47 protein-coding genes, 1 pseudogene and 1 other annotated feature (2 of these 49 cut by a window edge) are annotated in these 57,671 nt (G+C 39.7%); of the genes and pseudogenes, 36 read left to right on the top strand and 12 right to left on the bottom strand.

The window, feature by feature from the left end; all coding sequences use genetic code 11:
• The 3 genes in view from E4T79_RS01430 to E4T79_RS01440 are tightly spaced (each overlapping or abutting the next) and all read left to right on the top strand, a layout consistent with a single transcriptional unit that may run on beyond the window.
• A protein-coding gene (locus E4T79_RS01430) for an LTA synthase family protein (protein WP_245168025.1) crosses the window boundary here: on the top strand, positions 1-1,023 show its 3' end. 1,494 nt of this gene lie to the left of the window's left edge; 1,023 of the gene's 2,517 nt are visible here — the last part of the coding sequence; its start codon lies beyond the left edge, outside the window; it ends in the stop codon at positions 1,021-1,023.
• A complete protein-coding gene (locus E4T79_RS01435; protein ID WP_135026952.1) occupies positions 1,023-1,949 on the top strand; it encodes a glycosyltransferase in 927 nt (308 codons plus the stop codon). The genes E4T79_RS01430 and E4T79_RS01435 overlap by 1 nt, the downstream gene beginning before the upstream one ends.
• On the top strand, positions 1,930-3,333 hold the full coding sequence (locus tag E4T79_RS01440) for a DUF2142 domain-containing protein (protein WP_135026953.1): 1,404 nt from the start codon (positions 1,930-1,932) through the stop codon (positions 3,331-3,333). Before E4T79_RS01435 ends, E4T79_RS01440 begins: the two co-directional genes overlap by 20 nt.
• 134 nt (positions 3,334-3,467) lie before the next feature.
• Here E4T79_RS01440 and E4T79_RS01445 read toward each other — a convergent pair whose 3' ends face one another.
• Together E4T79_RS01445 and E4T79_RS01450 are read right to left on the bottom strand one after the other, a co-directional pair.
• A complete protein-coding gene (locus E4T79_RS01445) occupies positions 3,468-4,196 on the bottom strand; it encodes a CHAP domain-containing protein (protein WP_135026954.1) in 729 nt (242 codons plus the stop codon).
• A complete protein-coding gene (locus tag E4T79_RS01450; RefSeq protein ID WP_135027026.1) occupies positions 4,189-4,419 on the bottom strand; it encodes a phage holin in 231 nt (76 codons plus the stop codon). The genes E4T79_RS01445 and E4T79_RS01450 overlap by 8 nt, the downstream gene beginning before the upstream one ends.
• 218 nt (positions 4,420-4,637) lie before the next feature.
• Here E4T79_RS01450 and E4T79_RS11500 point away from each other — a divergent pair.
• Together E4T79_RS11500 and E4T79_RS01455 are read left to right on the top strand one after the other, a co-directional pair.
• A pseudogene (locus E4T79_RS11500) lies at positions 4,638-4,880 on the top strand (ImmA/IrrE family metallo-endopeptidase); the annotation flags it as partial.
• Positions 4,881-5,087: 207 nt separating this feature from the next.
• The gene (locus E4T79_RS01455; protein ID WP_135026955.1) at positions 5,088-5,564 is read left to right on the top strand and encodes an EbsA family protein; all 477 of its coding nucleotides are present in this window, start codon (positions 5,088-5,090) and stop codon (positions 5,562-5,564) included.
• On the opposite strand, the gene E4T79_RS01460 is transcribed toward E4T79_RS01455, so the two are convergent.
• On the bottom strand, positions 5,565-5,762 hold the full coding sequence (locus tag E4T79_RS01460; RefSeq protein ID WP_135026956.1) for a ferredoxin: 198 nt from the start codon (positions 5,760-5,762) through the stop codon (positions 5,565-5,567). It abuts the gene before it with no gap.
• Between the two features lie 50 nt (positions 5,763-5,812).
• Here E4T79_RS01460 and E4T79_RS01465 point away from each other — a divergent pair, with 50 nt between their 5' ends.
• The 5 genes from E4T79_RS01465 (at position 5,813) to rplT (ending at position 8,328) form a co-directional block, all read left to right on the top strand.
• Entirely contained in the window at positions 5,813-6,310 is a 498-nt protein-coding gene (locus E4T79_RS01465; RefSeq protein ID WP_135026957.1) for an SAG1386/EF1546 family surface-associated protein, read from the top strand.
• Between the two features lie 8 nt (positions 6,311-6,318).
• A complete protein-coding gene (cmk, locus tag E4T79_RS01470; RefSeq protein WP_135026958.1) occupies positions 6,319-6,996 on the top strand; it encodes a (d)CMP kinase in 678 nt (225 codons plus the stop codon).
• Positions 6,997-7,022: 26 nt separating this feature from the next.
• Positions 7,023-7,152, top strand: a sequence feature (ribosomal protein L20 leader region).
• Between the two features lie 15 nt (positions 7,153-7,167).
• Positions 7,168-7,698 carry a translation initiation factor IF-3 gene (gene infC / locus E4T79_RS01475; RefSeq protein ID WP_075098933.1) on the top strand — a complete coding sequence of 177 codons (531 nt, stop codon included), beginning with the start codon at positions 7,168-7,170 and terminating at the stop codon, positions 7,696-7,698.
• A gap of 26 nt (positions 7,699-7,724) precedes the next feature.
• Positions 7,725-7,925 (top strand): 50S ribosomal protein L35, encoded by a 201-nt coding sequence (rpmI, locus tag E4T79_RS01480; RefSeq protein WP_125121641.1) that lies wholly within the window; start codon positions 7,725-7,727, stop codon positions 7,923-7,925.
• Positions 7,926-7,968: 43 nt separating this feature from the next.
• On the top strand, positions 7,969-8,328 hold the full coding sequence (gene rplT / locus E4T79_RS01485) for a 50S ribosomal protein L20 (RefSeq protein ID WP_000124834.1): 360 nt from the start codon (positions 7,969-7,971) through the stop codon (positions 8,326-8,328).
• A gap of 896 nt (positions 8,329-9,224) precedes the next feature.
• Here rplT and E4T79_RS01495 read toward each other — a convergent pair.
• Positions 9,225-10,760, bottom strand: a complete 1,536-nt coding sequence (locus tag E4T79_RS01495) for an ATP-binding cassette domain-containing protein (protein ID WP_135026959.1) — start codon at positions 10,758-10,760, stop codon at positions 9,225-9,227.
• Between the two features lie 581 nt (positions 10,761-11,341).
• Here E4T79_RS01495 and lepA point away from each other — a divergent pair.
• Positions 11,342-13,165, top strand: a complete 1,824-nt coding sequence (gene lepA, locus E4T79_RS01500) for a translation elongation factor 4 (protein WP_135026960.1) — start codon at positions 11,342-11,344, stop codon at positions 13,163-13,165.
• Positions 13,166-14,619: 1,454 nt separating this feature from the next.
• Here the strand turns inward: lepA and E4T79_RS01505 are convergent.
• Positions 14,620-15,360 carry an amino acid ABC transporter ATP-binding protein gene (locus tag E4T79_RS01505; RefSeq protein ID WP_135026961.1) on the bottom strand — a complete coding sequence of 247 codons (741 nt, stop codon included), beginning with the start codon at positions 15,358-15,360 and terminating at the stop codon, positions 14,620-14,622.
• Complete coding sequence (locus tag E4T79_RS01510; RefSeq protein ID WP_135026962.1) at positions 15,360-17,564, bottom strand: ABC transporter substrate-binding protein/permease; 2,205 nt, start codon at positions 17,562-17,564, stop codon at positions 15,360-15,362. The genes E4T79_RS01505 and E4T79_RS01510 overlap by 1 nt, the downstream gene beginning before the upstream one ends.
• A 647-nt stretch (positions 17,565-18,211) precedes the next feature.
• Here E4T79_RS01510 and uvrB point away from each other — a divergent pair.
• The 16 genes from uvrB (at position 18,212) to E4T79_RS01590 (ending at position 39,588) form a co-directional block, all read left to right on the top strand.
• Positions 18,212-20,200: an excinuclease ABC subunit UvrB gene (gene uvrB, locus E4T79_RS01515; protein ID WP_135026963.1), complete on the top strand. Its 1,989-nt coding sequence runs from the start codon at positions 18,212-18,214 to the stop codon at positions 20,198-20,200.
• A 767-nt stretch (positions 20,201-20,967) separates the two neighbouring features.
• On the top strand, positions 20,968-22,233 hold the full coding sequence (locus E4T79_RS01520; protein ID WP_167752596.1) for an MBOAT family protein: 1,266 nt from the start codon (positions 20,968-20,970) through the stop codon (positions 22,231-22,233).
• Positions 22,234-22,251: 18 nt separating this feature from the next.
• Complete coding sequence (locus E4T79_RS01525) at positions 22,252-23,661, top strand: hypothetical protein (RefSeq protein ID WP_135026965.1); 1,410 nt, start codon at positions 22,252-22,254, stop codon at positions 23,659-23,661.
• Between the two features lie 627 nt (positions 23,662-24,288).
• Positions 24,289-25,746, top strand: a complete 1,458-nt coding sequence (locus E4T79_RS01530; protein WP_135026966.1) for an LCP family protein — start codon at positions 24,289-24,291, stop codon at positions 25,744-25,746.
• 306 nt (positions 25,747-26,052) lie between these two features.
• Entirely contained in the window at positions 26,053-27,855 is a 1,803-nt protein-coding gene (locus E4T79_RS01535; RefSeq protein ID WP_167752597.1) for a nucleoside-diphosphate sugar epimerase/dehydratase, read from the top strand.
• A 2-nt stretch (positions 27,856-27,857) separates the two neighbouring features.
• Positions 27,858-28,547 carry a sugar transferase gene (locus tag E4T79_RS01540; protein WP_135026967.1) on the top strand — a complete coding sequence of 230 codons (690 nt, stop codon included), beginning with the start codon at positions 27,858-27,860 and terminating at the stop codon, positions 28,545-28,547.
• A gap of 8 nt (positions 28,548-28,555) precedes the next feature.
• The gene (locus E4T79_RS01545; RefSeq protein ID WP_135026968.1) at positions 28,556-29,776 is read left to right on the top strand and encodes a DegT/DnrJ/EryC1/StrS family aminotransferase; all 1,221 of its coding nucleotides are present in this window, start codon (positions 28,556-28,558) and stop codon (positions 29,774-29,776) included.
• The gene (locus tag E4T79_RS01550) at positions 29,773-30,636 is read left to right on the top strand and encodes a glycosyltransferase (protein ID WP_194183753.1); all 864 of its coding nucleotides are present in this window, start codon (positions 29,773-29,775) and stop codon (positions 30,634-30,636) included. The genes E4T79_RS01545 and E4T79_RS01550 overlap by 4 nt, the downstream gene beginning before the upstream one ends.
• A gap of 79 nt (positions 30,637-30,715) precedes the next feature.
• The gene (locus E4T79_RS01555; protein WP_135026969.1) at positions 30,716-31,528 is read left to right on the top strand and encodes a LicD family protein; all 813 of its coding nucleotides are present in this window, start codon (positions 30,716-30,718) and stop codon (positions 31,526-31,528) included.
• Positions 31,529-31,531: 3 nt separating this feature from the next.
• Entirely contained in the window at positions 31,532-32,452 is a 921-nt protein-coding gene (locus E4T79_RS01560) for a glycosyltransferase family 2 protein (RefSeq protein WP_135026970.1), read from the top strand.
• 42 nt (positions 32,453-32,494) lie between these two features.
• Positions 32,495-33,799: an O-antigen polymerase gene (locus E4T79_RS01565; RefSeq protein WP_135026971.1), complete on the top strand. Its 1,305-nt coding sequence runs from the start codon at positions 32,495-32,497 to the stop codon at positions 33,797-33,799.
• Complete coding sequence (gene ispD, locus E4T79_RS01570) at positions 33,786-34,514, top strand: 2-C-methyl-D-erythritol 4-phosphate cytidylyltransferase (RefSeq protein WP_135026972.1); 729 nt, start codon at positions 33,786-33,788, stop codon at positions 34,512-34,514. The genes E4T79_RS01565 and ispD overlap by 14 nt, the downstream gene beginning before the upstream one ends.
• 2 nt (positions 34,515-34,516) lie before the next feature.
• Entirely contained in the window at positions 34,517-35,581 is a 1,065-nt protein-coding gene (locus tag E4T79_RS01575) for an NAD-dependent epimerase/dehydratase family protein (protein WP_135026973.1), read from the top strand.
• Positions 35,571-36,986: a hypothetical protein gene (locus tag E4T79_RS01580; RefSeq protein WP_135026974.1), complete on the top strand. Its 1,416-nt coding sequence runs from the start codon at positions 35,571-35,573 to the stop codon at positions 36,984-36,986. Before E4T79_RS01575 ends, E4T79_RS01580 begins: the two co-directional genes overlap by 11 nt.
• 525 nt (positions 36,987-37,511) lie before the next feature.
• Positions 37,512-37,979 carry an 8-oxo-dGTP diphosphatase gene (locus E4T79_RS01585; RefSeq protein ID WP_135026975.1) on the top strand — a complete coding sequence of 156 codons (468 nt, stop codon included), beginning with the start codon at positions 37,512-37,514 and terminating at the stop codon, positions 37,977-37,979.
• Positions 37,980-38,772: 793 nt separating this feature from the next.
• The gene (locus E4T79_RS01590) at positions 38,773-39,588 is read left to right on the top strand and encodes a transporter substrate-binding domain-containing protein (RefSeq protein WP_135026976.1); all 816 of its coding nucleotides are present in this window, start codon (positions 38,773-38,775) and stop codon (positions 39,586-39,588) included.
• A gap of 405 nt (positions 39,589-39,993) precedes the next feature.
• Here the strand turns inward: E4T79_RS01590 and glgB are convergent, their stop codons facing one another.
• The 5 genes from glgB to E4T79_RS01615 form a co-directional block, all read right to left on the bottom strand.
• Positions 39,994-41,817 carry a 1,4-alpha-glucan branching protein GlgB gene (glgB, locus tag E4T79_RS01595; RefSeq protein ID WP_135026977.1) on the bottom strand — a complete coding sequence of 608 codons (1,824 nt, stop codon included), beginning with the start codon at positions 41,815-41,817 and terminating at the stop codon, positions 39,994-39,996.
• A gap of 949 nt (positions 41,818-42,766) precedes the next feature.
• Positions 42,767-44,212: a glycogen synthase GlgA gene (glgA, locus tag E4T79_RS01600; RefSeq protein WP_135026978.1), complete on the bottom strand. Its 1,446-nt coding sequence runs from the start codon at positions 44,210-44,212 to the stop codon at positions 42,767-42,769.
• Positions 44,213-44,220: 8 nt separating this feature from the next.
• Positions 44,221-45,336, bottom strand: a complete 1,116-nt coding sequence (glgD, locus tag E4T79_RS01605) for a glucose-1-phosphate adenylyltransferase subunit GlgD (protein ID WP_135026979.1) — start codon at positions 45,334-45,336, stop codon at positions 44,221-44,223.
• A gap of 12 nt (positions 45,337-45,348) precedes the next feature.
• On the bottom strand, positions 45,349-46,476 hold the full coding sequence (locus E4T79_RS01610) for a glucose-1-phosphate adenylyltransferase (RefSeq protein WP_135026980.1): 1,128 nt from the start codon (positions 46,474-46,476) through the stop codon (positions 45,349-45,351).
• A 147-nt stretch (positions 46,477-46,623) separates the two neighbouring features.
• Positions 46,624-47,544, bottom strand: coding sequence for a LysR family transcriptional regulator (locus tag E4T79_RS01615; RefSeq protein ID WP_135026981.1), 921 nt, complete (start codon positions 47,542-47,544; stop codon positions 46,624-46,626).
• Positions 47,545-47,782: 238 nt separating this feature from the next.
• Between E4T79_RS01615 and E4T79_RS01620 the strand changes: the two genes are divergently transcribed.
• The 9 genes from E4T79_RS01620 (at position 47,783) to E4T79_RS01660 (ending at position 56,980) form a co-directional block, all read left to right on the top strand.
• The gene (locus E4T79_RS01620; protein ID WP_135026982.1) at positions 47,783-48,556 is read left to right on the top strand and encodes a dihydroorotate dehydrogenase electron transfer subunit; all 774 of its coding nucleotides are present in this window, start codon (positions 47,783-47,785) and stop codon (positions 48,554-48,556) included.
• Positions 48,557-48,570: 14 nt separating this feature from the next.
• Positions 48,571-49,512, top strand: coding sequence for a dihydroorotate dehydrogenase (locus E4T79_RS01625; protein WP_135026983.1), 942 nt, complete (start codon positions 48,571-48,573; stop codon positions 49,510-49,512).
• 658 nt (positions 49,513-50,170) lie between these two features.
• On the top strand, positions 50,171-50,890 hold the full coding sequence (pyrF, locus tag E4T79_RS01630) for an orotidine-5'-phosphate decarboxylase (protein WP_135026984.1): 720 nt from the start codon (positions 50,171-50,173) through the stop codon (positions 50,888-50,890).
• 435 nt (positions 50,891-51,325) lie between these two features.
• Positions 51,326-51,967 carry an orotate phosphoribosyltransferase gene (pyrE, locus tag E4T79_RS01635; RefSeq protein WP_135026985.1) on the top strand — a complete coding sequence of 214 codons (642 nt, stop codon included), beginning with the start codon at positions 51,326-51,328 and terminating at the stop codon, positions 51,965-51,967.
• A gap of 90 nt (positions 51,968-52,057) precedes the next feature.
• Positions 52,058-53,557: a glycosyltransferase family 39 protein gene (locus E4T79_RS01640; protein ID WP_228063755.1), complete on the top strand. Its 1,500-nt coding sequence runs from the start codon at positions 52,058-52,060 to the stop codon at positions 53,555-53,557.
• A gap of 14 nt (positions 53,558-53,571) precedes the next feature.
• Positions 53,572-54,552 (top strand): Gfo/Idh/MocA family oxidoreductase, encoded by a 981-nt coding sequence (locus E4T79_RS01645; protein ID WP_135026987.1) that lies wholly within the window; start codon positions 53,572-53,574, stop codon positions 54,550-54,552.
• 14 nt (positions 54,553-54,566) lie between these two features.
• Complete coding sequence (locus E4T79_RS01650) at positions 54,567-55,220, top strand: uracil-DNA glycosylase (protein WP_135026988.1); 654 nt, start codon at positions 54,567-54,569, stop codon at positions 55,218-55,220.
• Between the two features lie 8 nt (positions 55,221-55,228).
• A complete protein-coding gene (locus tag E4T79_RS01655; protein WP_135026989.1) occupies positions 55,229-55,693 on the top strand; it encodes an 8-oxo-dGTP diphosphatase in 465 nt (154 codons plus the stop codon).
• A 15-nt stretch (positions 55,694-55,708) separates the two neighbouring features.
• Complete coding sequence (locus tag E4T79_RS01660) at positions 55,709-56,980, top strand: dihydroorotase (protein WP_135026990.1); 1,272 nt, start codon at positions 55,709-55,711, stop codon at positions 56,978-56,980.
• A gap of 455 nt (positions 56,981-57,435) precedes the next feature.
• Here E4T79_RS01660 and plsY read toward each other — a convergent pair whose 3' ends face one another.
• Positions 57,436-57,671, bottom strand: partial view of a glycerol-3-phosphate 1-O-acyltransferase PlsY gene (plsY, locus tag E4T79_RS01665; RefSeq protein WP_135027010.1) — the final stretch only. Its footprint extends 409 nt past the window's final position; 236 of the gene's 645 nt are visible here — the last part of the coding sequence; its start codon lies beyond the right edge, outside the window — the gene reads right to left on this strand; its stop codon occupies positions 57,436-57,438.

Raw genomic sequence — 57,671 nt, forward strand, 5'->3', positions numbered from 1 at the left:
AGTGAGAGTCTAGCAAATCCTGCCTATGTGGATGGTGTGAGCATCAGTCAAGAAGTTCTTCCCAATATCCAACTATTGAAGCAAGATACCACAAGTGGGTTAATGATTTCAGACGGTTATGGTGGCGGGACAGCCAATATGGAGTTCCAAAGTTTAACTGGTCTGCCATTTTTCAATTATTCACCGTCAGTTTCAGTTTTATATACGGAAGTTGTTCCAAAAATGAAAGTATTTCCATCGATTAGTGATCACTTTGCTAGTGAGAATCGTTTGGTACTTCATCCGTCAGGAGCTAATAATTATAGCCGAAAAAATATTTACAAGCGACTAGGGTTTGAGCGACTAATCTTTGCTTCTGACACTAATGAGACCTTTAAAAATCAAGAAAAGGTCGGAGTCAGCATGAGTGATGAGGCAGTCTATGAAAATATTCTAGACAATATTGATCCGTCTAAAAATCAATTTTTCTCAGTTATTACCATGCAGAATCATGCACCATGGTCAGTCGGAAACCCAGTTGAGGTAACTGCATCAGGGCAAGATTTCACGGCAGAAGAAAATGATAAACTCACAGAATATTCTCGCCTATTAACTTATACAGATCAGGCAACTCAAAAATTTATTGAAGCCTTGTCCAACGTGGATAAGAATATCACAGTGGTCTTCTATGGAGATCATTTACCAGGGTTTTATCCAACGAAAGTATTTGAAAACAATCCTGATAGTAAATTTGAGACGGATTACTTTATTTGGAGCAACCATAACACAAAAAAACTGGATCAATTCCCCTTGGTTCGGTCCAATGATTTAACAGCAGAATTGCTCCAGCATACTGACTCAAAAGTATCACCATATTATGCGCTATTGACATTTCTACTAAATCAAGCTACTATAGGTAACGTAGATTCAGATATTAGTATCATTCAGGCTCAAGCAGACTTGAGAATGTTACAGTATGATATTAGTCTTGGCAAGGGATATATTCAAAAAAATAAGGATTTCTTTGTAATAGGAGATAAATAATGACAGAAAAAATTGCAGTATTACTACCTGCTTACAATGAGGAAGTGACGATTCAAAAAGTTATTTCTGACTTTAAGCGTCATCTGCCGCAAGCAGATATATATGTTTATGATAATAATTCCAAAGATAAAACCAATGAATTAGCGCGTCAAGCAGGGGCGATTGTACGATTTGAGCCTCGTCAAGGAAAAGGAAATGTTGTCCGTTCCATGTTCCGCGAAATTGATGCGGATTACTATATCATGGTTGATGCAGATGACACATATCCAGCAGCTGAGGTTGAAAAACTTTTAGAACCCCTAAGAAGCGGTCTAGCGGATATGACAATAGGAGATCGCTTGTCCAACGGTACATATGCAAAAGAAAATAAGCGAGGTTTCCATGGTTTTGGGAATAATTTGGTCAGATTGCTAATCAATAAACTATACAAGGGAAACTATAACGATATTATGACAGGTTATCGTGGCTTTAATCGTCTCTTTGTCAAAACTTTCCCAGTTTTATCTCCAGGTTTTGAAATTGAAACAGAATTATCCATCCATTCACTGGATAAACGCTTTAAATTGGTAGAAGTTCCGATTACCTATCAAGATCGCCCAGAAGGTAGCGAATCAAAATTAAACACCTTCTCTGATGGATTTAAGGTATTGAAAATGATTTTCAATCTCTTTAAAGACTATAAGCCGCTCCTATTCTTTAGCTTGGTCAGCACTATCTTGTTCATCTTAGGATTAGTAGTAGGAGTTCCAGTTATCAGTGAATTTGCCTACACAGGCTTAATCGAAAAAATGCCTTCTGCCATCTTAGCGACCGGTCTAATGATTTTATCTTCTTTGGCTTTCGTGGCTGGCTTTATTTTGGATACGCTTGTTCGCCAAAATCGCATGCAATATGAGTTGAAAGTTTATGACTATTATGAGAAGTAGAAGTAAGGCAAGAATTGGTGGGCTATCTGCAGAATATGTCTTTTTGATAGTGGCTCTCATTTTTGGTGCTTTATTTATGACGATTATTCCACCAATGACAGCACCAGATGAGATTGGACATTTTGCAAAATCCTACGCATTTTCGCAAGGTGAAATTATTCCCTACTTTTTAGACAGTCCTGTAAATCTTTTTAAAACATGGGATGAGTACGGATTTAACCTTCCAGCTTCTATTTTAGAATTAAATCAAAATTCTATCGGAGTTGGTTATAATGTGGCTGAAAAATTTAATTATGCTAGTCTTGATATGACTGCTTACGAAAAGTTAAATGAAGTATTTGTTCCTTTAGGTGGACAATTAAACTATTCTTTTTTTCAATATCTTCCACAAATTATAGGGATTAGTATTTCAAAGCTATTGGTTGGTTCTATTTTACCGATTTATTATACAGCACGACTTTTTAACTTTTTAAGTTATGTTTTACTGCTCTTTTTTGCCGTGAGATGGACGAAATTTGCCAAGTGGGGCTTTGTTGTATTAGCACTAAATCCAATGTTTTTATTCTTAGCAGTATCGACCAGTGGAGATGCCTTTACAAATGCGGTAGCTTTCCTATTTGTGGCCATTTTATCCAATATCATTTCTGAAAATATATTGGATAAAAAGAAGTTGTATTTTTCCTTTGGGTTAATGGTGGCAATGGTACAAATGAAGCCAACTTTAATCATGTTTGGATTGCTCTACTTTTTAATTCCAAATAAAATCTTCACCATTAGAATGAAAATGCTTTATGGTAGTTTAATACTTTTTTCTGCTCTAGCAATATATTATCTTTGGGGAAAATTATTTCCGAGCCAAGATATCATGTATATGGATTTTGCTAATCCAAGCGAGCAGGTTAAAGGTATTTTAAAAAATCCGATTAGTTTTGTCACAGTTATAAAAAATACAATTGAAGAGCATGGTAAATTCTTACTTCATTCATATGCAGGCCAATTCGGACTTCTGAATCGCAATATTTCATTCTTAGCCGTTCTACTGTATTATCTTTTAGTCATATTTGCAGTGTTTATTCGAGAGTATAATCAGATTACTGTTACAAAACGAATGAGATTTGTAAGTTTGATGTTTATAGTTGGCTATGTTTTGCTGACATTTATTGCCTTGTATCAAATTTGGTCACCAGTTGGACATACTGTTATTCTTGGACTTCAAGGGCGTTATTTTATTCCGATAGGCGCTTTTGCACTTTTGACAATCGTACCCAACCGAATTAGCTTACCTAGAAAGTTTGCTATTCCGACTACAATCGTGGGGATTGTGTTATTTCTATGTTACGTTACTATATTCCTCACACTCTCTTATGGTTTTTTGAGTGTCTAAAATTAATCGCAAAAAAATACACGAACAGCACAATGGTAAGATAAAGAAGTGACCTTGCTGTTCGTGTATTTTTTTATTGATGATTAACCAATAGAAGCAATATAAATCAAATGGTTATTAGACTTTTGTCATATTTAAATCTCTGTTGCTCCGATAGATTCAATTACCAAATTAAAGTAGTTTGCAGCTTTGGTCGCACTAAGTGTGACTGCTTTCGGAAAAGCAGTTTTTGCTGCATTGTATTGGTTACCATTAAGGTGCTTGTAGGTACGCGCTCCAGCATTGATTAAATAAATGTTTCCTTTTTTAATTTTTTTTGTGAAATCTTCTTCGATTCGAATAAATGCAATTGACATATCGTCTTCCTCCGTTTTATTGTTCATTTTTGATTGTCTAAGATCTTTATGGATTAAAAATCCAGCTAGTTGTGCCCCATTGTTTGTATATGAATTTTGTATACCGGATGTTTTTACAAAAGAAAATCCATCAAATAGACCATCTCCGTCTACATCGGTATATTCACCATAGTTAGATTGAGAAATCCAAATATCATTTCCTTCAATTTTTTCAACCACAGCTACATGTCCAAAGCTAGAATCCTTGTAGATTGCTAATGCTCCAAGAACAGGTTTTGAAGATTGTGTGAATGCACGATTATGAATTTCCCAAAGTTCACCAGCTCCATTTACTCTGTGCTCACCATCTAAAGGCTGATTATATCCAATAATCTCACTAATTCTGGCAGTAGCATATGTAAAACAGTTTGGGAGAGAAATACCAGTTCGTGCGACAGCATAGGCTGTCCATGCTGAATTATCTAAGTCTGATATGGTTGTTCGTGGAATGAATACATTCTCAGTCATAGAATTTCCTCCTTTTTTGATTATATTTTTTGGTTGTAATCCCTAGAATAGTACCTATAAATGCTGTAAATAGGCCAATCACTCCTGTTAAGATACTTGTATCTTTGTCAAAGAGCATTCCTAGTCCAGCAATGAGTGTGATAGTTGCTGGTGCTATGACAGTTACCCATCGTTTAATAATAGTTTGATAGGATTTCTTATTTTTATGTCTTACTGTTTTCATTAAAAAAATGTGCAAGTAGGAATTCTCCTTTCTGTTTTTCGTTCTCTTTTGTCAACTATCTTTTCAAAAAAATTTTAAAAATAATAAATTTGTACTTTTTGAAGAACAATATTATACTATAGATAATCGCTAACAATATCAGAAAAGAAACAAATGTTATGAGAGAAAATGGAGAAATTATTGCTCTGATGGAGAGCTTGTAACAAGAAGAGAGAAAAGCAGTTATATTACACGAATTAGGACATATCGAACACAATATTGTTCAGTATGAACGAAGACGTGAACAATTTGAGTTGCAGGCCAATCGCCATATGATCCATTACTTGATGATAGAAGAATTAGAACAGTGTGAAGATAAAAAAGACTTTAATTATCTTAGTTTTATGAAGAAATATCATTTGAGAACAGTTGCAGATGAAGTGATGGTAATTGCTGAATATCAAAATTTAATCAATCATTAGCAGTAGGAAGCCCGATTAGCTATTTTAGGGCAAACAAAAACAGCTAGATGAAATGATGAACTGCCCCTAAAGTTAGAGTTTACTGTCTAATCTTTAGGGGCAGAATGAGTTTGGCTATTGATATTTTTGCGATAAAATAAAAAATTCTTCGTCCTCATTGTAGGAAAAACAATTTAATTATGATAGAATAGTTCAAGGAGAGTAAAGATGATTAAAATTTTTGGGAAAATAAGATATCATTGGCAGCCAGAATTGTCATGGTCGATTATTTATTGGTCCTTAACAATTACCCCTGCTTTCCTTGCCTTATCTCTCATATTGGAAAAGTTACGGATATCTGATACCATTATTCAGTTATTTGTACTGGTGATTATTATGTTTGGGATAGGTTGGCATCGCTATTTTGTGATTGATGGAGAGTATCTACGGATTGCTTCAGCCAATCCCTTTGTCTCGAAAAGAATAGGGATTGATACGATTTCTAAAATTGAAGTGACCTATCTATTCGTGAAAATTTTTTCAGAAGATATGCCAGAAGGAAAGGTATACTATATCCGCAAATGGCCTAAGAAGTATTTTGTCAATGCCCTAGCTCTCAACGCTCATTTTCAAGGGGAAATTGTTCTGACAGATCATCTGGTCACACAGGACTATTTTGAAGAATATTATGCGAATAAAGACTAACTAGTCGATGGAAATTGCTTTTGTGGGACAAGATTTGGCAGCTAGAAGTGCATCTTCTTGGTCGGTCAGCTCAATGGTAGATTCTTGGGGGCAATTAGCAAACAAGACGATTCCCTCATCGTCATAGTCAAAGACATTTGAAATGGTTTGGCATAGTCCACAAGCGATACATTTTTCTGGATAAAGTGTAATATTCATATTATTATTGTAATGAGATTTTATAAAAAAGACAAGGAGAAAGATTATTCATGTCACAAGAACCATGGAATGAGGAAATCTATCACTCTACAGAGAGTAGAAGAAGTCGTTCAACCAAAGGTAGCTCAGGTACCCGAGTGCTGAGCATCTTAGCAATACTATTCTTATTTATTGTCATCGTTACAACCATTGCTATGGTCTATCTATCTCATGGAGGTAGCAAGACTGATGCTAATCAAGAATTTTATAGTAGCAGCACAAAGGTATCAGTAAGTAGTACTAATACAGATGCTTCTAGGGCTAGTGCAAGTAATGCATCACAATCATCAACCTCTACAAGTGAATCAAGTAGTAGTGTAGAAAGTACACCACCATCCTCAGCAGCAAGTGGTGAAACGATTGCTGTTCAGGCTGGTGAGGGACGTGATATGATTGCAGCTCGCGCAGGTATTTCTCCTGAGGAGTTGGAACGGTTGAATCCAGATAAAATGACAGGTCCTGGTGGTACTTGGTGGGCAAATCCAGGTGACCTCGTTAAAATTAAGTAAGAGGAATTATGAAATCAATTCAAATCGCTATTGATGGTCCAGCATCAAGTGGTAAGAGTACAGTTGCAAAGATTATTGCGAAAATATTTGACTATACCTATTTGGATACAGGTGCCATGTATCGGGCTGCGACGTATTTGGCTTTGCAGTATCAAGTAGCTCAGGAAGATAGCGCAGCTATTGTTGCCTTATTGGATCAATTTCCCATTGGTTTTGGTCGTAATGAAAATGGTGAACAATTAGTATTTGTAGGGGATGTCGACATCACCCATGCCATTCGTGAGAATCAAGTGACCAATAATGTGTCCTGGGTGTCTGCCCTTGCCCCAATTCGTGAGAAATTAGTTGACTTACAGCGCAAGATTGCAGAACAGGGAGGGATTGTCATGGATGGGCGTGACATTGGAACTGTTGTGCTTCCTGATGCTGAATTAAAAATTTTCCTTATCGCATCAGTTGAAGAAAGGGCTCTTCGTCGCTTTAAGGAAAATAAAGAAAAAGGGATTCCGACTGATTTGGAGTGCTTGAAGGAAGAGATTGCCTTACGTGACCACAGGGATAGTACACGATCCGTTTCACCTCTTAAAGCAGCAGATGATGCGATCATTTTTGATACGACAGGTGTATCCATTGAGGGTGTTGTTGAATTTATTTCCAAAAAAGTAAAAGAAATCCTTGACAAATAAAAAAAGTATTGTTATACTGGTAGCATTGAGAAAAGCAGAAGTGAGAGCTTCTCGCCTTGCGACTAACGTTGTCTGGCTCTACGTGTTACATTTTCTTCGGAAAGATAATGATGTAGTAGTGGGCTTGTGTTAGCAAGCCCACTTTGTTTTTCTCGAAAAAAATAAAATGAGGTGAAAGCCATAGCAAAGCAAGATTTGTTCATCAATGATGAAATTCGTGTGCGTGAAGTTCGTCTTATCGGTCTCGAAGGTGAACAGTTAGGAATTAAACCGCTCAACGAAGCCCAAGCGATAGCTGATAGTGCTAACGTTGATTTAGTGTTGATTCAACCGCAAGCTAAACCGCCTGTTGCGAAAATTATGGACTATGGTAAGTTCAAATTTGAGTATCAGAAAAAACAAAAAGAACAGCGCAAAAAACAAAGCGTTGTAACGGTTAAAGAAGTGCGTCTGAGTCCAACTATTGATAAAGGAGACTTCGATACAAAACTTCGCAATGCCCGTAAGTTCCTTGAAAAGGGAAATAAAGTAAAGGTGTCCATTCGTTTTAAAGGGCGGATGATTACCCATAAGGAAGTTGGAGCAAAAGTCTTGGCAGAATTTGCTGAAGCAACGCAAGACATTGCGATTATTGAGCAAAGAGCTAAGATGGATGGACGTCAAATGTTCATGCAACTTGCGCCAGCTTCAGAGAAAAAATAAGCTTATTATGCAAAAGGAGAATTAAAATGCCAAAACAAAAAACTCATCGCGCATCAGCTAAACGTTTTAAACGTACAGGTTCTGGTGGATTGAAACGTTTCTGCGCTTATACTTCACACCGTTTCCACGGTAAGACTAAAAAACAACGTCGTCACCTTCGTAAAGCAGCAATGGTACATTCAGGTGACTTCAAACGTATCAAAGCAATGCTTACAGGACTTAAATAAGTCGAATTACTAGAAATTAGAGAATTATTCGGAGGAAAATGAAATGGCACGTGTTAAAGGTGGCGTTGTATCACGCAAACGCCGTAAACGTATTTTAAAATTAGCTAAAGGTTACTATGGTGCAAAGCATATCTTGTTCCGTACTGCAAAAGAACAAGTAATGAACTCTTACTACTATGCATACCGTGACCGTCGTCAGAAAAAACGTGATTTCCGTAAATTGTGGATTACTCGTATCAATGCAGCAGCTCGCATGAATGGTCTTTCATACTCACAGTTGATGCATGGTTTGAAATTGGCTGAAATTGAAGTAAACCGTAAGATGTTGGCGGATCTTGCTGTTAACGATGCAGCTGCTTTCACAGCACTTGCAGATGCAGCAAAAGCGAAACTTGGAAAATAATAAGTACCCAAAGAGAGTGAAGACAACTAGGACTTTGAAGTCCTGGTTGTCTTCACTCCTTTTTTGTACTCTATAAAATAGACCAATCTGACTAGCATTCTCACAGTTGAGAATTGTGAATACTTGGAGCTAGTAGTAAAGCTAGCTTTCTCTAAACTGACGAGAGAGCCGAAGTCGAAGCGTAGTAAAGTGAGAATAATGATATCAGATTTTAACTGCAGATGATGATGTCCCTGTCTTCCCCTCTCTAGTTTCGAGGCTGGGGTTACCCTAATCTATTGGCTTAACTTGATTCGATCCGTGAGATAGCTATCGTCATTTCGTTTATCTCTTATTACTTCGTTCCCTCGCTTGGCTGTACTCTAGTACAGCCTGCAGCTCCTTGCCTAGTACAATAGACTCTATCAAATGTTCAAATGCCACGGAAGCGGGCAAGAATGTGACAGGTGGAAAAAAGAGTTCAGCTTTTCCTCACTTTACATGCTAGGTTCAGACTGAAATGGGAGTGGGAAAGAACTTAAAACACATCAGAAAGAGTCTGGTTTTTACCTTATTTCTTGCGTTCTAGCTTAGGAGTGAAACGGTCTATTCCCCAGACCGTTTCACTCCCACCCCGCATAGCTCCAACAGTTAGAGTAGTGACTGTTGGAGGTTGGAAAGGAAGCCAACTCGTTCGCATCAGTCGTAGAGGTCAGATTGGGAGTGTAAAATACGAACAAATCATCCACTGCACGGAGATATAGTCATTTCGTTTATATTTTTATTACTTCGTTCACTCGTCTTGCTGTACTCCAGTACTACCTGCGACTCGTTGCCTAGTACTAAAAATAAACGAAACGGCTATATTGATACGAACTCTGAGAAATGGAGATGGCTCTCTCTTTGTGATTGTAGGTCTAGAGGTCCTCTTTATGGATTTCTTGAAGCCCTCTTTCATCTAATTGGAAAATCTTATCGCAGACTGCTTTGAGAAAGCTACGATCATGGGATATGGTGAGGATTGCACCAGGGAAATGTGCAAAAAGCGTTTGAATTTGAGGCTGTGACGTCGGTGAAAAATTCCGTGTTGGTTCATCCAGTAACAAAACGGGACAGGCATCCAAAACCATTTTAAGGAGCAGAAGTTTAGCCTGTTGCCCACTAGATAAGGAGGCAATAGGGTGGTGCGTCTCTTTGTGAGTGAATTGTAGGCTAGCGAGATGAGTGAGGATTCGTTCGTCCTCTTGTTGGTCGGAAGCAGATGTTAGAAATTGTAGTGGAGAAGCAGTCATATCGAGCAGGTCTTGATAATGCTGAGGCATATAGCCGATAGGATAGGTTGCTTGCTGTTTCAAGAGAGTATAGATTTGCCTGAGTAGGCTTGTTTTTCCAATACCATTTTTTCCAAAAATACCGATTTTTTCCTGAGCTAAAAAGCGGAAGTTCAAGTTAGGGATTAGGGTTTCTTGTTCTACTTGCAGAGTGAATGCGGCTAGCTCAATAAGGACTTTGCGGGGATGAAGTGGGTTAATATCCTTAAAATATAGCTGAATATGGTCTTCTTTACTCGGTATTTCAGTCAGTTTGACAGCCTCTTTTTCATAGCGTTTTTCTTGAGCGAGGACTGCTTTCATCTTTTTAGCAACCAGCCTCCCTGCAGTTGCGTCATGGGTATTGCGAACCGTATGTTCAACACTTTGATGAATGCGGTGGTGGCGCTCTACTTTCTTTTGATGATTCAAGCGTTCGTTGCGTGCTTGCTGGACTTGGCGGTCAAATTGTTCTTCTCTTTCTTGAACGTAAGTAGTATATCCCAAGGCTTGAACAGTGGTCCGTGCGACGTTGCGCTTTTTGATGCGTTCTAAATGTATGATTTTAGTTGCTGTCTGGCTCAAAAAAGTTTCATCATGGGAGATAAAGATTATGGTTTTAGACGATTGCCGAATGAAGTTTTCCAACCATTTGAGGGTCGATAGATCCAAATCATTGGACGGTTCATCGAGGAAGAGAATATCTGTTTCTTGAGCTAATTCTTTGATGAGCTGAATTTTTAATTTTTCCCCACCGGATAAGGTTGCTAATAGTTGTGAATCTGCAAAACGATTGCTGTCAAATTGCAATTCTTTCGCATAGCGGTAGAGAGCTGTATAATTGAGGTTAATCTTGTTTGAACCAAAGAAATAGTCGTTGAGTGAGAGTGCCTCTAGGCTCGATGGTAACTGTTGAGGAATGTAACTATATTGGACAAAATTTCGCTGAATTTGTCCGCTAAACTGAATATAGGATGTGACCAAGTCTTCCTTTATCATCCATTTAAGGAGACTTGATTTGCCGTTTCCTTCTTCACCAATTAGTGCAACTTTGTCACCTCTATGAATTACTAGAGATAGGTCAGTGACTAAGTCTGTCAAATCTTTTTCATGGGTCATGGTTAAATGTGTAATTTGTAACATAGATCCTCCTTATAAAAAAATAGTCCTACTTTAACCAGTAGGACTATTTGTCTGTAGCAGGGAACTTTTTACATCACACTCTAAGGGTAGTATCTTTGAGTAATAATGGTGATCGTCATATCAAAAAAGCCCACAAAAAGAGAGACAAAACAGCTAGGTGCCTATTGGTATAAAGCATGGTGGTACGCAAAAGATTGTAGTAAGACTACTTCATTTACGTTTTCAAACTTTAACAAATAGACTTAGTTGTTCATTCTCCCTTACCTCCGAATAGTGTTCACTTCACTATAGCATAGAAAGATAGCAGTGTCAACTGACTTCTTCCACTTTTCAAGGCATCAGTATGGAAAAAGTCCAGGTATCTATTTCTAGTTATATGCTGTTTTTGACATATATTTCAGTATTTTATATTTCAACGAGATAGAATTCGTTCTTATTTATACGATGAGGTATTTTTAATAAAAATATGTGGCTTGAAAGGAATAGTTTCTTCATGCGTTTGTCGTGAAACTTGCTCGTCTGATGTGGTCAAGCAAGCTAATTTTTGGTATAATGAGTAGAAGACTTTTAAAGGAAGAGATATGAACGTAGAAGATTTAAAAAAGCGTCAGGAGAAGATTCGAAATTTCTCGATTATTGCTCATATTGATCATGGCAAATCGACCCTGGCAGATCGTATTTTGGAAAAGACAGAGACTGTTTCAAGTCGTGAAATGCAGGCTCAGTTATTGGACAGTATGGACTTGGAGCGAGAGCGTGGGATTACTATTAAGCTCAATGCCATTGAATTGAACTATACTGCTAAAGATGGTGAAACCTATATTTTCCACTTGATTGATACTCCAGGACATGTCGATTTTACGTATGAGGTATCGCGCTCACTCGCTGCCTGTGAGGGAGCGATTTTGGTTGTTGATGCTGCTCAGGGAATTGAAGCACAGACCTTGGCAAATGTCTACCTTGCCTTGGATAATGATTTGGAGATTCTACCCATTATCAATAAGATTGATTTGCCTGCGGCAGATCCAGAGCGAGTGCGTCAAGAAATCGAAGATGTGATCGGTCTTGATGCCAGTGAGGCAGTGCTGACTTCTGCCAAGGCCGGAATTGGGATTGAAGAGATTTTAGAGCAAATCGTTGAGAAAGTACCTGCCCCTACAGGAGATGTGGCAGCACCTCTCAAAGCCTTGATTTTTGATTCTGTTTATGATGCTTATCGTGGTGTTATTCTCCAAGTGCGTGTCATGGATGGCTTGGTTAAGCCTGGCGATACCATTCAAATGATGAGCAATGGTAAAACCTTTGATGTAACAGAAGTGGGGATTTTCACCCCCAAAGCTGTAGGTCGTGACTATCTTGCAACGGGTGATGTTGGCTATCTTGCGGCTTCGATTAAGACTGTTGCAGATACCCGTGTCGGTGATACTGTAACCCTTGCAACCAATCCAGCAGATGCTCCGCTTGAGGGCTACAAGCAGATGAATCCAATGGTTTTTGCGGGAATTTATCCGATTGATTCCAATAAATATAATGACCTGCGTGAGGCGCTTGAGAAATTACAACTGAATGATGCTAGCTTGCAGTTTGAACCAGAAACTTCTCAGGCACTTGGATTTGGTTTTCGTTGTGGATTCCTGGGTCTACTTCACATGGATGTTATTCAGGAACGGATTGAGCGAGAATTTAACATTGACCTGATTATGACTGCTCCATCGGTAGTGTATCATGTGAATATGACCGACGGTGAGACTATTGAAGTATCTAATCCGTCTGAATTTCCAGATCCAACCAAGGTTGATGCTATCGAAGAACCTTATGTCAAAGCTCAAGTGATGGTACCGCAGGAATATGTTGGAGCTGTTATGGAGCTAGCACAGCGCAAACGTGGCGATTTTGTGACCATGGACTATATTGATGACAATCGTGTCAATGTCATTTATCAAATTCCGCTAGCTGAAATTGTTTTCGATTTCTTTGATAAATTGAAATCTTCCACTCGTGGCTATGCAAGTTTTGATTATGAAATTTCAGAGTATCGCCCATCAAAATTGGTAAAAATGGATATTCTTTTGAATGGTGATAAGGTCGATGCTCTCAGCTTTATTGTCCATAAAGAATTTGCCTATGAACGTGGAAAATTGATTGTAGACAAACTTAAAAAAATCATTCCTCGTCAGCAATTTGAAGTTCCGATTCAAGCTGCAATCGGACAAAAAATTGTAGCACGCAGTGATATCAAAGCTCTCCGGAAAAATGTCTTGGCCAAGTGTTATGGGGGAGATGTCTCGCGAAAACGCAAACTCCTCGAAAAACAGAAAGCCGGGAAAAAACGCATGAAAGCCATTGGTAGCGTTGAAGTTCCACAAGAAGCTTTCCTAAGCGTATTGAGCATGGACGAGGAATAAAACAGTCCAGTGGACTGTTTTATCCCGAGCATGTGAGGCGATTTTCTCCTGAGCCTGCGAGGCAAGTCCAGTGGACTGTTTTATCCCGAGCCTGCGAGGCAAGTCCAGTGTACAGTTTTCTCCCGAGCTTGCGAGGCAAGTCCAGTGTACAGTTTTCTCCCGAGCCTGCGAGGCAAGTCCAGTGTACAGTTTTCTCCCGAGCCTGCGAGGCAAGTCCAGTGTACAGTTTTCTCCCGAGCCTGCGAGGCAAGTCCAGTGGACTGTTTTATCCCGAGCCTGCGAGGCAAGTCCAGTGTACAGTTTTCTCCCGAGCCTGTGAGGTAAGTCCAGTGGACTGTTTTCTCCCGAGCCTGCGAGGCAAGTCCAGTGTACTGTTTTCTCCCGAGCCTGTGAGGTAAGTCCAGTGTACAGTTTTCTCCCGAGCCTGCGAGGCAAGTCCAGTGTACAGTTTTCTCCCGAGCCTGCGAGGCAAGTCCAGTGTACTGTTTTCTCCCGAGCTTGCGAGGCAAGTCCAGTGTACAGTTTTCTCCCGAGTTTGCGAGGTAAGTCCAGTGTACTGTTTTATCTCTAGGTTCCCAATACGAGGGCGCTGGATATTTTATTTCTGAGACCAAAAATAAAGGAACACCGGGTTACCCGGTGTTCTATTTTATCCTAAGCTTTTAGTCTGAGTTCAGCTCATTTGCAGTTTGATTTTTACTGATACTTAACTAATTTCAAAAATAGCGAATTTTTAAACTAATTTTCAAGGGAAAGCGAACCTAGTGAGCTAAAAGGCTACTTCCGCCGTAGTGGTATCTCCGACAATAAATACCTTGTGGCTGAGGACGGGATTTTCAAAGCCTTTAGCTCGAAAATTAGGAATGAAACTCCGTATCCGTCCGCACAACTTAAGGAAGTAGTAAGAAATGCTAATTTTGATTTTAAATGAGTATGAGCGTCCGTTCTCTTTTCGGTGTAGAGGAGGTTAGCTTAGTCATCCTTTATAAAAGGTAATCAGATATTGATTTTTATAGACTAGATCTACAAATAATATAAATAAAAATCGCTCTAATCAAGTTTTTGAAGCCATTAATTGAAGCGGTTTTTGTTTGCTATGTGAGAAAATGGAAATGGGATTCAATCCTGTTTTTGAAGTTTGGCTTATCCGTATCGTTTCTGTCTAAGTTCAGGCTAACTTGATCCACTGGATTTCCCTCCCTTATCTCTAAGCTCAGACTGACCTAGGTGAGCTTAGACTATCGATGGGGTCAAACAGCTTATACTCTAAATTTTATGGGAGCGGGAAAGAACTCAATCGGTAGAAAAAAGAGCTCGTTTCCTCGTCCCTGCACACTTGATTAGGCTAGATTTGGAACGTAACATACGAATAAATCTGCTAATCAACCACTGCGCTGAGATGTTGATACGAACTCTAAGAGGGGGAAACGGGCTTTTGCCCAGCCTCGTCTTTATTAAACGTTTAAAACCTTATCAAGGAAGTCCTTGAGACGTGGGTGTTGTGGGGTATCAAATATTTGCTCGGGTGTGCCATCTTCTAGGAACTCACCGCCGTCTGTAAAGATAACGCGGTTGGCAACTTTCCGTGCAAATCCCATTTCATGGGTGACAATCAGCATGGTCATACCTTGCTCAGCCAAGTCTTTCATAACATTCAATACATCTCCGACCATTTCGGGATCAAGAGCCGATGTTGGCTCGTCAAAGAGCATAATGTCAGGATTCATGGCAAGGGCACGTGCAATAGCTACACGTTGCTTTTGCCCTCCCGAAAGGCTATCGGGCATGGCGTCACATTTGTCTGCAAGCCCTACCTTTTCAAGTAATTCCATTCCAATTTTTTCAGCTTCAGTCTTATCCACGAGCTTGTGCTGGATTGGGGCAAAGGTAATATTGTCTAAGACATTCATATGTGGGAAAAGGTTGAAGTGTTGGAATACCATTCCGACATTGGAGCGGAATGCATCAAGGTCAGTCTTTGGATCAGTCAAATCAAATCCATCAACTGTTACCTGGCCACTTGTAATGCTTTCAAGCAGGTTCATAGTCCGTAAGAAAGTTGATTTACCAGATCCAGATGGACCGATGATGCAGACAACGTCTCCTTCGTAAAACTTGGCAGTAATACCTTTTAATACTTCGTTGTCGCCATAGGACTTGTGTAAATCATGGACATTGATTTTTAATTGAGCCATTAGTTGCCTCCTTTTTCGAGTTTACGTGCAAGACGTGTTAAGAGTGTAATGACAATCAAGTAGATAATTGCAAGGATTGCATACATACGGAACGATTGATAATTCCGGGCGATGATGATTTTACCAGCCTGGAATAATTCTACCAGACCAATCGCTGAAATAATAGTAGTATCTTTCAAGGTGATAACAAATTGGTTGATGAAGTTTGGTAACATCAGTTTGGTAGCTTGTGGTAAGATAATCTTGCGCATGGTTGTGCCATAGGAAATTCCCAGACTACGTGAGGCTTCCATTTGTCCAATAGGTACTGCCTGAATACCTCCGCGCACAATCTCGGCAATATAGGCACCAGAATTGAGGGATAGGGCAATGGTACCTGCGACAAAATCGTTGATTGGTGACTGCTGACCAGTCATGGATTCAATCAAGTTGGGAATGCCCCAGAAGATGAAAGCTGCAACAATCATCAATGGAATACCACGTACTACATCTACAAAAACAGATGCAATAACGCGAAGCGTCTTAAATGGGCTGACTGCAAACATTCCGAAGATGATACCAATTACAATAGCAATCGCAAAGGAAAGGAGAGCTAACCCAATGGTAATGCCAAGACCTGAAAGGAGTTGACCATAGTTGTTTTTAAGTAAGCCCCAGATAGTTGACTCGTCAGCTACTGAAGCAGAAGAAGTGTCTGTATTTTCATTATTATTGAAATACTTGTTCATGATTTCATCGTATTTACCAGATTGAACCAATTCAGCTAGACCATTGTTAAACATTTCAATCAACTCAGGATTGCTCCCCTTTTTCACGGCAAATCCGAGGGTACCAGTTGCGATTCCTTCAATTGGTGTTTCGAAATCACGTCCTTGTTGAATGGCATAAAGAAGAACGGCTTCGTCATCCATAAGAGCATCAATAGAGCCAGAATTCAAGCTATCATACATCGTTGAAGCTTCGTCAAAGGCTTTCACATTATAGTTGTATTTTGTAGCATTTTCTTCTAAATAAGTGTAAGACGATGTCCCATTTTTAGCACCGACAGTTTTGCCAGCAAGATCTTCGTAGCTTGCGATACTGCTCCCTTTTTTTATGGCAAGTCGGATACTTGATGTATAGTAGGCATCTGAGAAATCAAAGATTTTCTTGCGGGCATCGGTAATGGTCATCCCCGCAATAACACCGTCAGCTTGTCCTGCTTGTACCGCATTGAGGGCGGCATCAAAGCCAGGGTTTTGAATGGTGAGGGTAAATCCTTGTTGTTCTGCAATAGCTTTGATTAACTCAATGTCAATTCCTGTGTATTTTCCGTCTTTTCCTTGGTATTCAAAAGGAGCGAAAGACGAATCTGATACAATGGTATAGGAAGCTTTGATAGGAGTTGCAGTCGCTCCAATCTTCCCTGTTAAGGAAAGGAGAGAGCCGTAGTCTGAGGTGTTTTCTTTATCAGAGGTAGGAGTGCTTCCGAGCCACTTTTTGATAATGCTATCGTAAGTGCCGTCCTTTTTCATGGCTGTAAGAGCCTTATTGAAATCATCTACTAGATACTCATATTGGCTCCCTTTTTTGACAGAAAATCCAAATGAACCAATCGCTTCGCCAGTCATGTTAAGTGCTAAATCTTGCCCTTTTTGAATGGCATATTGGATAACAGCTTCGTCATCCATGACAGCGTCAACCGCGCCAGTAGCCAAGCTATTATACATGGTGTCACCTGTATCAAAGCTCTTAATACTATAACCGTATTCGCTCTTATGCTGGTCGAGGAAGCTTTGAGCAGCTGTGCCATTTTTCACCCCGACTGTTTTTCCTTTTAATTGCTGGTAGTCAGATACTGGATTTTTTTGTGTCGTCGCAATAACAATCTTTGTATCGAAATATGGATCTGAGAAAACAAAGACTTTTTTGCGCGCTTCAGTAATCGTTGTTCCTGCCATGAGAGCATCAGCTTGTCCTGATTGAACAGCGTTGACAGCTGCATCGAATCCAGGAAAACTTTGGTTGATGTTCCAGTTGGAACGTTTGGCTACTTCATCGATGATATCTACATCGAGTCCTTTATAGATTTGGTCTGAGTCTTTAAACTCAAAAGGTGCATAAGTTGAGTCAAAGACAATATCGATAGTATCGTTGGCTTTGACCGATGAAAATAGGAAGAATAGTGGCAGAAGAGCTGCCAATGTAAACCATTTTTTCTTCATTTCAATTCTCCTTCATTTAAAAATAATGATTAGAAATCCCTTGAAGAATCATTTTCAGAATGTTTTCCTTCTTTGTTTCTAAAATATAGTAGATAGTATATCATAAATAGGATAGATTTGCAAAGGGCTGTGTAAGAAGATGTAACATCTCTGTGTTTTCAAATGGAGCTTTGGATATACTCTAAAATATATAGAGCCAATCGAATTTAGCAATGGTGATGGATCCAATTTTTTCCCCAGTGTCGCACGAGGAACATCTCTTTCAAAGTGGAGTTGCGGTATTCAGTTCCTTTCTTCATTTGGAAAATGACAGCATTTGTCTGATTTCCTTGCACAATAGTGTCCTGTTTGGGCTCTTGAATCATTTTTATATTGGAGGGGCATCAAGTATCACGCTGCTTGGAATTGCTTCAAAGAAACGGTCTTTGGTGTCAATAGTAATAGGAACAATAGTTCCTACTCTCTCTGATGAAGAGCTGCCTAATCTCAGAGTTCCTATCTAGTGGTGAATTTGGTTCAGGTGGCAAGAGCCTTGTTTCCCTTCTATTGTTACTAGATTATACTATTTTATTGGTGCTCTAAGGGAATATGGTCTGAACGACACGCTCTAGGTTTATTTATGATAAAATAGAAGAATGAGGTAGCATATGATTGATAGAATAACAAAGAATCAGTTTAGATTAGTTTCAAAATACGAGCCGTCTGGTGACCAGCCAGAAGCCATCAAGACCTTGGTAGATAATATTGAGGGAGGAGAAAAGGCTCAAATTTTACTGGGGGCAACAGGGACAGGAAAGACTTATACCATGAGTCAAGTTATTGCTAGGGTCAATAAGCCAACCCTTGTCATTGCTCACAATAAGACTCTGGCAGGTCAACTGTACAGCGAATTTAAGGAATTTTTCCCTGAAAATGCAGTGGAATATTTTGTATCCTATTACGATTATTATCAGCCAGAAGCCTATGTGCCATCAAGTGATACCTATATTGAAAAGGATAGTTCGGTCAATGATGAGATTGATAAACTCCGCCACTCGGCGACATCTGCGCTTTTAGAGCGCAATGATGTGATTGTGGTTGCTTCGGTTTCTTGTATCTATGGTTTGGGTTCTCCTAAGGAATATGCAGATAGTGTGGTGAGTCTACGTCCCGGACTTGAAATATCGCGGGATAGGTTGCTCAATGATTTGGTGGATATTCAGTTTGAACGCAATGATATTGATTTTCAGCGCGGACGTTTCCGTGTTCGTGGTGATGTAGTGGAAATATTTCCAGCCAGCCGTGATGAGCATGCCTTTCGAGTGGAATTTTTTGGGGATGAAATCGACCGGATTCGGGAGATCGAAGCTCTGACGGGTCAGGTGTTAGGAGAGGTGGATCACCTAGCTATTTTTCCAGCCACGCATTTCGTGACGAGTGACGATTACATGGAAACAGCTATTGGCAAGATTCAAGCAGAACTAACGGAACAGTTGGAACTCTTTGAAAAAGAGGGGAAACTTCTAGAAGCCCAACGCCTCAAACAGCGGACGGAGTATGATATTGAAATGCTACGAGAAATGGGCTATACCAACGGAGTTGAAAATTATTCCCGCCACATGGATGGGCGCAGTGAGGGCGAGCCTCCTTATACCCTACTTGATTTCTTCCCAGATGATTTCTTAATCATGATTGACGAGAGTCACATGACTATGGGACAAATTAAGGGAATGTACAACGGAGACCGTTCCCGCAAAGAAATGCTGGTTAATTACGGTTTCCGCTTGCCGAGCGCCTTAGATAACCGCCCGCTACGCCGTGAGGAATTTGAAAGCCATGTCCATCAGATTGTTTATGTGTCTGCAACACCGGGTGATTATGAAAATGAACAGACCGATACCATTGTTGAGCAGATTATTCGTCCGACAGGGCTCTTAGATCCGGAAGTCGAGGTTCGGCCAACCATGGGGCAAATGGATGACTTACTGGGAGAGATTAACGCGCGCGTGGAAAAAGGTGAGCGGACTTTCATTACGACATTGACCAAGAAAATGGCAGAAGATTTAACTGACTATCTCAAAGAAATGGGGATTAAGGTTAAATATATGCATAGTGATATCAAGACCTTGGAGCGAACAGAAATTATTCGAGATCTCCGCCTGGGAGTTTTTGATGTTCTCATAGGAATCAATCTACTGCGGGAGGGAATTGATGTGCCTGAAGTTAGCCTAGTTGCAATTCTTGATGCAGATAAGGAGGGCTTCTTACGTAACGAACGTGGGTTGATTCAGACTATTGGACGGGCAGCTCGTAATAGTGAGGGACATGTTATCATGTATGCGGATAAAACCACAGATTCGATGCAACGCGCTATGGATGAGACTGCTCGCCGTCGTCAGATTCAAATGGAATACAATGAAAAACATGGCATTATCCCGCAGACCATTAAGAAAGAAATTCGCGATTTGATTAGTGTGACAAAAGCAATTCTTCCTGATAAGAAAGAAACGGTAGATATTGAAAGTCTCACCAAACAAGAACGCCGAGAGATGCTGAAGAAACTAGAAGGTCAAATGCAGGAAGCTGCAGGGCTTCTAGACTTTGAACTCGCTGCCCAAATTCGTGATATGATGTTAGAAATCAAGGCTTTAGATTAGAAAAGGGAAGCATAATGGGGGTTAGAGATGCGCAGTTACACTAATCAGATATTTTAGAAGAGCTGAACATGAGATTGGTATTTTTGATTATCTTTTTGTCCAATCCCTGAAATCCTGAAAGCTAACATAACCCGAAGCACTTACGACAAATGCGTGAAATGAACATTTGCGAACCTTTGTAGCCGTTTCGTTTATTTTTAGTACTAGGCAAGGAGTCGTAGGTAGTACTGGAGTACAGCAAGACGAGTGAACGAAGTAATAAAAATATAAACTAAATGACTATATTATGAACCCAAGAGGGTTATAAATGCTATATCTAGAAGAGAAGCTAAATAAGGAATTTCTCTTTTTTAGAAAATAGGATTGTTGAAATTCAGAAACTATATAGTTCACTCTAAAAAACTGTTCGTGCCTTTGTCCTGCTGAAACATTAGCAGAAACTTGACATCTGATTTTATGATTGTTATAATAAAATAGGTATGCTATGCATGATGTATTTGATATAAATTATTTTACTTAACTATTTTAGAGGCTTATATATGCTGTTTACAACACAACTATTTTTGTTCGTTTTTTTACCGCTTTCTATGTTGGGCTATGCTATCATAAGGGGAATATGTTCTATTAATGGTTTACGAACCCTAGCTAAAGCTCTTGCGATAGATAAATTGTTCTTGATAGGTTGTAGCTTATCTTTTTATATGTGGTCTTCATTTGATAACGTATTTCGACTATTCTTTTATATCGTTATCGTATATATAATCGGTTTGTGGATTGCAACTATCAGAGCAGAGGGATTCTATCTAAAGCTTTATCAATCTCCTACTAGCCACAAGAAACTGTACCTGAGTCTCTTTCCATTGTGGATTGGGATAATGCTGGTGACCTTTTCTTTGGTTTATTTTAATTATTCCAATTTTTTGATCCAAGTTTGGAATAGCTTATTTGGAGAGCAGCTTCCTCCTAAGTCCTTGCTGACCCCTCTTGGAATATCTTTTATTACGTTTTCTAGTATTTCCTATTTAACAGATATATACCGAGGACAGGCAAGGCCGGGTAGTTTTCTTGATTGTCTTCTCTATCTTTCATTTTTCCCAAAAGTGATTTCAGGGCCGACCGTCTTATGGAAAGATTTCCAGGGTCAGATTGGACAAAATCGAATATCCCTAACTCTCATCACGGAAGGTATGAACCGTATCATGATTGGTTTTGCCAAAAAAGTGATATTGGCGGATACTTTTGGTGCTTGTTTAGCCCAAATTTCCATCCATTCTATGGATCAAGTAACAGCATTTGGAACTCTTGTTCTTTATATGCTGCAAATCTATTATGATTTCGCCGGGTATTCTGATATTGCAATCGGTCTTGCGAAGCTCTTTGGTTTTGAATTCAAGGAGAACTTCAATTTCCCTTATCGTTCCATGTCCATTTCTGAATTTTGGAGACGTTGGCATATGTCATTAGGGACATGGTTTAAGGAATATATTTATATTTCACTAGGGGGAAGTCGCAAAGGTAAGCAGAAAACACTCCGCAATTTAGCTATTGTTTTTGCTGTAACAGGTATTTGGCATGGTGCAGGTTGGAACTACATTCTCTGGGGTGGGATTAATGCCTTTTTTGTAGTTGCTGAGCGTCTTATTCACGATAACAAATATTATCAAAAGATACCTGGTGCCATAAAGTATATTGTGACGATGGGAATTATTCTCTTTTCTTGGCAATTGTTCAGATTTCAAAACATAGCTGATATCGTAACGGTAGTAAGTGCAGCTCTTGGAAAGAGGACAAGTCAGCCTATTCCTTATACATGGCAATATTACTATGATTTTAAGCTGATGTCACTCGTCCTCATAGGAATAGTAGGTGCTACTGTCTTGGGCTCTCAGAAGATAAAGAGATGGTACTGTAGTGTTATGTCGACAACGGCTGGTTATTTGATTCAGGAGATAACCTTACTTGCTATTTTTATTGTAGCTATCTTATTTATGGTTAATTCGAGCTATAGTCCATTTATCTATTTCCAATATTAAGGAGAAGTGGAGATATTGATGAAAATTATAAAAATTCTGACGATTATTGTATTTTCTCTAATTATACTCATTCCGGCTGTTAACTTTCGCTTTGCTCCTCACATCTCTTCTGAGATTGATAACCGAATGTTAACTGAAAATCCATTTTCAAAAGAGCTCTTGGAAGATGGTGAAGCAGACCTTACAACTAATATTGAAAACTATGTAAATGATCGAATTGGTTTTCGGGATGAAATGATTTTGAGCTATACTCTTTTGAACGACCGTTTGTTTGGCAAAATGGTGCATCCAAGCTATCAGTATGGAAAAGATGGCTATGTTTTTGGGGATGGTCTTACCACATCGTACTATCAATATTCTGACTATCATGAGCAGTTTGCAAATATGGTACAAGCTATCCAAGAATATTGTCAGGATAGAAATATACCTTTCTTATTTGTTTTAAATCCAGCAAAACCTGCTGTATTATCAGAATATATTCCTCCTGGTATTGACTACAATCGTGATTGGGTAGAAACGTTTCTGACTGCCCTTGACAAACGAAAGGTTCGCTATATAGATAATACTATTCCTCTTCGACAAGAAACACAGCTAGGTAACGTCGTTTTCAATCAAAAGTATGATGCGAATCATTGGAATGATTTGGGAGCTTTTTATGGAACAAACTCTATTTTATCTGAAGTAAAAAATGATTTTCCTAATGTAGAAGTAAATCACCTGGATGATTTTGAACAATCAAGTCAGCTGGAAGTTTCCTTGCCCGTTTCTCAGTTCCCGATTAACGAATCAGTACCACTCATTCATGTTCCTACAGAAGATATTGTAACAACTAAAACAGATCTGTTCAAAGATGAATTACAATTAAACCCTGCTTATCAAACTTTTACTTATTATCAAAACGCATCGAAAAATAGTAAAGACTTTCCACGTGTACTGATGTTTCAAGGAAGCTATATGAATAAATTTGGTTCTAAATATTTAGCCAATGCTTTCGATGAATACATTGCTATCCATGATTATCAAAATGTTTTAGACTTTCCTTACTACTACAACATATTTAAGCCTGATATGGTTATTTTTGAAGTTGCTGAATATACATTTTCAGATACCTACTTTAATTATGAACAAATGAAACAATTAAATATGAATCCTGCCCTTACAACCACTCATTATGCTGGTGACTCTACGACCAAACAACCGTTACCTAGCAATGAATTAACGATTGATAAAGGAAAAGCCTTGGCTAAGATTAACTGGAAGACAACTTCTACCTATCAACATGTTTGGTTAACCTTAGATGAGGAAGTATATGATATGAAGAAAACAGATGAGGGATATAGTGTGACACTTCTTTCCGAAAATATTTCGGAAAGTCCAAAGATAAAACTGGTTTCTCAAGAGGGGCAATCGGTCGTATGGTATCAATAAGATTTCGCTAAACTACATCATGTGGGGCGTGGAATTTATCCCCAGAAATAGATATAACTCCAACGGACAAAGCGCTTGGAAATACAGGATTTCCCAATATTTATGCAGGAAAAGAGACTTGTTTAATAGATGTGAAACGACATCGTTGACAAGCTCATTTTTATGTCCTGATGACACCCCAAATGAACTTCATAGTAGATACGAGGCGTTTATAGTCTTAGTACTAGGCAAGGAGCTGCAGGCTGTGCTTAGAGTATGGCAAAGCGAGTTAACGAAGTAGTAAAAGATAAACGAAACGACTATAAAAGGTGATTGTACCCAGGGGACATCTGTACCTATGCTTGTACTCATAATTTAAAATTGCGAACGCGAGCTTTTTAAGAGGATTTTTTGTCCGCTATCAAGAGGGAGGATAGGGAGATAATTTTTTATGGAGCTAAGAATATTGAAATTTTGAATGAGTATAGCTTCTTACTAACAATGGGTAAATAATGGTAAAATCGAGTGAAATATGGTAGAATACCAGTGGTTTCAATGGTGATTCAGAGAGGTATCTCTGTTTGGTAGCTGAATGGAAGAATGTGCTATATTCATAGTAATGATAGATTATTATTTTGGAGGTAAAAAATGGAACAGCGTTCGAGAAGAGCAAGAAAACACAAGGAAAAACAAAATGGTGGAAAGCTTAGCATTGTAAATCGTGTACTCGCGGTTATCTTTACAGTGATGGCGGTGATAATTCTCTTTGCTATTTATCGGTACAATCTACTTGCTTTTCGCAATCTAAATAGGATAGTAACAGCTATTTTAGGTGTTTCTGTGTTTCTGTGTGGTGGTTTAGCCATCAAAAAGAAAGCGCCACGTTTTACCTTGCTATTTTTGATGTTGGCTATTCTAGTAAGCGGAACAGCTTTATTTGCCATTCGAGAAGCAAGGAGCTTTTCTGATAAGCTTAATTCAACAGCTAAGTATTCAGAATATGAAATGAGTGTTATCGTACTGGCAGATAGCGATATCACAGATATTAGTCAGGTAACAAATGTTTTGGCTCCAACTGAAACAGATGGGGACAACATTATGAAACTAACAGAAAGTCTCCAAAAAGAGAAACAAGTATCACTAGCAGTAGATACTGCTCCAACTTATCTATCAGCTTACCAAGCGTTGATGAATAAAGAGGCAAAAGCTATCATTTTAAATAGTGTTTTTGAGGATATCATAGCAGATTATGATGCGTCAAAAATAAGAAAACTCTATACCCTTAAAGTGAGTAAAAAGGTAGAAAATATAAAAGGTACGGAGATTAGCGGCGATGCTTTCAATATCTATGTCAGTGGTATTGATACTTATGGTCCCATTTCTTCTGTTTCTCGTTCAGATGTCAATATTATTATGACAGTCAATCTCAAGTCCAAGAAAGTCTTGTTGACAACAACTCCGCGGGATGCCTATGTTCCAATTGCAGATGGCGGAAATGGTCAGAACGATAAGCTTACCCATGCAGGTATTTATGGTGTTGAGGCATCTATTCACACACTTGAAAATCTCTATGATATTAAGACAAACTACTATGTTCGTTTGAATTTCACCTCTTTCCTAAAACTCATTGATGTGGTTGGAGGAGTAGATGTCACAAATGAGCAAGAATTTACAGGGTATGATGGGACATTTTTCCCAGTAGGAGAAGTCCACCTTAATTCTAATCAAGCATTAGAGTTTGTACGCGAACGCTACTCTTTACAAGGGGGCGATAATGACCGTGGTAAAAATCAAGAAAGAGTGATTGCGGGCTTGATTAAGAAATTAAGCTCACCGGCTATCTTAAAGAATTACAATGAGATTTTGGACGGTATTCAAGATTCAGTTCAAACCAATATGAGTCTTGAAACGATGATTACCTTAATCAATGGTCAGTTGGAATCTGGCGAAAGTTATAGCGTTACCTCACAAGCTTTAACTGGAACAGGTGTCATGGGACTACCGTCTTATGCTATGCCTGATGCAAATCTCTACATGATGGAGGTTAATCAGGAAAGTTTGAATGCTGCAAAAGCAGCGATTCAAGATGTGATAGCTGGCAAATAGGATGCCTAGCTATAGGAATAAGCAGTTGAAGCAATGAATCATTTTATCAGCTCACTAGACTATCTTGTTAGACTTTCCTTTATGGTGAGGAAATTTGAACTCATATGGGTGACGAGTATATAGAATAAAAAAAAAAAAAAGCATTGGTTTTCAAAGTAGAAGTTTTTGAAAAGTCATCTGTTGAACATATATAAGGGCTTATAGTCGTTTAGTTTGTTTTTAGCATTAAGGAAAAAACGCAAGGATTACTGATGAGCCGTAGAGGATTTTAAAAGGAACCTCAAACTGTAAGGGGGGAAATACAAATTGACACGGGGTCAAAAACGTTTTATTTTAATTATGGTAGATGCCTTAATTATCTATATGAGTGGTTTTATCACTCAGTTTTTCTTAGATAATTACATCGATCTGTCATTGCAGCGAATGTTGGTATTTTTGACTGCGATTTGGTTGGTCTATCTGATATGTGGCTATGTGACACATGTCTACTCCATCTTAAATCGTTTTACAGATTACATCGCACTTTGGCAAATGACAAAAAACCTTCTGTTGAGCTATGTCATCTCAGTCGTTGTTATCTTTAGTCAGAGAATTGTCTTTAGCTATCGCTTTATCTTGCTTAGCTATATCTTTTCTCTATTACTTATCGGTGCATCACGCTTGATTTGGCGGATGACCTATGAACTAAAGGATGTTGATTTGCTAGGACGTAAGTCAGCTAAAGCCAAAAGAACACTGGTGGTCGGAGCAGGACAAGGGGCTGATTTATTTTTGAAGACCGCGATTCGGTCCTTCAAAGATATTGATGTTGTTGGAATTGTTGATAAAGATCCAGTTAAGTGGCAAACCTTGCTACATGGTGTCCGAGTGCTAGGTTCAGAGGAACAGATTCCAGATATTGTTAAAAATTATGAAATTGATCAAATCGTGATTGCTATTCCATCTCTGAATTCTGAAGAATATGCACGAGTCTATGATATTTGTAAAAAAACAAAGATTGAAGTGTATTCCATTCCAAAGCAGGAAGACATTCTATCTGGTCAAGTGAGTGTCAGCAAGTTGCGTGAAATCGATATTATTGATTTGTTGGGACGTCAAGAAGTTGAACTGGATCAATCGAGTCTTTATTCGAATATTCAAGGGAAAACGGTATTGGTAACAGGGGCTGGAGGTTCCATTGGTTCAGAACTTTGCCGTCAGCTGATTCGTTTTTCACCTGCTAGAATGCTGCTCTTGGGACATGGGGAGAATTCTATTTACCTAATCCACAAAGAGTTGTCAATGAGTTATCGTAATAATATTGAGATTATTCCAATTATTGCGGATATTCAGGATAGGGAACGTATTTTCCAAATTATGAACCAGTACCATCCAGATAGGGTCTATCATGCAGCAGCGCATAAGCACGTACCTTTGATGGAATATAATCCAAAAGAAGCAGTTAAAAATAACATCTATGGAACCAAGAATGTAGCAGAGGCAGCCAAGGAATGTGGTGTTGAAAAGTTTGTGATGATTTCAACCGACAAGGCTGTGAATCCGCCTAATATCATGGGAGCGACCAAACGAGTGGCAGAAATGATTGTCACTAGTCTCAACGAACCCGGTAAAACCCGTTTTGCGGCTGTTCGCTTCGGCAATGTCTTGGGAAGTCGCGGTAGTGTTGTGCCGTTGTTTAAAGAGCAAATAGCCAAAGGAGGTCCTGTGACAGTGACCGACTTTCGCATGACTCGCTTTTTCATGACCATTCCAGAAGCGAGTCGTTTGGTGATTCAAGCGGGAGCCTTGATGCAGGGTGGAGAGATTTTCATTCTAGACATGGGAGAGCCGGTAAAGATTCTTGACTTGGCTAAAAAGATTATTTCCCTCAGCGGTTATTCAGAAGAAGAAATTGGAATTGTTGAGAGCGGCATTCGGCCAGGAGAGAAGCTATATGAGGAGCTTCTTGCAACGAGGGAACGGACAACAGACCAGATATATGATAAGATTTTTGTAGGACGTGTCGCCTATAAAAAAACAGAAGAAATTGAAGAATTTATTGGCACTTTGTTAGACTATGATTCTGAAACGCTAAAAAACAGATTGCTAAAGTTTGCCAAACAGGAGTAAAGATGATCAATGGAACGTTGACAGATAATGCAGAGAAAGATGTACTGGCACCTTATCGAGCAGTTCTTGCAAGTAAGAAAGTTGATTTGGCTTGTAAATATGTATTTGATAAGGTGATGGCTATTTTCTTGATTATTCTATTTTCACCTATATTATTAGTTTTTGCTATTTGGATAGCATTAGACAGTCCAGGAGCTGTTTTCTATCGCCAGGAACGAATCACCCAATATGGAAGAAAATTTAAAATTTATAAATTTCGGACAATGGTGGCAGATGCAGATAAAAAAGGCAGTTTAGTAACAATTGGAAATGATAGCCGTATCACGCGAGTAGGAGCTGTGATTCGAAAGTATCGTCTAGATGAAATTCCACAGCTCTTTAATGTCTTAGCTGGCGACATGAGCTTTGTAGGTGTGAGACCTGAGGTGGAAAAATATACAAAAGAGTATACAGATGAGATGAAAGCAACGCTGTTATTACCCGCAGGAATTACCTCGCCAGCTAGTATTGCCTATAAAGATGAAGATATGCTTATGGAAACATACATCGGTCGTGGGATGACGGCTGATGAGGCCTATGTGGAGAAAGTATTACCGGATAAGATGACCTATAACCTAGAGTACATCCGATCGTTTTCCTTTTGGAATGACATTCGGATTATGCTTCAAACCGTCATCAAAGTAGTAAAGTGAGACAACTAATGAAAAAGAAAAATATCCCTTTTTCTCCTCCGGATATCACAGAGGAAGAAATTGCAGAAGTTATTGATAGTCTTCGTTCGGGCTGGATTACGACAGGTCCTAAAACGAAACAATTTGAACAGGAACTATCACAGTATACTGGAACAAATAAAACAGTCTGCCTAAATTCAGCGACGGCAGCTTTAGAACTGGTTCTTCGTGTGTTGGAGGTCGGTCCTGGAGATGAAGTTATCGTTCCAGCTATGACTTACACTGCCTCATGTAGTGTGATTGAGCATGTTGGTGCAACACCTGTTATTGTAGATATTCAAGCGGATCATTTTGAGATGGATTATGATGCGGTAGAAAAAGCGATTACAAGTCATACCAAAGTCATCATTCCTGTTGAGTTAGCAGGAATTCCATGTGACCATGATCGAATTTACGAGATAGTAGAGAAACATCGCTCAACATTTGTAACAGAATCTCCTCTTCAAGAAGTCTTTGGTCGAATTGTCGTTTTATCAGACAGTGCTCACGCTTTTGGTGCTTCCTATAAGGGAAGAAATAGTGGAACTATCGCAGACTTTACCGCTTTCTCTTTCCATGCGGTTAAAAATTTGACGACGGCAGAAGGTGGAGCAGTTACTTGGAAAGCCCATCCAAATTTAGATGATGAGGAGCTTTATCGTCAATTTCAAGTGTTTTCGCTTCATGGACAAACCAAGGATGCTTTGGCTAAAACCAAGTTGGGGTCATGGGAGTATGATATTGTGATTCCAGGTTTCAAATGCAATATGACAGATATCATGGCGTCCATTGGTCTAGCTCAATTAAGGCGTTACCAAGGATTGTTGGTGCGTCGGGCAGAAATTGTTGCAGCCTATAATCAAGCCTTTGAGGGGACAAGGATTCATCCTCTACAGCATATACATGCCGATTATGTATCATCTATGCACTTGTATATTGCTCATATCGATAACTTTACGTTAGAAGAACGGAATCAAGTCATTGAGAAAATGGCGGAAGCTGGTATTGCCTGCAATGTGCATTATAAACCCCTGCCCCTTTTGACCGCGTATGCAAATATGGGATTTGACATTAAAGACTATCCAAATGCCTACCATTATTTTGAACATACGATCACGTTACCCCTTCATACCCAACTAAGTGATGATGATGTGGACTATATTATAGCCAATCTAAAACGGATTGTAGCGAGTGTGAGAGGAACAATATGATAGGGGAAATAGATAAAAAGTTTAGTGTCTTACTATCTTTATACATAAAAGAAGACCCGCGCTATTTGCAGGAGTGTTTTGATAGTTTATTGAATCAAACAGTTCCTGCAACAGAATGGGTTGTTGTGGAAGATGGAGCGTTATCGCAGGAACTTTATCAGGTATTAGATGACTATCAAGTGCTGTATCCTGGGTTAATCAAGCGAGTCCCGCTGGAGAAGAATGTTGGTCTCGGTCTGGCTCTCCGAGAAGGCATGTTGCATTGTAGTTATGAGATAGTTGCACGAATGGATACAGATGATATTGCACGTAAGGATCGATTTGAGAAACAACTAGCTTGTTTTGAAACGGATCCGGAACTAGATATTTGTGGTAGTCATATTCTAGAGTTTGATACAAATCCTCAGCATCCTAATGCTGTCCGCAAGGTTCCATTGGAACATGAAGAGATTGTACGCTATCAAAAAAGTCGGAGTGCTTTTAATCACGTGACGGTGATGTTTAAAAAAAGCAGCGTTTTGAGAGCCGGAAATTATGAAGATGCTCCCTTGATGGAAGACGATATGCTATGGGTTAGAATGTTACTTTCAGGTGCTAAAGGGATGAATATTGATGAGTATCTAGTGGATGTCCGCACAGGTGCTGGTATGATTGAAAGGCGCGGTGGTCTTGCTTATTTGAAAAAATACTGTGATGGTCGTAGAAAGATTTTAGCAACTGGGTTTATTAATCAATTTGACTACTACAAAACAGTTGCTATTCAGTCAATCGTAGCATTGGTACCTAATAAAATTCGTTTTCTAATCTTCACAAAATTATTGCGCAATAAACGAGAAGTATCTGAGTTACAAAGTAGGTAACGATGACATAAGATAATGAATAATAGATACAGATAGAAATGATAAAAATAGCAAAGAATGTAAGAAGGTGTCAGTAATAATGATAAAACTAGAGCTACAGGAAGTACAGAGAGTTGCTCTTGACTTACTCATCGAATTCGATAAGATTTGTCAAGAAAATTCCTTTCGGTATTCATTAGGCGGCGGGACATTACTGGGAGCCGTCCGTCATGGTGGCTTTATCCCTTGGGATGATGATATTGATATTATGATGCCTCGTGCGGATTATGAAAAATTTTTGGAATATTGTCATCATTATGATTGTGGATTTGATTGTTTATCATTGACGTATACAGATAATTATTTTGATTTATTTAGTCGACTGAGTGATAGAAGAACTTCTCTTATTGATGATTCGCGAGAGATAGATTACAAGGTGGGAGTTAGCATTGATATCTTTCCCATTGACGGTCTAGGGAACAATGATTCCATAGCCCTAAAAAATTTCAATAAGGGACGCTTTAAAAGAGAATTATTAGTTGCTTCAAAATGGACAAAATATTTTAGAAGTGAAACAAGGTCGGTTGTATTTGAGCCAATACGGTTTATGCTCTTTTTGATGAGTCGATGTGTCAATAAGCAGAAATTATGTAAGGCAGTGGATAGTGATTGTCAACGAAACGCCTTTGATACTTCCTGTTTTGCAGCTTGTATTAGTGGAGTGTACCGTGAAAAGGAAATCATGCCTACATCTACCTTTCAGGAATATCAATCGATTCAATTTGAAGGGCATGATTTTGCGATTATTTCAGCTTATGATGCCTATTTGACTCAGCATTATGGAAATTATATGCAACTACCTCCTATAGATAAGCAAGTCCCTCATCATAGGGCACAGTATTACTGGAGATGATATATGAAGAAACCAACAGTTGCCATTATCATGAGTACTTATAATGGTGAAAACTATTTAAGAGAACAGATCGAAAGTTTATTGCAACAAGAAAGAGTTGAAGTAAGCATTTTTGTGAGGGATGATGGTTCTCAAGATACAACGCTAGAGATACTCGAATCGTATAAGGAGCACCTTATTTTTGTAAAGGATGGCGGGCAGAACCGTGGGGTAGGAAATAGTTTTATGGAAGCTCTCTATCAAGCAGGGCTGGAATATGATTATTATGCCTTTTGTGATCAAGATGATGTGTGGTTGCCGAATAAGTTGTTACAAGCCATAGAGATGATTGGTAGCATTCCAAAGCCAACTTTATATTGTTCTAATCAGCTTCTAGTAAATCAGGACTTAGAACAGATTGGTCTGAGACATCAGCGAACCTTGGATACTTCCAGTTTGCAAATTTTAAACGATAATCTTGTAACGGGTTGTACGATGGTTTGGAATCAAGCGCTTCAAGAGCTACTACACCATTCCCCAAATAGACCCTCTAGTGAGTTACTAACGGTCAGGATTCATGATGTTTGGGTTGCTATGGTTGCCAGTGCTGTTGGTGAAATCCTGTATGATTCGAACGCTTTTATTTATTATCGACAGCATGAGCAGAATGTCGTAGGTGTCAGAAAAGAAAATATTTATGTGAATTGGTACAAAAAGCTACGCAATAAGTCAAAAAGAAATGGCAGAAGTTTATTAGCGCAGGAAGTAGTTGAGAAATTTGAAGACATGATGGGGGAACCCCTCCTTTCAGAGTTAAAAATAGTAAGTGCCTACCAAAGAAACTTCTTGTCTAAACTGGCTTTGATAAGAAACAGTCATATATTTTCCTTATCTAATGAGTCTAAGTGGGCGCTCAGATTAAAAATTATTTTCAATCTGATCTAGGGACATGTATACGTGAGTAAAATTATCTGTTGAAGGAGAATTATGATTTATCTATTATTACTAGTATCGTTCGTTTTACTAGGGATTGATTTCTACCGTTGGAGAAGCTTGATAAGACCGAATATTCTATTTCTTTTATCATTTATTCTGGCTTCGAGCATTATCATGCTCAATCAGAGAAACTGGGATGTGGTCTTGAGCAATCGTTTCATGATGTATACAGTCACAGCTATTCTATCCTTTTATATAGGAACGCTGATGATAGATTATCTTCATTTAAGAAAGAAGTCGCCTCTATCGGAAATTTCTAAGGAGAGTTTATCGATTATGGCTACTCCTAGTAAGGTCTTATTCTTGATAGCGATAGTTGCTATGATAGCCTATGTTTTTCTTATGTTTAGAGGAATTCAGTTATCTACGGATGTGAGTTTTATGCTCCGTCAAATTTATGACCGAAACGTTGCGCATAATGGCTCTAATACATTTGTTGTTAACCAGCTAGTTAAAGTGTTAACAGCAATCGCAAATATTAGTTTTTTCCAATTTTTATTGGATAAATATGTAGTAAAAATAGGTAAAGGTCAATGGATTCATGTGGTGGCTATTATGTTATTTTTACTAATGGCTGCTATCTCAACTGACCGCAATATACTCTTGCGCTTCTTCATTTATTGTATTGTTTTATGGATATTATTTTTTACAGCTGCTCACAAGGGAAAGATTACCCGAGCTCATTTGAAACCACTGCTAAAATTAGCACTTTATCTGGTGTTAGCTGTAGGTATGTTTTATCTTTTTGGGAAATTAAAGGGATATAAATCAGATTTTGGGCGTTCCATTAGTCTTTATGGTGGGTCTGGCTTGTATAATTTCAATCTTTATCTCAATGAATCACTTCCAGTATATTATAAATTTGGAGCGGTGACGTTCCGTTCATTTTTAGGTGTTTTAGGAAGATTGGGAATAGATAGCTTAGTACAGAAAGGTCCTGTTTTCTCTGAATTTATTATCTATAAATCTAAAACAGGTTTTATCTATGAATCAAATATCTATTCGGCCATGCGTCCTTTTGTAGAGGATTTTGGTTATTTGGGTATGGTTGTCTTTCCTTTTATTATGGGCTTATTCTTTGAAACACTGTATTCATTGACACGAAAAAGTCGCTATGCCCTTTCATGGATTTTGTATGCTCTGATGATTTATCCCTTGGCCTATTTCTCCATATTGGAGCAATTTTTCAATAGATTTCATTTAGGATTGCTTTATGAAATTAGTTGGGTGCTTATTTTTTATTGGTATATTCGCAGCAGAAGAGTGATAAAGGAGAAGATAAATGGATGGAAGTAATTCAGTCGTTATTTTTGCCGGCGGGACTGGTACGAGAATGAAGCTCACGACAAAACCCAAACAATTTCTTGAATTACATGGAAAACCGATTATCATTCATACGATTGAACATTTTGAAAATCATCCAAAGATTGATCATATTGTCGTTGTGTGTGTGGAGGGGTGGCATGATTATTTAAGAGGTTTATTGACGAAATTTCAAATATCAAAGGTCAGAGAAATTGTATCAGGTGGTAAAACTGGGCAGATGTCAATCTTTAAAGGCCTAGAAGCCGTGCAAAAATTTGTGAAGAGCGATGATGATGTTGTCTTAATACATGATGGAGTCCGTCCTCTCATAGATGCAGATATTATTAGTAAAAATATCGAAAGTGTCCGAAAATATGGGGCAACAGTTACTGTTAAGCCTGTTATTGAAACTGTCATACAAGTGGATGAAAATAATTCGATTATAAATGTTGTTGATCGTGATAGTTGTCAGACAGCAGTCGCTCCTCAAACATTTTATTTTAAAGACATTTTTCAATTACATTTAAAAGCGCAACAAGAGAATGTATTTGACATGACAGATTCAGCGACCTTAGTGCGACACTATGGTATGACATTATATACAGTAATGGGTGGACCAGAGAATATTAAAATTACCACGCCTTCTGATTTTTATATTTTTAAGGCTATTTATGATTCTAGAGAAAATGAACAGGTATTCGGATAAAAATGTTTGATAAGTATGTAGTAACAGAGATAGAAAACCTAGTGTCTGAAAATAAAGAGCTATTTGAGCACCTGCATATGAAGAGAATATTTGTAACAGGTGCGACGGGCTTGATTGGTTCGCAGATAGTCCTTGCTCTATTAATTGCCAATAGGAAGTACAATGTTGATATCCGCATTACAATTCTAGTTCGTTCCTTGTTGAAAGCACAAGCTGTTTTTGGAGATGACCTTGCTGAGCTTCAGGTGGTAGAAGGAGATGTGAGAGACAAGCTTCAGCTTGAAGAGTCTATTGATTACATCATCCACGGAGCAAGTGTGACGAATTCCTTGGAGTTTGTCCAAAAGCCAGTGGATACTATTTACACAGTAGTAGATGGTACCCGTAATATATTAGAAGTAGCTAAATTGCAACAGGTTAGAGGTTTTGTTTTTTTATCTTCGCTGGAAGTATATGGTTCTTTTGAGGGACAAAAAGATGTTTCGGAAGATGATTTTGGATATTTGAATCCTGCGAATGCTCGTAGTAGCTATTCAGAAGGGAAGCGTTTAGCGGAAAGTTTGTGTATATCGTATGCGACACAATACCAATTACCGATAAAAATTGCCAGATTGTGTCAAACGTTTGGACCTGGAGTGCATTATCAAGATAACCGAGTATTCGCACAATTTGCACGTTCAGTAATTGAAAAAAAAGACATAGTCCTGCATACAAGGGGAAGAACGGAGAGAAACTATTGCTCTATCAAAGATGCGATTGCAGGTATATTATACGTGTTGCTATTAGGGCAAAGTGAGGAAGTCTACAATGTGGCAAATGAAGATACCCTTATTTCGATTAAAGATATGGCGGAATTAGTCATTTCTCTTGATGAATCTTCCGCTACAAAAGTAGTATTTGATCTCCAAGATATTCAGAAGTTTGGCTATAACCCCGAGGTAAGGCTGAAATTGCTGACTGAAAAGTTAGAAAATCTGGGGTGGAAACCTACGGTTGATTTGTCGACTATGTTTACTGGGTTGATTCAGTCTATGAAATGCAGTCGAGTGAGGCAAGATGAACAATAAACTAAAAAATGTATTAGTCAATTCGGGTTATGCGATCTTTTCCAATTTATTAAGTATGTTTGTCTCAACATTGGTGATTTTAGTGTTGCCAAAGTTGATAGGAGTAGAAAGTTATGGCTACTGGCAGTTATACTTATTTTATGTGAGTTATGTCGGTTTTTTTCACTTTGGCTGGATTGATGGTATCTATTTAAAGTATGGTGGATCACATTTTGAGGATTTGGACGAAAGGAAGTTTTATTCGCAGTTTGTGATGTATATTCTTTTCCAATCTGTCATAGCTTTTTTAATCTTCATCTACGGTCTGGTTTATACTACAGATAGTGATAAACAATTTATTTTTGAACAATTAGGCATTACATTGCTCTTAACGAATGTGCGCTTTTTTATCATCTATATCCTACAAACAACCAATCGTATCAAGCAAAGCTCAGCCATTACTATCTTAGATAGATTCCTATATGCAGTTTTGTTAATAGGCTTTATCCTAGTAGATATAAATCATTATCAAATGATGATTTATGTAGATGTTCTTGCGAGATTTATGTCATTACTATATGGTCTTTATCTATGTCGCTCTATTTTGTGTAAAAATTTGTCTTATTTTAAACTAGACTATTTTGAAGTGATTGACAATATTAAGGTTGGAAGTAATCTAATGCTGTCCAACGTAGCCAGTCTGCTGATTATTGGAACGGTACGTTTAGGGATTGAAAGACAATGGGATATTGCAACTTTTGGGAAAGTATCATTGACTCTAAGTATTTCTAATCTCATGATGATTTTTATCAATGCAGTTGGTATTGTCATTTTTCCAATGTTAAAACGATTGGAGCGGGGCAAGTTATCCATTTTGTATACAAGTTTACGAAATGTATTAATGCCGTTCATGTTAGGAATTTTGCTTCTCTACTACCCACTAAAATTAGTACTAGTAAACTGGCTTCCTCACTATATGGAAAGTATAAAGTACATGGTTCTCATTTTTCCAATGGCTATTTATGAGGGTAAAATGTCTTTACTTATTAACACCTATTTAAAAGCTTTGAGGATGGAAAAATACATTCTTAGAGTGAATATACGAACAGTTTGCTTAAGTTTGGTATTGACGCTATTGACGACTGTTGTATTCAAAAATTTAGATTTAGCGATAGTGAGCATAGTGGTTCTATTAGCTTTTAGATGCATAGTAGCAGAACAAGCAGTCGCAAGAGAACTAGAGATACATGTAAAAAGCGATATCTATTTTGAAGTGCTCCTGACAATGGTATTCATTGTGGCAGGCTGGTTTTTACCACCGATGATAGCGATTATTTTATACATCGTTTGCTATGGAGTATATTTATGGATGAAAAAAGCTTCACTTCATGCTACAGTTAGGAATTTGAAACAATCGCTCTCATAAGAATTTGTTTTTAGTCTGTGTAACGGATTTTTCAAGCTTTGTTACTATACTCTTCTTATGAGAGATGTTATCTACAAAAAGGGCTCTATCATATCTTTTATAGTCATTTCGTTTATCTTTTATTCTTTCGTTAACGCGCTTTGCCGTACTCTAGTACATCCTGCAGTTCGTTGCATAGTAATTAAAAGTAAACCAAAAGACTATAGCAACTACAGATATTATAGAGCCTTTTATGATAGTACAATAGGGTATTTTTGTAAAAATATTTTCTGCTTGAAAGGGCTGGGGGAATGTTTCACAGCTTGTCCTGGAGGAGGTAAGTCATTTCGTTTATCTTTTATTCCTTCGTTAACGCGCTTTGCCGTACTCCAGTACAGCCTGCAGCTCCTTGCCTAGTACTAAAAGGAAACGAAAAGACTATACAAAGCATGAATGAAAGCCTGGGCTTTTTACTCTGGTGGAGAGGTTTCACCTGGGCAAGGAGATATTGGCAAAAAGGATGATGTATCGATGTAAGGAGGAAGCATGTCACGTAAAGAGCTGGTTACGTTAACCAATATGTGTTTAATTGAAGATAGCAAGGGAAACGTAGTAGTGCAGCGTAGGGATCCAAAGTTGTATCGTTGGTCTGGACTTGCATTCCCAGGAGGTCATGTTGAATTCGGAGAGAACTTTCATGACGCTGTGGTTCGAGAGGTTCAGGAAGAAACGGGACTGAGCATTGAATGCCCTCGGTTAGTTGGGCTCAAGCATTGGCCAGATAAAGACGGTCATCGCTATCTGGTCTTTCTTTACAAGGCAACAAGTTTTTCAGGTCAGCTTCAATCGAGTGAGGAGGGAGAAGTCTTCTGGTGTCCCAAAACAGATCTACCTCAGATGGAGCTAGCCTATGATCTCCTTGAAGTATTAAAGGTTATGGATGATCCGATACTTTCTGAATTCTTTTATACCCATAAAGGACTAAATGGAGAGTGGGATAAAAATTTTCGATAGTAGAAAAAAGGCGAATAGAATGCCCTATTCCCTTTAGTGTTTTTGCTTAAAAATAAACACATAAAATTGATAGTAGAAAACGTGTAGCTGGGACTGGAAAAGAAAGTCAAATTCAACTACACGTTGCTTTTTGTAGTGGAAGCATGGTAGAATATTGTTCTCGTTGCATAGTCAACATGCCCTCTCATTTTAAGAGCAATCTCATACCCCAACAATAGTCCTTTGTTTTTCCCTTTGTATATCTATTATCTAATAGACTTGCAGGGGAGGGACAAGGGAAATTTATTTTCCTGCTAGCCAATACTCGTCAAAAATTAGTTTCTCCGGACCTTATTTTATAGGTTTTTCGTTTGCCTTGAGTACTAGGCAAGGAACTGTAGGCTGTACTAGAGTACGGCAAAGTGAGTTAATGAAGTAAACTAAACGACTAGACTTTGCTGAATTTCAGTTCAATCTTTGGATGAGAGAAGGCTAGCTTGGTTGTCCCTGATTACCAAATTTTCACAGTTGAGAATTGTGAAGCGAACCAAATTTTGATGTTGATTGAGCATAAGATAAGAGTAAATGGAACATAGAGATAGTTTTTAGTATGAACAATGGCTGTATCTTTTTGATATTAATGAATAAAAATACATTATTTGGTTGACAAATGAATAAAAATACCATAAAATAGACTTATATTGAATAGGGGAGAAAATAAAATGAAAAAGATATGGGAAGTCCGATGATATTGTCATAATACAATGTACAGAATAGTTAAAATAGTATAGCAAGATAGAAAAGGAGAAGCAAGATGAAATGGATAAAAATAATGACGGGGATAGTAGCGATTGCAGCAGGGGTGACTTTAGCAGCATGTGGTTCCAGTAGCAAGGAGGTAGGAAAGGCACCTTTAGATAATATCAAAGAAAAAGGGACCTTGGTCGTTGCGACCAGCCCAGACTATGCACCATTTGAATTCCAGACCTTGGTTGATGGGAAAAACAAGATTGTTGGGGCTGATATTTTAATGGCAGAAAAGATTGCTGAAAAATTAGGGGTCAGATTAGAAGTATCTTCAATGAGCTTTGACAATGTCTTAAATAGTATCCAAAATGGTAGGGCTGATATTGCAATTGCAGGGCTTTCTGTATCAGAAGATCGAATGAAAGTATTTGACTTTTCAGAACCTTACTATCATGTTCAGGATATTTTATTGGTCAAAAAAGATGTTGCGAGCAACTATAGTTCACTGGAGCGTCTAGTTGATAAAAAATTAGCCGTTCAAAAAGGATCCACCCAAGAAGTCTATGCGAAAGAACATTTGAAAGATACTGATATTATTTCGCTTACTCAGGTGGGGGAAGCGATTAATGAGTTGAAATCGGGTCAGGTAGATGCTGTCTTGCTGGATTCTCCGGTGGCCTTGGGCTATGTCAGTCAAAACAAGGATCTTGCAATCGCAGAGGTGAGTTTCCCAGAAACTGATGCCAGTACAAAAGCAATTGTAATGCCAAAAGATAGTGGTAGTTTAAAAGAAGAAATCGATAAAATCGTTAAAGAATTGATTGAAACGGGCGAATATGAAAAGTATTTGAAAGAAGTTGCTAAGTTCACAGCAGTTGAATAGTAGCCATAACCACTAGTGAAGACGGGTGGCTTGTATAGTCATTTCGTTTATCTTTTATGACTTCGTTCACTCGTCTTGCTGTACTCCAGTACAGCCTGCAGCTCGTTGCCTAGTACTAAAAGTAAACTAAAAGACTATACTTGACTCATACTTGTAACAACTGGCTTAAAGCTATAGAGAAAGACCCCCAATCTATTTAGATTGGGGTCTAGCATGACTGCTCCTATAACGTTTCTGGACTTTTGATGCTCTCTATCTCATAGCACCTACCAAGCTTGCCTATTGTAAAACGGCAAGGAAACAATAGCAACGTTCTAGCTCTGTGAACAGAAACATGCTTTTGGGATAGGGCTAGTGGATGAGGTGACTATGAATAGTGAGATCCTAAAAGGTAGTCCTAGTAACCTAATTGCTACGTTTGAGATAATAGGTTGTAAGGCGTGGAATGGTGATACGGGCACCGTCTGTACCTGCAGTCAGGGTGAAATGTGCTGTCGGAATGGCATTTGAAGAAAAGACTAGCTGGTATTCAGCACCATTAGGTAGATCAAGTGACAAGCCGGAAACTTCTTGGTCGTTGAAATTGTTGACCACAAGGATTTCTTCATTGTCACTGTAACGGCAGAAAGCATAGCAATTCATTTTTTCTGAAATGGTTGCCCATTTAAAGCCTTTTTCATGGGCTTGGTAGTCATATTTCCATAAGGCATCGTGTTTACGGTAGAATGTCGTGAGAGACTTCATCATTTGAGCAAATGATTGGTGGATTGGGAAGTCGAGTAGGTTCCAGTCCATCTGGGTATACTCATGCCATTCGCGGATATGTCCCCATTCATTTCCCATAAAGAGCAGTTTTTTGCCAGGGTGGGCAAAGAAGTAGCTGTAGTAGGCACGTGCCAGGTGGAATTTATCTTCATAATCGCCATTCATCTTGTTGATAATGGAGAGTTTACCATGGACGACTTCATCGTGTGACAGCGGCAGGAGGAACTGCTCGTTCGGATTGTAGTACATACCAAAGGTGATTTCATTCGAGTGGTGTTTGCGGTGAATAGAGGGGCGCTCCATGTGTTTAAGGGTATCATTCATCCAGCCTAAATCCCATTTCATATCAAAGCCAAGCCCGCCGTCTTCAAGTGTGTGCGTTACTTTGGGATAGCTGGATGAATCTTCTGCAATCATAACCACTCCCTTAAATTCCGTATGGATTAGGGCATTGACTCGCTTAATAAAGTCAATTGCGGCATGATTGACTTTATCATCGTCTGTTTCTCCCCGCCAATAGAGGAGGTACGAGAGGGCATCGACACGAATTCCGTCAAAATGAAATTCATGGAGCCAATATTTGATATTAGAGAGGAGGAAAGAGCGGGTTATTCCTTTTCCAAGGTCAAAATTGGCAGTGCCCCATTGTTGATTTTCTCTATCCCCCTCCATTTCATACTCGTAGAGCCAGCTACCATCAAATTGGTAGAGTCCGTGGTCGTCTTTACAGAAATGAAGCGGTACCCAGTCGAGGATAACCCCGATTCCAGCCTGGTGGCATTGGTCAATGAGGTATTTCAATTCATCAGGCTTACCATAGCGGCTGGTTGGACTATAGTAGCCGGTCACTTGATAACCCCAAGAAGCATCCAGTGGGTGTTCTGTAATCGGTAATAGCTCAATATGGGTAAACTGATGCTCTTTGACATAGTCGATGAGAAGTGGAGCGAGTTCTTTATAAGAATAAAAAGTATCTGTTGCGTCTGCTCCCACTAGTTTTTGTTTCCATGAGCCTACATGTAGTTCGTAGACAGAAAAAGGTTCTTCCCTGAAATCATAGTTAACCCTGTGAAACATCCAGGTATTATCCTTGAATTTGTAGCGGGAATTGTAGGTGGTTGATGCGGTGTTAGGACGAAGCTGGCTAAAGAAAGCATAGGGATCTGCCTTATAGAGTTCCCTCCCCTCAGGGGTCACAATGAGGTACTTGTAGTTCTCGAGTGATTTTAGACCCTCTACATAGATCTGGAAGACACCTTCTTGTTCAAGCTGCATAGGGTGGGTCTTTTGCCAGCTATTAAAATCACCCACAAGAAAAACAGTCTGTGCATTAGGTGCAAAGACGCGAAACTCTGTACCAAGGATTTTATTACCTTTCTTGATAATGTGAGCCCCAAATTTTTCATAAAGACTGGTATGCTCACCAGTATGTAAGTAGTATAAATCAAGATTTGTGAACGTCATACATTCTCCTTTCACCAAGATATGAGGGCGTTTGACACGAGTTTCACTCGTTTTATTTTCTACCTTTAACAGTATAGCAAGACTGTTAAAGCGAGCAAGGCAAAAATAGGAGTTTTGACGAAGAAACTTTAGTTTCCAGAAAAAACTATCCCTAAAGGCAGCCGTATCCGTAAGCGAACCTAGTTTCGCAACGTCTTCGTTTCTTTTTTGCCCAGCTCGTAGCCCGAGTTCAATTACATCAAGCTACAAAGCCCGTCAAAAACTCAAAGCAAAAATAGAAAATCTGACGCAGAGTTACCAAACTCTAGGAAGATTTCTCTTTTTTGCACAGAGTTTAGGGCGAGTTCAATTACATCAAGCTACAAAGCCCGTAAAAAACTCAAAGCAAAAATAGGCGGCCGAACAGAAGCAGAATGCTTCGTGGTGAGCCCCTGCGAAGCTAGCTAGGTTAGTCCCAAACAGAAGAGTAGGGAATAGCCAGTAGCTACCGCTAAGCGGTCGAACAGAAGTGACTTGTAACTTCGTCTAGCTCCCCCCCAAGCAGCCTCAGCCTGCAATAGCTACAGAAAGGTTGACAAAAAATTACATGAGAGATTGCAGTCATTTTTTACTGACCTTGCTTTCTATTTTTTAAGCTCGGGTAGAAATAGTCGCTCCCCTAACTAAAGGTAAGTTGTATTTATAATCAGTTACAACTGCAATCGCTAGGGCTTTTAGGGCTTCCAGTTTGAACGCAATTCACCGATTTAAGCTGATGAAGTATGTTTTTAAGTTTTGCAGTGTATTGTAGCCGTTTCGTTTATTTTTAGTACTAGGCAACGAGTCGCAGGTAGTACTGAAGTACAGCAATACGAGTGAACGAAGGAATAAAAATATAAACGAAATGACTATAGAAAATGATGAGGTTGGGGCAGACTTACCCCAACCCTTGCATGATGAATAAATAGGATTAGTAGGTGACTTGGTTATAGAGCTCAATATAGCGCCTAGCAGATGCTGTCCAACTGACATCTGTTGTCATGGCTTGTTGAATCAACTGGTGCCAATCTTCTGGTCGGTTATAGTAGGTATCAAGAGCCAAATCGTAGACTTGCTTCATATTGTCAGCATGTTTGCCCCAGAAGCTGAAGCCCGTACCTTCTTTTGTCACCCAATTATAGGGGAGGACAGTATCTTGTAGTCCACCTGTTTCACGGACGAGCGGTAGGGTACCGTAGTGCATGGAAATCAACTGACTAATACCACATGGTTCAAACATGGACGGCATGAGAAAGAGGTCACTAGCTGCATAAATCTGGTGGGCAAGTGGCTCATTGTAACCTTGGTAGAAAGCAAATTTATCTGGATGAGCATTCTTGAAATAATGAAAGGCATTTTCGATGTCTGCCTCTCCATTTCCAAGAATGACAAATTGGACATGGGCCTGCAAGAGTTGATGGAGAACTTCAGTCAGGAGATAAAAGCCTTTCTGCCAGGTCAAACGAGACACGATTCCAATCAATATCACATGTTCATCCTGGGGCAGACCAAACTGGGCTTGGAGAGCTAATTTATTGGCTTTTTTTTCTTGAATGGTTTCAAGAGCATAATTGTGTGCTAGATAGTCATCTGTTTGGCTATTCCATGTGTCATAGTCAATTCCGTTGACAATACCGAGTAAATCATGGCGACGCAATTCTAGGACATGCTCCATGTGTTCGCCATATTCTTCGGTCAGAATTTCCTGAGCATAGTTTTCAGACACGGTGGTTACCTTATCTGCGTAGAGAATTCCTAGCTTCATGAAGCTGATACAGTTATCATGGAAACGAGCAATCCCATCAACATAGTAGCTGTAATCCATTCCCAAGGCAGACCAGAGGAATTGCTTATTGAAAATGCCTTGAAAGGCTAGATTGTGAATGGTAAAGACGTGCTTGATAGCGCGAAATTCTTCACGGTAGCTATAAAAGGTTCGACATAAGAAAGGAATAGTAGCGGTATGCCAGTCGTGACTATGAATGATGTCAGGAAAATAGTGGAGGGCTTCTAACAAGCGACAAGTCGCATGTTGGAAGAAACCAAAGCGCATGGCATCATCGTCGTAGCCGTATAAGTCTTTACGCTCAAAGTAATCACGATGTTCGATGAAGTAGAAAGTAACTCCGTCTACGACTTGTTGGTAGACATTGGCCATGGATTGAATATCGCCGGCTCGGACATCGAAGCTAGAGATATAGTCAAAATCCGCGTGATGATTGATAGCGATTTTTAAATAGAGTGGTAGAACCACTCGTACGTCCATTCCTTGCTTGACCAGTTCCTTGGGGAGGGAGCCGATAACGTCTGCCAATCCTCCTGTTTTGATAAAGGGAAGACCTTCTGAGGCGACAAATAGAACAGATTTTTGGGACATAGTTCCTCCTAAATAACTTGATAAGCTTTCAAATAGGCGGGAGCCGATGCACTGCCTTTTATATCAACTGGATGCGCAATCATGGTTGCTTTATCAATGATAGCATTTTCAATATTAGCTCCGCTCTTGATGCTTACACCGTTTAAAATAATGGAATTTTTTATGACAACTCCCTCTTCAATGACCACATCGCGGTCAATCACTGAGTTTTCTACCTGACCATTAATGGTACCGCCATTTGAAATTAAACTACGTTTGACTTCAGCAAGCGGTCCGTAGAGGCAAGGGGAGCTGTCGCTGGTCTGTGTATGGATGGGCCAGTTATTCTTAAAGAGAAGCTTGCGTGTGTCGGGGTCAATCAAATCAAGTTGTGTCTGGAAATAGGCTTCAACTGTATTGATACAGGCAACGAAATCACGATGGGCATAGCCGACAATACGGTATTGGTCTACAACATCATGAAGAATATCTTTGAGCCAGTAAAGAGCGGATACCTTGTTGGCGCGCTTGATTAGTTCAAGGAAAAGAGTACGTTTCATGAAGTAGGCTTCAAGAGAAACAGGGCGATTCTTGTATTTGCCGTGGTTTTCTTCAAATTCAATAATCCGCTTGTCTTCACCGAATTTAAGGGTTTGGCAGCCGATGAAATTTTCTTTGGCATTGGTGACATTTTTGTACAAGACGGTGATGTCGGCTCTTGTTTCCAAATGTTCATCCAATAATTTTGAAAAATCTTGGCTGTAGATGAAGTAGGATGGAGCAATCAAGACATATTCCTTATGAGAATTTTCAATATAGTGAATATTGTCTGAGAAAGCCTTAATGTCATGCTGGTAGATTGAATTTGGGTCGGTCACGCTGTTTAAGAGACGCAATTTACCACGCTTACTATTGATGTTGTAGTGTTTACCTGTTCCGACATGCTGGATGGTCGAGCGCATTTTAGCAGGCATATAGACCTGAAAATCATTGATGCCAGAATTGGACATATTAGAAAGGACAAAGTCAATCAAGCGGTAGCGTCCTAAAAATCCAAATGCTTGAATTCCACGGTGATCCATGACATCTCCAAAATGGACATTATTTCCTTCAATGTTTACGATTCCTAATGTATTTCTTAACATAGTAGTCCTTTCTTACTTGCTTACGTTTTTATCAATTAAGACAATAGAGTCAGCAGTACCTGAGAGTTTTACTCCTTCTGCAATCTTCACATTTTCTGCAACGATGACATAGTTTAATTGAACATTGTCTCCGATGACGGCTCCTGGAAGGAGGACAGAGTTTTTTACAGAAGCGCCTTGGTTGACCACTACATCGGTAGAGATAACAGAGTGGTCGACATTTCCCTCAATAATCGCTCCCTTGTCAATATACGCACTACGGACGGTCGCATTGCTACCGATGACTTGGGCTGGAGATCCAGAATCTTCTGAGTAGATTCTCCAAGATGAATCAGAGAGATCTAAATCATCAGCGTGATCAATCAAGTCCATATTAGATTCCCAAAGGCTATTGACAGTACCTACATCTTTCCAGTAGCCACGGAATGGATGAGCATAGAGGCGTTTGCCGTCTGCTAGGTATTTTGGAATAATGTCGTGTCCAAAGTCATGGGATGAGGTGTCGAGTTTGTCATCTTCAAGGAGATATTTCCGCAAGGTTTTCCAGGTGAAGATGTAGATTCCCATAGAAGCCAGATTGCTCTTTGGTTTGGCTGGTTTTTCTTCAAATTCTTCAATGCGATACTCACTATTGGTATTCATGATCCCAAAGCGAGAGGCTTCTTTCATCGGTACTTCGATAACGGCAATGGTTGCATCTGCCTCATTTTGGATATGAGTATCTAGCAATTTATCATAGTTCATCTTGTAGATGTGGTCACCGGATAAGATGAGAACATATTCTGGGTCGTGAAGGTCTACGAAGTCAATATTTTGGGTAATGGCATCAGCTGTTCCCTTATAAAGCCCGAATCCTTCGATTTTTTCACTAGGAGGAAGCACAAAGACACCAGAACCTTGCACATCCAAGCCCCAACGTTGTGATTGGGCAACATAAGAGTTGAGGAGGACAGGCTCGTACTGGGTCAAAACACCAACAATGTCAATCCCTGAGTTTGCACAGTTACTAAGCGGAAAGTCGATAATACGATATTTTCCACCGAATGCAACCGCAGGTTTTGCAACCTTTTTGGTTAACCCTTCCAAGCGAGTTCCACGTCCGCCAGCAAGAATCATTGCTACTAATTTATTTTGTACCAAAATAGATCACTCCTTATATATATGATAGAATTATTATAGCATAAATAAAAACATAATGGAAGCGTTTTCTAGAAAAATGACGGAATTATTTTCATTTTTTCCTGCGATACGCTTTCATTATGTTTAATAGCTTATATTGAACTGAGTTCAGTCGGATAAGGGAGTATCAAATTTCACTTCTTCGAGCAGATACTGGATGAATTTTTCGCCCATTTGAGAGAGGATAGTCTTCTCGTGTTGGATATAGACCAGCTCGATATCATCATCGTAATCAAGGGGGATGGAAACAATATTGTCTCCATTGAGGTTGGAGTTCAAAATTCCCGTAGCAATAGTGTAGCCATTAAGCCCGATTAGGAGGTTGAAGAGGGTTGCACGGTCAGACACAACAATAGACTTTTTGTGGTGTTCTTGCGAGAGAATTTCTTCAGCGAAGTAGAAAGAGTTGTGAATACCTTGCTCGTAGCTCAGATAAGGAAAATCAGCCACATCTTCTAAGGTAATGAGCGATTTTTGAGCCAGAGGATTGGTCTTGCTGATAAAGATATGGGGTTTGGCTTTAAAGAGATGAGTGTGGCTTAAACGATGGTCATCCAGCATCTTGAGTAGGATATCGCGGTTAAAGCTGTTGAGGAAGAGAACACCGATTTCAGAACGGAAATTCTTGACATCATCGATAATTTCCCAGGTCCGCGTTTCCCGTAAGAAGAGTTCATAATCTTCCATATCGGTTTCTTTCAGGAGGGAAACAAAGGCATTGACTACAAAGGCATAGTGCTGAGAAGACACGCTAAAGAGTTGGCGTTTGCCCCCTGGATTTTTATAACGTTCTTCTAAGAGTTCCGTTTGCTCAACCACTTGACGGGCATAGGAGAGAAATTCAAGTCCATCTCTTGTGAGGGTAATACCCTTGGGATTGCGGTAGAAAATCTCGATGCCCATTTCTTTTTCTAAGTCACGGACAGCATTAGATAGGCTAGGCTGGGTGATGAATAATTGTTTGGCGGCTTCGTTCATGCTACCGGTTTCAGCGATTTTAATGATGTAGTGTAATTGTTGGATTCTCATCGTTCTATTGTACCATGATTTGACAAAAAAAGACGAAAAATGTATAATGCACAGTAATAGAACCTTTAATTGAGTCCAGAGAGGCAAAGAAGGCGAATACAGATATAAGAGACTAGCGATTTCAGACTATGCAGCCTGTGTGATTTCACAGATGTGCTGTTAGAATTAGAATTGCAGATGGCTCATTCTTTTCGTGTAACTTTGCCTGAGGCAGGGTTATTTTTTTGTAGGAGGAAACATGATTTTAAAAGAAATGATGACCGTTGTCCGCCAAGATTGCTTAGCTCCGAATATCTTTTCATTGATTCTGAAAGGACAGATGGTGGCAGAGATGAGGCCGGGACAATTCCTGCATCTGAAAGTGCCAGACAAGTCCATGACGTTGCGCAGACCGATTTCTATTTCTGAGATAAATGTTGAAAAGAATGAGGTTCGTTTGATTTACCGTATAGAGGGTCAGGGGACAGCTATTTTTTCTAAGATGCAGGTAGGAGATCGAATCGATGTCATGGGGCCGCTCGGTAATGGCTTTCCCCTTGAGCATTTAGAGGCAGGTCAGACCATCCTTGTCATCGGTGGTGGAATCGGTGTGCCTCCTCTGGTAGAACTGGCAAAACAGGCATATATACAAGGGATTAAGGTGGTTTCTGTAATTGGCTTTGCAGACCGACATGCGGTCATCTTAGAAGAGGAATTGCAGCGTTATGGTGAGGTTTTTGTGACAACTGATAATGGTAGTTACGGTCAACAGGGCTATGTTTCTGCAGTAGTTGATGGCTTATCTGAATCCTTTGATGCAGTTTATGCCTGCGGAGCGCCTGCCATGATGGCGTATGTGGACAAGCAGTTTGAGGAGCATCCGCATGCTTACCTATCACTGGAAGCTCGCATGGCGTGCGGAATGGGTGCCTGCTATGCCTGCGTGGTTCGTCCTAAAGAGGGGCAAGAACATGAAAACAAACGTGTCTGTAAGGAGGGACCTGTCTTTGCAACAGGTAGTCTAAACTTATGAGAAAGGAGCAGGAGATGATAGAGAATCGCTTACGCATTTCCCTACCGGGGCTTGACTTGAAAAACCCTATTATTCCAGCCTCAGGTTGCTTTGGCTTTGGGCAAGAGTATGCAGAGTATTTTGATTTGAATCAACTGGGAGCGATTATGATTAAGGCGACAACCCAGTATCCACGTTTTGGTAATCCCACACCTCGAGTTGCTGAAACACCATCTGGAATGCTAAATGCTATTGGATTGCAAAATCCAGGTGTAGAAGTAGTCTTAGCTGAAAAATTGCCTTGGTTAGAAAAGCATTTTCCTGACCTACCGATTATTGCCAATGTTGCAGGCTTTTCAGATGTAGAATACGCTTATGTTGCAGGAAAAATCTCCCAGGCTAAAAATGTCAAGGCCATAGAACTCAATATTTCCTGTCCAAATGTAGATCATGGCAATCACGGTCTCTTGATTGGTCAGATTCCGGAATTGGCCTATGGGGTGGTACGAGCAGCAGTTAGGGCTTCAAGTGTTCCTGTCTATGTCAAATTGACACCGAGTGTGGCAGATATTACCTTGCTGGCCAAGGCGGCAGAAGATGCGGGAGCAAGTGGCTTAACCATGATCAATACGTTGGTAGGGATGCGGTTCAATCTGAAAAATCGCAATCCAATTATCGCAAATGGCACAGGTGGATTATCAGGTCCTGCAGTGTTTCCAGTTGCACTGAAACTGATCCGGCAGGTAGCACAGGCGACAGATCTGCCAATCATTGGTATGGGCGGAGTTGATTCAGTAGAAAGGGCGATTGAGATGATGATTGCAGGGGCTTCGGCTATTGGTGTCGGGACTGCCAATTTTACAGATCCATTTACTTGTCCAAGTATTATAGAAGACTTGCCAAAGGAACTGGATAAATATGGGATAGCAAGCTTGGAAGAGCTGCGTTGGGATATTCGTCAAAAATTGCGTCCTTAGCAATAGGGTTATCCTGATTTCGGAAATGACGATTACTACCGTTTTACATTGTCTAATAAAAGAAAATAATAGCCTATTATAGTCGTTTCGTTTATCTTTTATTACTGCGTTCACTCACTTTGCCGTACTCCAGTACAGCCTGCAGCTCCTTGCCTAGTAATAGTCATTTAGTTTTATCTTTTATTACTTCGTTCACCCGTCTTGCTGTACTCCAGTACTACCTGCGACTCGTTGCCTAGTACTAAAAATAAATGAAACGGCTATACTAAAAGCAAACTAAAAGACTGTATCGTAAAAACAGATAAGACTACACAGAGTGATTACAACAAATGATGTATTCAAACAGTTGCCTTACCAGAGCGAGCATTTATATTGAAGAAAATAAACGAAGAGGCTAGCTATAGGCTTGTATTATCGTACAGTAAGGCGATGCTGGTGAACATCTTAACAACATTGGAAAGGATTCTTAGCAGGATAATGGTTGACAATCGTCAGATAAATTAGTAGAATAAGGGTAAGAAAATTGGAATAATGGATTACCCCTTTAACTCAGTCCAGAGAGGCTAGAAAGGTGTTCATGACAAAAGTAGGGTCTTGCCCTTCTTTTCGTGCAACCTTGACTAGTTAGGCAAGGTTATTTTTGTAGAGAGGAAGAAAAATGAGAGAAGAACGACCAGTCATTGCCCTTGATTTTCCAAGTTTTGAGCAGGTGAAAGCTTTTTTAGGCCTTTTTCCCAGCGATGAACGCTTATATGTTAAGGTGGGCATGGAGTTGTACTATGCAGTAGGTCCTGAGATACTAACCTATATCAAGAACTTAGGGCATAGTATCTTTCTAGATCTGAAATTGCATGATATTCCCAATACAGTGGAGTCGGCTATGCGGGTCTTAGCAAAGTCTGGGGTAGATATGACGAATGTTCATGCTGCAGGCGGTGTTGAGATGATGAAAGCAGCCAAACATGGCTTGGGTGATGGAGCGAAGCTCATTGCTGTGACCCAGCTAACCTCAACATCTGAAGAGCAGATGAGGCAATACCAAAACATTCAAGGCAGTTTGAAAGATTCAGTATTACACTATGCTCAAAAAACGCATGAAGCTGGGCTGGATGGTGTGGTCTGCTCGGCCCAAGAAGCATCGGCTATTAAAGGAGTGACAGCTGATGACTTTATCTGCTTAACCCCAGGCATTCGCCCGCAAGGGACGGCAGTAGGAGATCAAAAGCGGGTGGTTAGCCCAGCTGATGCTTACCGACTTGGAAGTGATTATATCGTTGTGGGACGCCCCATCACACAGGCAGCAAATCCCGTAGAATCCTACCGAACTATCTATAAAGAATGGAACAATAAGATACAAAGGACGCAAAGAGCAAAGTAAAAATAAGGACGCAAAGAGCACAGTAAAAATAGGGAGCTTTGCGAAGACGTATCGTCTAGCAAAGGCTTCTCTTTTTTCCCCAGCTCTTAGTCCGTGTTCAATTACATAAGATACAAAGGACGTAAAGTGAGCACAGCAAAAATAGGAGGTTGACGCAGAGGCTATAGACTCTAGGAAACTTATACCTAAAGGTAGCCGTATCCGTAAGCGAGCATAGTTCGCAACTGCCATAGCAAAAATAGGAAATTTGACGAGTGAAAAGCTCCAGTGGAGGTTTTCAGCCTATTTCCTAGAGGTATCCGTAAGCAACTAACCTTTGCAAAAGTGTTTTTTTCCGAGCTTTTAGCCCAAGTATCAGTTAGGATATGGGGATGTTTAGAAAATGCAAAGACTAGAATGGGCAACCATCAGTATAAAACCTAAAAGGAGTAACAGATGACATTATCAAGAGAAATTGCAGCACACCTGCTCGATATTAAGGCAGTGTATTTACAGCCAGAAGCACCATTTACATGGGCATCAGGGATTAAATCACCGATTTATACGGACAATCGTATTACCCTATCTTATCCAGATACTAGGAGCTTGATTGAAGCCGGGTTCGTAGAGAAGATTAAGGAATCATTCCCAGAAGTGGAAGTTATTGCAGGAACCGCAACTGCAGGTATTCCTCATGGTGCAATTATTGCTGATCGTATGAATTTGCCTTTTGCTTATATCCGTAGCAAACCCAAAGAGCATGGGGCAGGTAATCAGGTAGAGGGTCGCATTATTAAGGGGCAAAAAATGGTCGTGATTGAAGACTTGATTTCGACCGGTGGATCAGTGCTTGATGCTGTAGCAGCTGCAAAACGTGAGGGAGCCGATGTTCTCGGTGTGGTAGCTATTTTTACCTATGAATTACCAAAGGCAACAGCTAATTTTGAGCAAGCTTCCGTCAAATTGGTAACCTTATCCAATTATAGTGAACTCATTAAAGTCGCTAAGGTTCAAGGTTATATCAATGCTGATGGCTTGACCTTATTGAAGAAATTTAAAGAAAACCAAGAGACCTGGCAGGATTCATCCAGCTTATGAGGAAAGAGAGGGGATAGCAGATAATCAAGTATTTCCCCTCTTTTTTTGTAGCAATAGAAATCTGATGCCTAAAGTGGTATAATAAATAGCATGTATCATCTATTTTTTAATTGTCTTCAGAAATTGATGTGGTTGATAACACTTTTTTGGCTAGTCGTTGTTGTCCAGGAATTATGGAGTTTTCCAAGCCTATTTCTTTATGGTCTTGCCCTCTTGGTTCTCTTGGTGATGTGGAAAAAAAACGCCGTCCATAGACTCTACTGTTATGCAATGGCACACAAGAGATACTTGCTAGGCTTAGCCCTTGTCTTTCAGGTGCTTGTCATTTTATCAGCCAACTTGTTGGTTAGACGGGATGCAGCAGTTGTGATTACAGGAGCATTAAGGCTACTGGATGGACAGTCGATTTCCAACTATCTGACGCGCAATCCGAATAATCTCCCTATGTTCTTGTATGCTAGAGCGCTCTACCATTTATTTGGCTTTGAGGCTCTGTGGGTCCTACAAGTATTGGGAGTGTTCTATATAAACGGGACTGCTTATATTCTTTATCGAACTGGTCGTGATTTTTTTAGCCAGCGGGTGGCAGATAGTCTCTTTACCCTTTATTTGTTACTACTTGGTTTTTCACCTTATGTCATTCAAACCTATACAGATATCACATCGCTTCCTTTTCTGGCGGGTCAGTTGTATCTGATGGTTGCCCTGTTAAAAGAAGAGCGCAACGCCACTCAACGTTTGTGTGCGCTCGGTTTGTTGACTGCGATCGCAAGTATTTTCCGTCCTACTGCGCTGGTCATTGTGATTGCTTTTACCATGCTTCTTTTTCTAAAAGAGGGATGGCAGCGATTCGTCCATTATATGGCGATATTGGTCTGTAGTTTTGGTTTTATCTTTGCAGGTCTGACTTATGTCATTCGTCACCAGCAAGAAGTCAAGATTATCCACGACGAGACATTGGCAAAGGGCTTAACGACTTTTATCAATCTTGGTTTGACCTATTCAGGAACGGATCAAGAAGACATGAAAGCGGGTCTCCTCAACTATATAGATTCTGAAAAACGGAGCGATTACAATAATGGCATGTTTGCGAAAGAAAATGAAATCAAAGAGATTAAGCGCCGACTCAGGAATTATACGGCTGTGACATTTGTACAACACCTCAAGTACAAGCTTGCTATGACGTTATATGATGGTTCTCTCAACTGGATTTATCGAAAACCGGAGAATGAGAAAACGCCCCTCGTATCTCCGTTATATAAGTATACAAAAGAAAATAGGGTTGCAGAAGCGATACGGCAATCAATTATTGAATATGAGGGGGATTATTATCAGTACTATCAAGTAGTTAAACAGTTTATATGGTTGGTGGCAGTACTTGGTTTAGTGATAGCTGTGTGGCGCTATCGTCCAGACGATACAATCAATTTTTTAAGTCTAGCGATTTTTGGTGGTCTTTTGTTTCTCATGATTTTTGAAGGTGGAAAAACTCGTTATTTACTGCAATTTTTCCCGCAAATCTTATTGCTGTCTAGCCTTGGCTTGACAAGGTTATGTGATAAGGAAGGAACAAAAGAAGTAGAACTGTGAAAGGGGAGGATAAAATGACTAAAGTAAAATGGAAATGGGCAACATTGGGGACTGGTGTAATTGCAAATGAACTCGCCCAGGCTTTGCAAGGATTGGGAGGAAACCTTTACTCGGTCGCGAATCGGACCTATGAAAAAGGACTGGCCTTTGCAGAGCGATATGGAATTGAAAAAGTTTATCGTGAAGTAGATGAGGTCTTTGCAGATGAAGAAGTCGATATTATCTATATTTCAACACCCCATAATACCCATATTGATTTTCTTCGTAAAGCGCTAGTAGCTGGGAAGCACGTGCTATGTGAAAAGTCTATTACCTTAAATAGTGCTGAGTTAGAAGAAGCGATGCAGCTTGCTGAGGAGAACGGTGTCGTATTGGCAGAAGCTATGACTATCTATCACATGCCGCTGTATCGTAAGTTGAACGAGATTCTAGCATCGGGTAGTCTTGGACCACTTAAAATGCTTCAGATGAACTTTGGGAGTTATAAAGACTACGATATGACCAATCGATTTTTTAATCGTAACTTAGCAGGTGGTGCTCTCTTAGATATTGGGGTATATGCCTTATCTTTTGTGAGATGGTTTATGTCCTCTTGTCCTCGTCAGATTGTCTCACAGGTCCGTTTGGCCCCTACAGGTGTGGATGAACAAGTTGGTATCTTGCTAACCAATGAAGAAGGGGAGATGGCAACGGTTAGCCTTACCCTCCATGCAAAACAGCCCAAACGGGGCATGCTGGCCTATGAGAGGGGATATATTAAAATCTATGATTATCCGAGAGGGCAACGAGCTGTGATTACTTACACGGAAGATGGACATCAAGAAGTTCTTGAAGTTGGTGATACGAGCGAAGCCCTACGCTATGAAGTACTTGATATGGAACGTGCAGTAGCAGGTATCGAGCAAGAGATGTATCTAAATTATAGCTACGATGTGATGCAGATGATGACAGAGTTGCGCAAGGAATGGGGATTGAGTTATCCTGAGGAAGAGTAAGAAAGAGGGTGCAGATGAAACATTCAGCTTGGCATGATTTGATAAAAGAGCAACTCCCGCAGGGATACTTCGGGAAAATCAATCAATTTTTGGACTATGTGTATGGACAGAGTGTCGTTTATCCTCCGAGGGAAAAGGTCTTCAATGCCATTCAGACAACGGCTCTCGAAGATGTAAAAGTCGTTATTCTAGGTCAGGACCCTTATCATGGTCCCAAGCAGGCACAGGGCTTGAGTTTCTCTGTTCCAAATGACCTACCGGCCCCGCCGTCCTTACAGAATATCCTGAAAGAATTAGCAGATGATGTAGGTCAAAAAGAGCAACATGATTTGACAACTTGGGCAGAACAAGGTGTCTTGCTCCTGAATGCCAGCTTGACTGTTCCTGCTGGACAGGCCAATGGTCATGCAGGTCAAATCTGGGAGCCTTTTACAGATGCTGTTATCAAGGTGGTGAATAGCAAAGAAAGTCCTGTTGTCTTTATTCTATGGGGTTCCTATGCCCGAAAGAAAAAGGCTTTAGTGACCAACTCTCACCATTTAGTGATTGAGTCAGCTCATCCAAGTCCCTTGTCAGCCTATCGTGGTTTTTTTGGTAGTAGACCTTTCTCACGGACCAATCAATTTTTAGAAAATAGGGACTTGGAGCCGATTAACTGGCTGTTGTAGGAGGAAAAATGGTAAAATTAGCAACGATTTGTTATCTTGATAACGGAAGAGAATTGCTCCTCTTGCACCGCAATAAGAAGAAAGATGATGTTCATGCTGGTAAATGGATTGGTGTGGGTGGCAAGCTAGAAGCAGGTGAAACACCGCAGGAATGTGCCGTGCGGGAAATTTTTGAGGAAACTGGTTTACGAGCAAGGCCAGTTTTAAAAGGCATTATCACCTTTCCTAATTTTACCCCAAACCATGACTGGTATACTTATGTCTTTACGGCGACAGAGTTTGAGGGAGAGCTGAGTGAGTGCGAAGAGGGAACGCTTGAATGGGTGCCTTACGAGGAGGTTCTTTCAAAGCCGACCTGGGAGGGGGACCATACCTTTGTTTCGTGGTTATTGGAGAGCAGACCTTTCTTTTCAGCTAAGTTTAGCTATGAGGGTGAGCAGTTAGTGGATAGTCAAGTGGATTTTTATGGATAGGATAAAGGAGTAGAGATGTTACTGATCAAAAATGGGCGGGTCATGGATCCCAAAACAGGCTTTGAGCAGATTTGCGATGTGTTGGTTGAGGGCAAAAAAATTGTGCAAATCGCAGAAACGATTGAGGTAGTAGCTGATCGAGTAATTGATGCGACCGGTTTGGTTGTTGCACCTGGTTTCATTGATATTCATGTGCATTTTAGAGAACCAGGTCAGACCCATAAGGAAGACATTCATACGGGAGCCTTGGCAGCAGCGGCTGGGGGCTTTACACGAGTGGTCATGATGGCGAATACCAATCCGACTATTTCGACAGTTGAAACCTTAGAAGAAGTCTTGGCATCAGCTGAACGTGAAGCCATTCATGTCCACTCTGTCGCAACTATTACAGAGAATTTTGATGGACAACATCTGACGGATTTTGAGCATTTACTGGCAGCAGGAGCAGTTGGTTTTTCAGATGACGGTATCCCTTTGACGAGCTCTCGCGTTGTGCGTGAGGCTATGGAGAAAGCTCAAACATTAGGTACTTTTATTAGTCTCCACGAAGAAGATCCTGAATTAAATGGTACTTTGGGTCTTAATGAAGAAATTGCGCGTAAGCATTTTCATATTTGTGGAGCAACAGGTGTAGCTGAATACAGCATGGTAGCGCGTGATGTCATGATTGCCTATGCGACCAAGGCTCCTGTTCATATCCAGCATTTATCAAAGGAAGAAAGTGTCAGAGTAGTTGAGTTTGCTCAGCAATTAGGTGCTCAAGTTACAGCAGAAGTAGCACCGCAGCATTTTTCTAAGACAGAAAATCTGCTGTTGACCCAAGGTAGTAATGCAAAGATGAATCCTCCTTTACGCTTAGAGTCAGACCGCCTGGCTGTTATTGAGGGCTTGAAATCAGGAGTTATTTCTATTATTGCCACAGATCATGCCCCTCATCATCAAGACGAAAAAAATGTCGAAGATATTACTCAGGCACCGTCTGGCATGACAGGTCTTGAAACCTCGTTGTCGCTCGGCTTGACCTATCTGGTAGCAGCAGGACATTTGACCTTGATGGAGCTCTTGGAAAAAATGACCGTCAATCCTGCTCAACTTTATCAGTTTGATGCGGGTTATTTAGCAGAAAATGGTCCAGCAGACATTACGATTTTTGCTCCAGATGAGAAGAGAACAGTCGCCCCTATCTTTCAGTCCAAAGCCAGCAATTCGCCCTTTATCGGTGAAGAACTAAAGGGACAAATCTGCTATACCATTTGTGATGGTAAGATTGTCTATGAGGCTATTTAAGTCAATATAGCTACTTTTGTTTATCTTTTATGCTAGTTACGTTATGCAATTTACATCCTTATCTCGTCTTGTTGAACTTCAGTTTTGCTTTCGAGGAGATGGCTTTGTTATCTTTATCCCCAAAGAAAGGTCCAAAATTCTTAAAGGTGAAAGCTAGCCAGATGATACTGTTGATTGAGTGTGCAAGACGATGAGCAGTGAGTAATGATATCGTCATTTCGTTTATCTTTTATTACTTCATTCTCTCCTTGCCGTACTCTAGTACAGCCTGCAGCTCGTTTCCTAGTACTAAAAGACTATAATAGCCTATATCGAAGTAGGATATCGTCATTTCGTTTATATTTTTATTACTTCGTTCACTCGTCTTGCTGTACTCCAGTACTACCTGTGACTCGTTGCCTAGTACTAAAAATAAACGAAACGGCTATAATCATAAAAAACTAGGGAAATATTCTCTAGTTTTTTTGATGTTGCTTTGTCAGATTTAAGCCCCAAGGGACTAAATTCTCCTCTTTTTTTAGAATCCGCTCAATGTTTTCCTTATGGCGCACAATGACGAAAGAACCTAAGAAGAGGATGATTGGGATAAAGACAAGGTCATAATCGTGAATGAGCAATCCCATACTTGGAAAAAGAAGGGCTCCAACCATGCCGAAGATGGATCCTATGACACTTGATAGTGACACCATGG

The sequence above is a fragment of the Streptococcus sp. LYSM12 genome, from assembly GCF_004569635.1.
In the GTDB taxonomy this organism is placed as follows: domain Bacteria; phylum Bacillota; class Bacilli; order Lactobacillales; family Streptococcaceae; genus Streptococcus.

Excerpts from the sequence above, each read along its gene's own strand:
- E4T79_RS01560 (WP_135026970.1), top strand. The coding sequence starts at position 31,532 with ATGAAGAAACCAACAGTTGCCATTATCATGAGTACTTATAATGGTGAA.
- E4T79_RS01530 (WP_135026966.1), top strand. The coding sequence starts at position 24,289 with ATGGAACAGCGTTCGAGAAGAGCAAGAAAACACAAGGAAAAACAAAAT.
- E4T79_RS01625 (WP_135026983.1), top strand. The coding sequence starts at position 48,571 with ATGATAGAGAATCGCTTACGCATTTCCCTACCGGGGCTTGACTTGAAA.
- E4T79_RS01505 (WP_135026961.1), bottom strand. The coding sequence starts at position 15,360 with ATGGCTCAATTAAAAATCAATGTCCATGATTTACACAAGTCCTATGGC.
- E4T79_RS01615 (WP_135026981.1), bottom strand. The coding sequence starts at position 47,544 with ATGAGAATCCAACAATTACACTACATCATTAAAATCGCTGAAACCGGT.
- pyrF (WP_135026984.1), top strand. The coding sequence starts at position 50,171 with ATGAGAGAAGAACGACCAGTCATTGCCCTTGATTTTCCAAGTTTTGAG.
- E4T79_RS01525 (WP_135026965.1), top strand. The coding sequence starts at position 22,252 with ATGAAAATTATAAAAATTCTGACGATTATTGTATTTTCTCTAATTATA.
- E4T79_RS01455 (WP_135026955.1), top strand. The coding sequence starts at position 5,088 with ATGATTAAAATTTTTGGGAAAATAAGATATCATTGGCAGCCAGAATTG.
- E4T79_RS01650 (WP_135026988.1), top strand. The coding sequence starts at position 54,567 with ATGAAACATTCAGCTTGGCATGATTTGATAAAAGAGCAACTCCCGCAG.
- uvrB (WP_135026963.1), top strand. The coding sequence starts at position 18,212 with ATGATTGATAGAATAACAAAGAATCAGTTTAGATTAGTTTCAAAATAC.
- E4T79_RS01580 (WP_135026974.1), top strand. The coding sequence starts at position 35,571 with ATGAACAATAAACTAAAAAATGTATTAGTCAATTCGGGTTATGCGATC.
- glgA (WP_135026978.1), bottom strand. The coding sequence starts at position 44,212 with ATGTCCCAAAAATCTGTTCTATTTGTCGCCTCAGAAGGTCTTCCCTTT.
- glgD (WP_135026979.1), bottom strand. The coding sequence starts at position 45,336 with ATGTTAAGAAATACATTAGGAATCGTAAACATTGAAGGAAATAATGTC.
- E4T79_RS01575 (WP_135026973.1), top strand. The coding sequence starts at position 34,517 with ATGTTTGATAAGTATGTAGTAACAGAGATAGAAAACCTAGTGTCTGAA.
- E4T79_RS01540 (WP_135026967.1), top strand. The coding sequence starts at position 27,858 with ATGATCAATGGAACGTTGACAGATAATGCAGAGAAAGATGTACTGGCA.
- E4T79_RS01585 (WP_135026975.1), top strand. The coding sequence starts at position 37,512 with ATGTCACGTAAAGAGCTGGTTACGTTAACCAATATGTGTTTAATTGAA.
- ispD (WP_135026972.1), top strand. The coding sequence starts at position 33,786 with ATGGATGGAAGTAATTCAGTCGTTATTTTTGCCGGCGGGACTGGTACG.
- E4T79_RS01545 (WP_135026968.1), top strand. The coding sequence starts at position 28,556 with ATGAAAAAGAAAAATATCCCTTTTTCTCCTCCGGATATCACAGAGGAA.
- lepA (WP_135026960.1), top strand. The coding sequence starts at position 11,342 with ATGAACGTAGAAGATTTAAAAAAGCGTCAGGAGAAGATTCGAAATTTC.
- E4T79_RS01555 (WP_135026969.1), top strand. The coding sequence starts at position 30,716 with ATGATAAAACTAGAGCTACAGGAAGTACAGAGAGTTGCTCTTGACTTA.
- E4T79_RS01590 (WP_135026976.1), top strand. The coding sequence starts at position 38,773 with ATGAAATGGATAAAAATAATGACGGGGATAGTAGCGATTGCAGCAGGG.
- E4T79_RS01495 (WP_135026959.1), bottom strand. The coding sequence starts at position 10,760 with ATGTTACAAATTACACATTTAACCATGACCCATGAAAAAGATTTGACA.
- E4T79_RS01565 (WP_135026971.1), top strand. The coding sequence starts at position 32,495 with ATGATTTATCTATTATTACTAGTATCGTTCGTTTTACTAGGGATTGAT.
- E4T79_RS01620 (WP_135026982.1), top strand. The coding sequence starts at position 47,783 with ATGATTTTAAAAGAAATGATGACCGTTGTCCGCCAAGATTGCTTAGCT.
- glgB (WP_135026977.1), bottom strand. The coding sequence starts at position 41,817 with ATGACGTTCACAAATCTTGATTTATACTACTTACATACTGGTGAGCAT.
- E4T79_RS01465 (WP_135026957.1), top strand. The coding sequence starts at position 5,813 with ATGTCACAAGAACCATGGAATGAGGAAATCTATCACTCTACAGAGAGT.
- E4T79_RS01660 (WP_135026990.1), top strand. The coding sequence starts at position 55,709 with ATGTTACTGATCAAAAATGGGCGGGTCATGGATCCCAAAACAGGCTTT.
- E4T79_RS01440 (WP_135026953.1), top strand. The coding sequence starts at position 1,930 with ATGACTATTATGAGAAGTAGAAGTAAGGCAAGAATTGGTGGGCTATCT.
- E4T79_RS01435 (WP_135026952.1), top strand. The coding sequence starts at position 1,023 with ATGACAGAAAAAATTGCAGTATTACTACCTGCTTACAATGAGGAAGTG.
- E4T79_RS01510 (WP_135026962.1), bottom strand. The coding sequence starts at position 17,564 with ATGAAGAAAAAATGGTTTACATTGGCAGCTCTTCTGCCACTATTCTTC.
- pyrE (WP_135026985.1), top strand. The coding sequence starts at position 51,326 with ATGACATTATCAAGAGAAATTGCAGCACACCTGCTCGATATTAAGGCA.
- cmk (WP_135026958.1), top strand. The coding sequence starts at position 6,319 with ATGAAATCAATTCAAATCGCTATTGATGGTCCAGCATCAAGTGGTAAG.
- E4T79_RS01450 (WP_135027026.1), bottom strand. The coding sequence starts at position 4,419 with ATGAAAACAGTAAGACATAAAAATAAGAAATCCTATCAAACTATTATT.
- E4T79_RS01645 (WP_135026987.1), top strand. The coding sequence starts at position 53,572 with ATGACTAAAGTAAAATGGAAATGGGCAACATTGGGGACTGGTGTAATT.
- E4T79_RS01655 (WP_135026989.1), top strand. The coding sequence starts at position 55,229 with ATGGTAAAATTAGCAACGATTTGTTATCTTGATAACGGAAGAGAATTG.
- E4T79_RS01640 (WP_228063755.1), top strand. The coding sequence starts at position 52,058 with ATGTATCATCTATTTTTTAATTGTCTTCAGAAATTGATGTGGTTGATA.
- rpmI (WP_125121641.1), top strand. The coding sequence starts at position 7,725 with ATGCCAAAACAAAAAACTCATCGCGCATCAGCTAAACGTTTTAAACGT.
- E4T79_RS01445 (WP_135026954.1), bottom strand. The coding sequence starts at position 4,196 with ATGACTGAGAATGTATTCATTCCACGAACAACCATATCAGACTTAGAT.
- E4T79_RS01550 (WP_194183753.1), top strand. The coding sequence starts at position 29,773 with ATGATAGGGGAAATAGATAAAAAGTTTAGTGTCTTACTATCTTTATAC.
- E4T79_RS01460 (WP_135026956.1), bottom strand. The coding sequence starts at position 5,762 with ATGAATATTACACTTTATCCAGAAAAATGTATCGCTTGTGGACTATGC.
- rplT (WP_000124834.1), top strand. The coding sequence starts at position 7,969 with ATGGCACGTGTTAAAGGTGGCGTTGTATCACGCAAACGCCGTAAACGT.